The following is a 57,671-nucleotide window of genomic DNA, read 5'->3' as shown; positions in this document are numbered from 1 at the left end:
ATGTGGTGATGTTAGGAAACTTACATCCAATAGTACAAAGCAGTGTTTTAGATCAATTAGAAAGCAAACCAAAATTAGTAGTTTTAGATACTATGAATTTCTGGATGGATTGCGCATTACCTGAATTGTTAGACGTAATTAAACGTGTAGACGTAATTACAGTTAATGATGAAGAAGCAAGACAACTTTCGGGTGAATATTCTTTAGTAAAAGCAGCAGCAAAAATTCAGGCTATGGGTCCTGAATATGTTGTTATTAAAAAAGGAGAGCACGGTGCATTGTTATTTCATGGTAATAATGTGTTTTTTGCTCCGGCATTGCCTTTAGAAGAAGTATTTGACCCAACAGGAGCGGGAGATACCTTTGCAGGAGGATTTGCAGGGTTTATTACTCAAAGCGAGAATGTTTCTTTCGAAAATATGAAAAATGCGATTATTTACGGTTCTAATTTAGCTTCCTTTTGCGTAGAGAAATTTGGAACTGAACGAATGGTTGGTTTAGATAAAAAAGAGGTTGTGTCCCGACTAAAGCAATTTAAGTCATTGACACAATTTGATATAGAATTATAATGCCTTGAAGCCTCGGAAACGGGGCTTTTTTAATTAGTATTGTTCTTATTAGTATAAAACTCACACAACACAAATATTATTACAATGAGCGACGCTTTAAAACATGAATGTGGAATAGCTTTAGTTAGACTACTTAAACCGCTTGAATTTTACAAGGAAAAGTATGGTTCTGCTTTTTACGGGATACAAAAAATGTATCTAATGATGGAGAAACAGCATAATCGCGGACAAGATGGTGCCGGTTTTGCCAGTATAAAACTAGATGTTGAACCTGGGGAAAGATACATCAGCAGAGTGCGTTCTAATCAATCACAGCCTATTCAGGATGTATTTGCTCAAATTAACGAAAGAGTGAATGAAGAGTTGACAGCGCACCCGGAATATGCAGATGATGTAGCGGCACAAAAGGCTAATATTCCTTATATAGGAGAATTGTTTTTAGGTCACGTTCGTTATGGAACTTTTGGAAAAAATAGTATTGAAAGCGTACATCCTTTCTTGAGACAAAGTAACTGGATGCATCGTAACCTTATTTTGGCAGGAAACTTTAATATGACAAATGTTAAAGAGCTTTTTCAAAATTTGGTTGAATTAGGGCAGCATCCAAAAGAAATGGCGGATACAGTTACAGTAATGGAAAAAATAGGTCACTTTTTAGATAAAGAAGTGATGCAGTTGTATCAGGATTGTAAGGCTGAAGGTTATTCTAAACAAAGTGCTTCGCCTGTAATTGCTGAACGTTTAGATATTGCTAAAATACTGGCTCGTTCTGCTAAAAACTTAGATGGAGGTTATGCAATGGCTGGTTTATTAGGTCATGGAGATGCTTTTGTTTTTAGAGATCCGGCAGGAATTCGTCCGGCTTATTATTATCAGGATGATGAAGTAGTTGTTGTGGCTTCTGAAAGACCAGTTATTCAAACTGTGTTTAATGTTCCTTTTGAAAGTGTTCAGGAAATCGATCCGGGAAATGCTTTGATCATCAAGAAAAACGGAACAGTTTCTATGAAAGAAATTTTAACTCCTACGGTTAAAAAATCATGTTCATTTGAGCGTATTTATTTCTCAAGAGGTAGTGATGCCGAAATTTATCAGGAAAGAAAGAATTTAGGAAAATTGATTTTGCCTGCGGTTTTAAATTCAATCGACCAGGATACTGATAATACGGTGTTCTCATATATTCCTAATACAGCTGAAACTTCTTTCTACGGATTAGTTGAAGCAGCTCAGGATTTCTTAAATCAAAGAAAAAATAATTATATTCTAGCGAATAGAAATACATTAACTGCAGAAACCTTACAGGAATTATTAGCGGTAAAAATCAGAACTGAAAAAGTAGCTATTAAAGATGCTAAGCTTAGAACCTTTATTACTGCCGATGATAGCCGTGATGATTTAGTAGCTCACGTTTATGATGTGACTTATGGAGTTATCAAGCCAACGGATAATTTAGTTATTATTGATGATAGTATCGTGAGAGGAACAACGCTGAAAAAGAGTATCATCAAAATGATGGATCGTTTGAATCCAAAACGAATTGTTATTGTTTCTTCGGCACCACAAATTCGTTTCCCTGATTGTTACGGAATCGATATGGCAAAATTAGAAGGTCTGGTTGCTTTTAGAGCAGCATTAGCACTTTTGAAAGAAAGAAACTTGTATCATATTGTTGATGAAGTGTATGCTAAATGTAAAGCTCAGGAAAATTATAAGGATACTGATGTGGTGAATTATGTAAACGCTATTTATGAGCCATTCACTGATCAGGAGATTTCAGATAAAATTGCCGAAATGTTAAGTTCTCCTTCAATTAAGGCCGAAGTGAAAATCATTTTCCAAACGGTAGAAGATTTACATGTTGCTTGTCCTAAAAACTTAGGAGACTGGTATTTTACAGGAGATTATCCTACGCCAGGAGGTAACAGAGTGGTAAACCGTGCCTTCATGAATTTTTACGAAGGTAAGGATGCAAGAGCTTACTAATCGATAATTTGAGTTATTTATCGGTTTTTTAGGTTGTTTGTCTTGAATGTTTGTAGATAAGATATTACTAAGATATATTTGTTACACCATAATATTAGTAGGTTAAGTTTATGGTAGATTTGGGGCAAAAAAGGTGGAAGCAATTCCACCTTTTTTATTTTTCTTAAAGAAGAAAAGAATATAGAGAATAGAAAATAGATTTTAGATATAAAAAAAGACGGATAATCTTTGATCATCCGTCTTTTTTCTTTATTCTAATTTCTTTAGATTATTTCTCTGAAGCATATCTTCTAGCTACTTCAGTCCAGTTAATTACACTGAAAAAAGCTTCAATATAATCAGGTCTTCTGTTTTGGTAGTTTAAGTAGTAAGCGTGCTCCCAAACGTCCATTCCTAAGATTGGAGTTCCACCGCAACCAACACCTGGCATTAATGGATTGTCTTGATTTGGAGTTCCGCAAACATCCAATTTTCCACCTTCTTGGACACATAGCCAAGCCCATCCTGAACCAAATTGAGTTGCTCCGGCTTTAGCAAACTTAGCTTTGAATTCTTCGAATGATCCAAAAGCATTTTCGATAGCAGCTAATAAATCACCTGTTGGTAATCCGCCACCGTTTGGAGACATCACTGTCCAGAATAAATTGTGATTGTAAAAACCTCCACCATTGTTGCGAACAGCAGCGTTAGATTTATCTAAGTTGATTAAGATATTTTCAATTGTTTTTCCTTCTAAATCAGTACCTGCAATAGCAGCGTTTAGATTAGTAGTATACGCATTATGATGTTTTGTGTGGTGGATTTCCATTGTACGAGCATCAATATGTGGTTCTAATGCGTCATACGCATATGGTAATTGCGGTAATTCAAAAGCCATGATATTTTTTGTTTAAGATTTATAAATAATTTATTCCAAAATTAAACATTTCTATTTGTAATTGGAAACTATGCTTCATTAAATAAATTAAATAATGTATTTTTTTGTTATTTTATTGTGCAGGTTGTAGTTTTTCGTCTAGAGATTAGTGGTTTGTGTTCTTGTAATAATTTTGAAATTTTAACTTTCAAAAGTGTTAAGATTGTGCCATTGCCATACAAATAATACTGATTTTTGCTCCGGGAATTTTCAACAAAGCATGGCTGCAAGCTTCAAGAGTGGCGCCAGTTGTGATGACATCATCAATAAGGATAAAATGTTTATTGTGGTCTTTTTCGGTATAGTGAACATCAAATATATTATCGATTGCTTCGGTTCGTCCTAAAAGATTTTTCTTTGATTGGGTTTTCGAATAGACTTTTCGAAACAGAATCGTTTCGTTATAGTTAAGATGTAGATTTTTTGAAAATGATTGTCCAAAAGTCCTTACCTGATTATAACCTCTTTCTTTAAATTTTTTAGGATGCAACGGAACTGGAATTATTTCATCTGCTTTTAAAATTGATAGAATTTCTCTTAAATCTTCGGCATACCAGTCGCCAAGAATGGTTCCAATTTCTTCATGTCCTTTGTACTTTAAATTATGAATGAGTTTTTGAACGATTCCCTTTTTATGAAAATATAAAAATGCTGAGGCATATTCGACAGGAATTCGGCCATAAAATTTTTTGTAAGCTTCATTTTCTTCCAATAAATGATGGTTGGTCAACGGAATATTATGTCGGCAAATGGTACAAATTACCTTTTCATTTGCTACTAAAATAGTATCGCAACCAGAGCAGCTTTTAGGAAAGAATAGGTTTATGATGCTTTTAAACATATCAGGAGCTTTATTATTTCTAAAATTATAAAAATCAATGCTTCAAACTTTAATTATTTTCTTTTTTTTAAATTCACTTTTCCTATTTTTGCACCACTATGGCAAAACAAGAAGATATATTTAAGAATGTGGTTTCGCACGCAAAAGAGTACGGATTTATTTTTCCGTCAAGCGAAGTTTACGATGGTTTAAGTGCAGTATATGATTACGCACAAAACGGTGTCGAATTAAAAAAGAATATCCGTGAATATTGGTGGAAATCAATGGTTCAGATGAATGAAAATATCGTCGGCCTTGATGCTGCAATATTGATGCATCCAACTACCTGGAAAGCTTCGGGTCACGTTGATGCATTCAATGATCCATTAATTGATAATAAAGATTCTAAAAAAAGATATAGAGCTGACGTTTTGGTTGAAGATTTTGCTGAAAAAATTCATCAAAAAGCACAAAAAGAAATTGACAAAGCTAAAGCTCGTTTTGGGGATGCATTCAACGAACAGGAATTTATTACTACAAATGCAAGAGTAGTTGAATATTTAGCACGCGAAAAAGAAATCAGAGAGCGTTTAGGACGTTCTTTAGGAAACGGAGATTTAGAAGATGTAAAAGCTTTGATCGAAGAGCTTGAAATAGCTGATCCTGAAACGGGTTCTAAAAACTGGACAGATGTTAAGCAGTTCAACTTGATGTTCGGAACTAAACTAGGAGCTTCTGCTGAAAATGCAATGGATCTTTATTTACGGCCGGAAACAGCACAAGGGATTTTTGTGAATTTTTTAAATGTTCAGAAATCAGGACGTATGAAAGTTCCTTTCGGAATTGCTCAAACAGGTAAAGCGTTCAGAAATGAGATTGTTGCAAGACAATTTATTTTCCGTATGCGTGAATTTGAACAAATGGAAATGCAGTTTTTTGTACGTCCAGGCGAAGAAATGAAATGGTACGAGCACTGGAAAGAAACGCGTTTAAAATGGCATTTATCATTAGGGTTAGGAAAAGAAAATTATCGTTTTCATGATCACGAAAAATTAGCTCATTACGCTAATGCTGCTGCTGATATCGAATTTAATTTTCCTTTTGGATTCAAAGAATTAGAAGGAATTCACTCTCGTACAGATTTCGACTTAAAAGCACATGAACAATATTCAGGTAGAAAATTACAGTATTTTGATCCTGAATTAAACGAAAACTACGTTCCTTATGTAGTAGAAACTTCGGTAGGTTTAGATAGAATGTTCTTAGCAGTTTTTGCAACATCTTTACAGGAAGAAACTTTGGAAGATGGTTCAACAAGAACAGTTTTAAAACTACCAGCAGTTTTAGCGCCAACAAAAGCAGCGGTTTTACCATTAGTTAAAAAAGATGGATTACCTGAAATTTCTAAGAAAATAATCGAAGATTTGAAATGGGATTTCAGTGTGACTTATGATGAAAAAGATGCTGTAGGACGTCGTTACAGAAGACAGGATGCATTAGGAACTCCGTTTTGTATCACTGTAGATCATCAAACAATCGAAGATCAAACTGTAACAATTCGTCACAGAGACACTATGAAACAAGATCGCGTAAAAATTTCTGAGTTAAGAAATATTATCGAAAATGAAGTTTCAACGAAAAACTGGTTAATGAAAATGTAATTTTTTTTCATACTATAGTAAGAAGCTCTCCAAAACGGAGAGCTTTTTTTTGTTTTAGATAGTCTTGTGTAAGAAATGATTGTAAAATTTTAAGCAATGAAAAAAGGCGATTTTACTCTTGGTCGGTTTTTTTTACCCTTTATCAATCACTATTCGCATTTAATCGATTTCTAACGACAATTAATCGGTTAAAAAGGTTTAATGTTTATTTTTAACTTCTAGAATGTTAGTTTTTTTAACTAAATATTCAGTATAGTTTTCCCAAAACTACCACATTGATTTTCTAATAGATGGTTGAAGCATTTATGTTTCAATTGTTATAATTATTTATGCCTAATCGTAGGGAATTGCCATCTATGAATTACTCATACATCATAATTGATGATAATAAAGAAAGTGCTGAAAAGACGAAAACGATCACCGATGGTTTTTCAGAACTTATATTTTTGGGTATTGCCAGTAATTATAATGAAGGGCTCAATTTAATTCTCGAACACAAACCCAAATTAATTTTTCTTGAAATTGAACCTGCTGACAAAAAAAGCAATTTGTCATTAGCACTTATTAGTGAATTGTATAGGTATTTAAATGTTGTTCCTAAGATTATTGTAACAACCTCTAAAAAAGAATTAGCATTTGAAGCGATACAATATGAGGTATCAGATTATTTTATCAAACCGGTAACCCGATTTGATATGGTGAAGTCATTGTTGAAAATTAGTAAATCTAATAAAGTGGATCAATCAGAACCAGTAACGGTTAATCCTAAAGAAACTGATTTTGAACCTGAAGAAATTATTGTTACAGGAGTTGTTAAGTCTGAAACACTCGGAATTCAACGAGATCCTCTTATATTATGTGTTAAGTCATATGGTGATTACAGGTATATAGATACTAGAGATATTGCCTATTTTCAAGCAGATAATAATTCTACAGATATTCATTTAATCAATGGTGAAATGGTTACTGCTTTTAAAACACTTAAGCTTTTTGAAGGAGTTTTGCCTTACCCTTTTGTTCGTATTCATAACAGTTATATTGTTAATAGTAATTGTATTTCCAGAATACATACAGGAAATGCATTGTGTTACATTAAAAATACATCTATAAAATTACCTTTCTCTAAATCATATAAGTCTAATATAGATTTAATAATTTCTGAAATTTCTAATGGGAATTATCTTGAAATTTAAAAAATAACCATCTACCATGATTTGATATTCATTCACTCATAATTGGGTACATTCTACCATAAACACCTGAAAACACCTATATAACAAGGGTTAGCTATGTAATTTTACTTCAAGAAAAAGCAAAGGCAATTTCTTTTAAACAAGTAAAAAAGTATTAAAACATAAAAAACCCAAATTATGAAAAAATCTATTGTAACAATCGGACTATTTTCTTTAGTAATGATTTTAACATCATTCACAACTTCTGCTAATGATGGAGGTACTAGAACAATTAAAACTGATTATACTTCAAACGACGGAGGTACCAGAACAATCAAAACTGATTACACTTCAAATGATGGAGGAACTAGAACAATCAAAACTGATTATACTTCTAACGACGGAGGAACCAGAACGATTAAAACCGATTTTACTTCAAATGATGGAGGAACTAGAACAATCAAAACAGATTAATTAGAAAATAACTAAATATATTAAGGCTATCAATTTTGATAGCCTTTTTTTATGGAACTAATTTTAAATTAGTATTTTTGAAAAAACAGGAAAATTACATTTGAAAACAAATAGTTTAAAGTTAATATTGGTAATGGTATTATTTATTTTTTTTGGGTGTAACCAAAGAAAATCAAATGGTAAATATTTCAATGTTGTAAATGATAGTTTGTCTATTTATTTTGATTCAGCCAATGACTTTAATCTCTCAAAACAAAAAAGATTAGAATATATTCTTAAAGCAAATGAGGTCGTTATAAATCAGGATAATGATTCATTAAACAGAGTTAATTTATTTAAAGTAGCTAATAGATATTATAATCTTAACTATTGGAAAGAATACAATCAAACAGTAAATTTAGTTTTAAATAATTCTGAAAGAGCGGCCGATACTGTTAGTATGGCAAAAGCGTTTAGTTATTTAGGTGATTATTATCTTCAAAAATCAGTTTCAGATTCTGCTTTTTTATATTATTATAAAGCTGAAAAAGTATATGCAAAGCTTAATGATAAAATTCAATTAGCCAAAGCACTTATTAATAAGGCTGAATTATTATATAGAGTGGGTGATCTTATAAACAGTGAAAAAGAAATCTTTAATGTACTTCGCATTATAAAAAATGAAAAAAGTGAGGTTGAGATTTTTTATGACGCTTATAACTTATTAGGCTTAGTATATAATGGAATGGATGAATATGAAAATGCTATTTTATATCATAAAAAAGCCTTGAAAAGTTTAGATGAAATGCAAATAATAGGGAAAAGTCAAACAATGGCGATTTCTTATTTAAATCTAGGCTTGGTTTATATGAAGTTAAAAAAATACAAACTAGCAAAAGATTATTTCTTAAAGGGTATCGAACAACAAAAAATAGATAATCAGGATTTAAGAATTTATGCTTTACTATTAGACAATTTAGGATATTCAAAATATAATTTGAATGAAGATGATGAGTTACCTGAATTGTTCTATAAGTCATTAAAGATAAGAGATAGTTTGAATTTTCGTTCTGAAATTCCTTCAAGTAAGATTCATCTTTCGGAGTACTATAGTTCTAAAGATGATACAGAGAAATCATTACAGTTTGCCAAAGAAGCGCTTTTCTTGGCAAAAAAAATCAACAGACCGAGGGAGATTTTACTTGCTTTAAAACAAATTAGTATTGTTGATCCTCAAAATGCATCCAATTATACTAAAGAGTATATTCGTATTAATGAAGAGTTACAGAAAGATGAACGAAAAATTGGGGAAAAATTTACACGTATTCAATATGATACTGATCAAATAAAAGGGGAGAATACTGATCTTGCAACCAAAAATCGAAATCTGGTTTACTTTTTTAGTTGCCTAACTATTTTAGGACTTTTTATTTATATCATTAAATCGCAAAAAGCTAAAAACAGAGAGCTTTTATACAAACAGCAACAGCAAAAAGCCAATGAGGATATTTATAATTTGATGATATCTCAACAAAATACTATTGAAGCTAATAGAGTTCAGGAAAAAAAACGTGTGGCGCAGGAATTGCATGATGGTGTTTTGGGTAGGATGTTTGGTGTACGGATGAATTTAGAAGGCTTGAATCAATTTAATGATGATTTAGCTGTTAGTCAGCGAAATGATTATTTATCCGAATTAAAAAATATTGAACAGGATATTCGTGAAATTTCACATGATTTAAATAGAGAAAAATCAGAATTAATTAATAACTTCGTTGCAATTGTCGACAATTTATTTGAGGAACAAAGAAAAACATTTCCATCTAAATTGATTTCTAATATTGATTCGTCTATAAAATGGGATTTAGCTGTCAATTCAGTGAAGATTAATTTATACAGAATTATTCAGGAGTCTTTGCAAAATATTAATAAATATGCTAATGCAACGACAATTAAAGTAGATCTTAAAAAACAAGAAGATAGCATTGTTCTGGTAATTGCTGATGATGGTGTTGGTTTCAATGTTAATCTTAAGAAAAAAGGAATTGGTTTGCAAAATATGATTTCACGTGCGAAAGAATGTAATGGAGAATTTGCTATAAAATCTAAAAAAGGTGAAGGAACAACAACTACGGTAACCATTCCGTTAGAATAATCGATAATAATCTAAGTGAATGACAACTGAAAGCCTCCAAGTCAAACTTAAAAAAAACATCTTAATTGTTGACGATCATCCTTTTATTATTCAGGGATATAAAAATGCTATAACAAGGTACAATCCGGTTGAATATGATTTTTCGATTTCAGAAGCCAAAGATTGTGAATCGGCATATGAATTAATTACGAATACCGATGATTTAGTTTTTGATGTCGCATTTCTGGATATTAGTATGCCTCCTTATGAAGAAAAAGGGCTTCACTCAGGAGAAGATTTAGCAAAATTGATTTTGCAATATATGCCAAATTGCAAAATTATCATGTTGACGATGTTTACGGAGTTTTTAAAATTAAAAACCTTGATTAACAAGGTAAATCCAAGAGGATTAGTTATTAAAAATGATTTAACTTTTGATGAATTACTAAACACCTTTGATAAAGTAATTAACGATGAGATCTACTATAGTAAATCAATTTTAGAAATGCTTGGTTCGCATGATAATTCGATCGAAATTGATTTGTTCGATAAACAAATATTATTTCATTTGTCAAAAGGAACGAAAATTCAGGACATACCTCAATTTGTACCTATATCTTTAAATGCAATAGAATCCAGGAAGACAAATCTTAAGGAATTGCTCGAAGTTATTGAAGGTGATGATACTGATCTTGTTAAAGCAGCTAAAAATAAAGGATTGATTTTTTAATCAAAAAAATAAAAACCGCAAACTCCATGAAAATAATCTTGAGTTTGCGGTTTTTTATTAATTCTTGAAATTTATTCGCTCAAAGCATTCCATCCTCTGGCTTTTAAAGGAATTTTAGTATTAGCACGAGTAACTAAATGAATTCCTTCGCTTTCTTCAGTCATGTGTCCAATGATAGAAAAATTAGGATTTCCTTTAATCTTATCGAAATCATCAATCGGGATAGTAAAAAGCAATTCGTAATCTTCACCGCCATTAATCGCTACAGTAGTACTATCGATATCAAATTCTTCACATACATTGATAAATTGCGGATCAAGTGGTAATTTATCTTCATATAAATTACAACCCACTTTAGATTGCTTGCAGATATGAATAATTTCAGAGGATAAGCCATCCGAAATATCGATCATTGCTGTTGGTTTTATTTCTAAAGCGTGTAATAAAGTGCGAACATCTGCTCTGGCTTCGGGTTTTAATTGGCGTTCAATTAAATAAGTATATAATTCTAAATCAGGTTGCGAATTTGGGTTTACCTGAAATACTTGCTTTTCTCTTTCTAAAACCTGCAATCCCATGTAAGCTGCGCCAATATCGCCGGTTACTACTAATAAATCAGTTGATTTTGCACCATTTCTATAAACAATTTCTTCTTCATCAGCTTCGCCTAAAACAGTAATACTTATGATTAATCCTTTTTGCGATGAAGTCGTATCGCCACCAATAACATCTATTTTGTATTCATTGGCAGCCAATGTAATTCCGTGGAATAATTCTTCCAGAGCTTCCAGCGGAAAACGATTAGAAACAGCAATCGAAACTGTAATTTGAGTAGCCTTGGCATTCATCGCACAAATGTCGGAGACATTAGAAACAACTGCTTTGTAACCCAAATGTTTTAATGGCATGTAAGCCAAATCAAAATGAACGCCTTCAACCATAATATCGGTCGAAACTACTACTTTTTTGTCTTTGAAATCTAAAACGGCAGCATCATCGCCAATTCCTTTAAGTGTTGAACTTTGGTTAATTTCGAAATTTTTAGTCAAATGTTCAATTAAGCCAAATTCGCCTAATTGAGATATACTGGTGCGTTGCGGATTTTTATCTTCGATCATCTTTATTCAAATGTTTTGCTGGCAAAGATACGAAGCTTTTATCTAGCTGAAAAGAAATCTATTTGCAAGTGATTTTAGTTTTGAAAATAATTTTAAGAAATTGAAAAGCTACTGACAAACTGTTGTCACCAGCCGTATTTACTTTTGAAAAAGTAAAAATATAAAACTTTAAAATTATGAAAACGTTAGCAGCACAAGTGATTACTCCGGAAGATTTATTGAAACATTGGCAAGGACATCGCGCCTTAACACGTAGAGTGATCGAATTATTTCCAGAAAAAGATTTCTTTGAATTTTCGATAGGAGGAATGCGAACTTTTGCAAAATTAATCGAGGAGCTTTTGGCTATTGCATCGCCGGCCTTAAAAGGAATTGTAAACAGAGAAGTTAAGCCTTTTGCAGAGGGTGAAGAAAAATTAATTTTCAAAGCGCAATATCTTGAAAAATGGGATGAAGCCACTGAAGAAATCAATCAGAATTGGGAAAAATTAACCATAGAAGATTTTAACGAGACTTTTAATTTATTTGGTCAATATGAATTTCCGATTATCCAGAATATTTTATATTTTATTGATAACGAAGTGCATCATCGTGGTCAGGGATATGTGTATTTACGTGCTTTAGGTATCGAACCACCTTTTTTCTGGGAGAGATAAATTTAATTTACCATTAAGATATTAAGTTTCATTAAGGCTAAAAACTTAATTTTCTTAATGTCTTAATGGTTTATAAATACAAACAGTGTTTTTTATAAAAGACGCTGTTTGTTTATTTCTAATAATTCCAGAATTCGGATTTTCAAATTTTCGGGTTCCAATATTGTTGCATAATCTCCAAACATTAAAAACCAACGTGAAAATCCTTCCAATGTGCTACACATAAATGTCATTTCTGTTTTATCTCCAATTGTTTTTTCCGAAACAAAACCATAATATTTTCGGTCGTTTTTCAAATATTTTCCAATTTTTCGATCAATCAAAATCCTGATTTTGGTAGTGGAAACATTTTTATCTTTATCCAAATAGGTTTCTAAAGCATCGTGTTCTATCGAGAAAGGAATTTCGGTTTTCTTGATTTCATGAACCCGATCAGTCCGAAACTGACGATAATCTTTCCGTAAATGACAATAGCCTAACATATACCAATTGTTATTGTCGTGGAAAACTCCAACAGGCTCAATATTTCGCATTGTAATTCCTTCCGATTGAATAGCTTCATACGACAGAATTACCTGTGTTTTTTCGGCAATACTTTCAAAAATAGTAGCTAAAGTATTAGGCGATTTATCATTAAAAAGCTGTTCTGAAGACTGCATTAAAATATTCGATTCAATGCTGGAAACCCAATCCTTATCATCACTTCGAAGTACGGCTTTTAACTTGTACATTGCCGAAGCGTAATGATTGCCAAGAGTAACATCGGTAAATTTTTGCATTAATTTTTCGGCGGCAATAAAGCTACTGGCTTCTTCACGCGTAAACATAACCGGAGGCAACCGATAACCTTCCATCAAAGCATAACCCACGCCTGCCTCACTATAAATAGGAACGCCCGAAGCTTCCAGCGTACGAATGTCACGATAAATAGTGCGTAAACTACAATCAAACCGATTAGCCAATTCCTGTGCTTTTACAATCTTTTTGGACTGTAATTGAATCAAAATAGCAACAATACGGTCAAATCGTTTTGGGGTTTCGTCCATTTTTTAGAAGGTTCTGAGTTACTAAGCTTTTGAGAAGCTAAGATACATTTCAAAAATGTAAAACAGAAGTACTTCTACTTATTGTTTCTTTTCCAAATTTCTGGATTTCTGGAAGTGTGAAAAATTGCGAATACTGTGACTGTTTTAGTTTCTTCATTAATTTCATAATGAATAAGAAAAGGAAATTTTTCAATTTTTCGACAGCGAATACTATTGTATTTTATTGAAAACAGATAAGGATCTTTTTTTAAATCATTAATTTGCTTCTTGGTTTGTGTTTTGTAGCGTAAACCTAATCCTTTTAATTGTAATTCATACCATTCAAAAGTATCTTGAATATCTTTGAATGCATCTTCATCTATTTTTAAATGATAACTCAATTAGTTATAGATTTTTAGAAACTTCATCCCAGTCCAAAAGTCTTTTAGGATTTGCTTTGGATTTCGCCATTCTATCTAAAACTATTTTTTGATGTTCAACAGGGATTTCTATATTATCATTCCAAATAACATCATTAATTTTTAATCTGTCTTTAGGTGACAGTTGTTTAATAGCTTCAATCAATTGATTGAGGCTCAAATCGATATTTAGTTTTATAGTTTCCATAATAACAAAGTTAGTGAAAAAAATATTCAAAATAATCTAAACAAAAAAACCTGACAATTTTCATCATCAGGTTTTCTCTTTATTCTATATTCTTTTCTCTGCTTTCTAGAAAAAAAATTAATCATTTAATTTAAGTACAGCCATAAATGCTTCTTGAGGAATCTCTACGTTTCCTACCTGACGCATACGTTTTTTACCTTTTTTCTGTTTTTCTAAAAGTTTACGTTTACGCGAAATATCCCCACCGTAACATTTTGCAGTAACGTCTTTACGAAGTGCTTTGATGGTTTCACGAGCAATAATTTTAGCTCCAATCGAAGCCTGAATCGGGATTTCAAATTGCTGACGCGGAATTAATTCACGCAATTTTTCACACATCTTTTTACCAATAGTATAGGCGTTATCAGCGTGAATTAATGCTGAAAGCGCATCCAGTTGATTCGCATTTAGCAAAATATCCATTTTAACTAATTTTGATTCTCTCATTCCTATTGGAGAATAATCAAATGAAGCATATCCTTTAGAAACCGTTTTTAATCTATCGTAAAAATCGAATACAATTTCAGCCAATGGCATATCGAAATTTAATTCAACACGTTCGGTTGTCAAATAGGTTTGGTTTGTAATTTGTCCACGTTTTTCAATACACAAACTCATTACGTTACCCACAAAATCAGCTTTGGTAATAATTGTTGCTTTGATATAAGGCTCTTCTACGCGGTCTAACTTTGTAGCATCAGGTAAATCACTAGGGTTGTTTACTATGATGGCTGTATCTGGCTCTTTTTTAGTGTAAGCCAAATAAGAAACGTTAGGAACTGTGGTAATTACAGTCATGTTAAATTCACGCTCTAAACGTTCCTGAATAATTTCCATGTGCAACATTCCTAAGAATCCACAACGGAAACCAAAACCTAAAGCTGCAGAACTTTCGGCACTAAATACTAATGAAGCATCATTTAACTGCAATTTTTCCATCGAAGCTCTAAGGTCTTCGTAATCTTCGGTGTCAACCGGATAAATTCCGGCAAATACCATTGGTTTTACATCCTCAAAACCAGTAATCATATTAGTGGTAGGAGTTTTAGCATCGGTGATGGTATCTCCTACTTTTACTTCTTTGGCTTCTTTGATTCCTGAGATTAAATAACCAACATCTCCTGTTGAAATCACATTTTTAGGAACTTGGTTTAATTTCAGTGTTCCTACTTCATCAGCAAAATATTCATTGCCTGTAGCCATGAATTTAATTTTTTGACCTTTTTTGATTTCTCCGTTCATTACACGGAAAATTACCTCAATTCCACGAAACGGATTGTAGTGAGAATCGAAAATCAAAGCTTGTAAAGGTTCTTCTTTTTCTCCTTTTGGAGCAGGAATTTTTTCGATAATGGCAGCTAAAATGTTTTCAACACCAAAACCGGTTTTTCCCGAAGCATGAATAATATCTTCAAGTTTACAGCCCAATAAATCGATAATATCATCGCTTACCTCTTCAGGATTAGCTGATGGTAAATCTACTTTATTCAAAACCGGAATAATTTCCAGATCATTTTCTAAAGCCAGATATAAATTCGAAATAGTTTGCGCCTGAATACTTTGTGCAGCATCTACAATTAAAAGTGCACCTTCACAAGCAGCAATAGATCGGGAAACCTCATAAGAGAAATCTACGTGACCCGGAGTATCAATTAGGTTTAGAATATATTCTTCGCCTTTGTATTTATATTCCATTTGGATTGCGTGACTTTTAATCGTGATTCCACGCTCACGTTCCAGGTCCATATTGTCTAGTAGTTGAGCCTTTTCTTCACGAGCCGTAACGGTTTGAGTTGCCCCAAGTAAACGGTCAGCCAGGGTGCTTTTTCCGTGGTCAATATGCGCAATAATGCAAAAATTTCTAATATGCTTCATCTTCTGTATCTGTCAATTTTAAAACCAAATGCCATAGCATTTAAGCTGCAAAGATAAGCTAAAGTTTTTAACAATTTGCGAATTTGAAATTCATTAAATTTTGGAAATTATTTAACCAAAATTAGAAATTTAAGCACTGAATTTTAGCTAACTTTGTTAACCCAAAATTCTAAAATCTTTCCTTTGAATTACGATAAATTAAAAGCAAAACTGGAAATTTTAGCCGATGCAGCCAAGTATGATGTGTCCTGCTCTTCCAGTGGTGGAAATCGTAAAAATACTAACAAAGGTCTTGGAGATTCGTCAGCGTCTGGAATTTGTCATACCTATACTGAAGATGGACGATGTGTTTCATTGCTAAAAATTTTGCTGACTAATTTTTGTATATACGATTGTGCTTATTGTGTTACCAGAAAAAGTAACGACATTGAGCGCGCTGCTTTTACTGTCGAAGAAGTGGTCGATTTAACCATCAATTTTTATCGAAGGAACTACATTGAAGGTTTGTTTTTAAGTTCCGGAATTTTCAAAAATGCCGATTATACGATGGAACGTTTGGTTCGTGTTGCTAAAAAATTACGTTTGGAACATAAATTTAACGGATACATTCATCTAAAAAGTATTCCTGGAGCGTCCGATGATTTAATGCGTGAAGCGGGTTTATATGCCGATAGATTGAGTATGAATTTAGAAATTCCTACCGAATCGGGGTTGAAATTATTGGCGCCTGACAAAAATCATCAGGATATGATTAAGCCAATGGGATTTGTGAAAAATGAGCTCATTCAATACAAAGAAGAAAAGAAAAAATTTAAGAGCACGCCAAAATTTGCTCCGGCAGGACAAAGTACGCAGGTGATTGTAGGCGCAACACAGGAAAATGATTTTCAAATCATTCACGTTGCCGATCATTTTTATAATAATTTCAACATGAAGCGAGTGTATTATTCGGGTTATGTGCCTATTTCTAATGATACACGATTGCCTGCTATTGGGACACAAGTTCCGTTAATTCGTGAAAACAGATTGTATCAGGCCGACTGGCTGATGCGTTTTTATGGTTTTAAAGCCAATGAAATTTTGGAAAAATCAAATCCGTTTCTGGATTTAGAAGTCGATCCAAAAATGGGTTGGGCTTTACGAAATATTACTCAATTTCCAGTAATTATTCAGCATGCACCTTTAGAAATGATTTTGCGTGTTCCGGGAATTGGAGTAAAATCGGCACACAAGATTGTTCATGCCAGAAGATTTCAAAATTTAACGATGGAACATCTTAAGAAAATAGGAGTTTCGGTAAATCGGGCCAAATATTTTATTTCGGTTAGTAATGAAAATACGCATTTAAAATTCCTGGAAGCCTTGAATCTAAAAGAAATTATTCTGACAGACATGAAGTCCAAATTCGAAAAACCGTTTGATAACCAATTATCGCTACTCAATGACGCTGCTTTCTTACGATAGTACTTTTGAAGGTTTTTTGACCGCCATTTTTGAGATTTACGAGTTCAAATATTCGAGTCCAAAAATTATTAAGGCAGAGAATAATCAGCAATATTTATTTGCAAGCTCAATCGAAATTATAACCGATAATGTAAAATCAGATCGGGTAATTAAAAAATTAAATTCACAATTAGGAGCTGAAGGTGTTCGAAATTTGATTTATACTTTTCTTTCTGAAAAGGAAAATGTAGAAGATTTATTGTTTGATGTAATTAATTATTCGGTAGAAAATCCTGGAGTTAATGTGCTGAAAAATTATTCCAGAGATTCGGTTTTGCAAATTGCACAAATAACAAAAAGTGTTGGGCGAGAAAAACACCGAATGGAAGCTTTTATTCGATTTGAACAATTGAAAGACGGAATTTATTTTGCTAAAATTGATCCCGATTTTGATGTTCTGACTTTAATAATCCGGCATTTTAAAAACCGTTATCAGGATCAAAAGTGGCTCATTTATGATTTACGAAGAAAATATGGAGTGTATTATGATTTAAATGATGTTGAAATTGTTTCGATGGATTTGGACATAAAATCTTTAAATGATAAAAACAATCAGGTGTTTTCAGAAACTGAACTTAATTACCAGAAACTTTGGTGGGAATATTTTGATCACACGAATATTAAGGAGCGAAAAAACAGCAAACTTCACTTACAACATGTGCCAAAACGCTATTGGAAATACCTTACTGAGAAGAAAATTTTTTAGAATTGTATGAAAGCCGTATTTTTGCAGCAAATTTCAGAAGATGATTAAGATAGGCAACATAGAATTACCGGATTTCCCACTGTTACTTGCACCAATGGAAGATGTGAGCGATCCGCCATTTCGTCGTTTGTGTAAAATGCACGGAGCTGATATGATGTATTCTGAATTTATTTCTTCTGAAGGTTTGATTCGTGATGCGATTAAAAGCCGAATGAAACTGGATATTTTTGATTACGAACGTCCTGTTGGAATTCAGATTTTTGGTGGTGATGAAGAAGCAATGGCACTTTCGTCAAAAATTGTTTCTACTGTAAATCCGGATTTGATTGATATTAACTTTGGTTGTCCGGTAAAAAAAGTAGTTTGTAAAGGTGCCGGTGCCGGAGTTTTGAAAGATGTCGATTTGATGATTCGTTTAACGAAAGCTGTTATCGACAGTACTCATTTGCCTGTTACGGTAAAAACCCGTTTGGGTTGGGATGATAGTTCGATTAACATCGATGAGGTGGCTGAGCGTTTACAGGATATTGGTGTTGCCGCTTTGAGTATTCATGCTCGTACCCGTGCCCAAATGTACAAAGGTCATTCAGACTGGTCGCATATTGCAAGAGTGAAAAACAACCCAAGAATTACGATGCCAATTTTCGGAAATGGAGATATTGATTCGCCTGAAAAAGCATTACAGTATAAAAACGAATACGGTATCGACGGAATCATGATAGGTCGTGCTGCTATTGGTTATCCATGGATTTTTAACGAAATCAAGCATTATTTTAAAACTGGTGAACATTTAGCAAAACCTACAGTTGCCGACAGAGTAGAAGCTGTTCGCAATCACTTAACCTGGGCAATGGACTGGAAAGGTGAGCGATTAGGAATTGTTGAAACCAGACCGCATTATACGAATTATTTTAAAGGAATCCATTCGTTTAAAACCTACAAACAAAAATTAGTTACGCTGGATCATCCTGAAGAGTTATTTGCTGTTTTAGATGAGATTACTCAGGCTTATGCAGGTTACGAAGTGGTGTAAAGAATGAAAATTATAATTTCTAATCCAACAACTTTTTACTCACACGACTACTGGCTATTAATGAAGCGATAAAGCCTAGAGAAACAATTGTAAGCATAACAATTAGTACATTTTCTATCGAAAAAACTACTGGGTAAGCTAGTGTTGGAGTTATCATGACCCATTCAAAATGTTGTTGTAAAAGTACAATTACGATTCCAAGGGTCAATCCGATAAGGCCGCCAAAAAGACTTAGTAAAGTGCCTTGTAGCAGGAATATTTTGCGTAAGTTTTTAATTTCAACTCCCAGATTAAAAAGTGTTTTTAGATTTCCTTTTTTGTCAAGAATCATCATAATCAAAGCTCCAATCAGGTTAAAAAGCGCCACAATTATTACAAGAGTAAAAATTAAATACACAGCAATATTTTCGGTATTCAGCATTTTATAAAGCGATTCATTGAGTTGTGCTCTGTTTTTTACCGTTACTTTTCCTTTAAAAATAGTATTTAACTGATTGATAATTGCAATTTCATCGGCATTAGGTTTTTCTTTAAGTTCAATTCCCGAAATTTGATTGCTTTTGTATTCTAATAATTCCTGAGCTAAGCCTAAGTCAGCAAAGACGTATTTAGAATCCAAATCTTCGTTAATCGCATAAATTCCTACCGGGAAAATCTCCGATTTATTAAAAGCATCTTCGGCACTTTCAATAGTCCCTTTACCTGCTTTTGGAACTAAAACTTCCAGATGTTTGTTGAAATCCAATAATCCTAAGGAAAGTTTTTGAACAAAACCAAAACCTACAACCACCTGAAGCGTGTTTTTTTCAAGCCATTGTCCGTTATAGATAATTTTATTGACATCGTTAACTTTATTGTAGTTGGTGTCAACACCTTTAAGATAAGTTACTTCTTGTTTATTATCAAAAGTAAATAAAACACGTTCTTCAATAATTTTAGAATAAGAAACAACGCCATTTATTTTCCTTATTTCAGCTTCTTGTTCAGGTGTAATAAAAAAAGATTTACCTAAAGTGCTCGAAATTTTTAAATCAGGATCAATGTCATTACTAAACGAAAGACTAAAAACTTTCAATCCGCTAAAAACCGATAAAACCACGAATAAAGCCATAGCGCCAACAATAATTCCCATACTTGCGATACGGTTAATAATGTTAATAGCGTTGTTTTTGCTATTGCTACGAATGTAGCGTTTGGCTATGTAAAGTGGAAAATTCAATTGCTAAAACTGTCTTCTTTTTTCTAATAAATCCCTGTTTTCAATTGGATTTTCCTGGTTTTTCAAAGCGTTGTCAATTTTTTCGATATAATCTAAAGAGTCGTCAATAAAGAAAACCAGATTAGGAACCCGGCGTAATTGTTTACGAACGCGTTGTGCTAAATCGTGTTTAATCAATGTAGTATTCGATTTAATTCCGTTTAAAGTTTCTTGCGCTTTTTCCTGAGGAAAAATGCTTAAATATACGGTAGCCACAGATAAATCAGTAGTCACCGATACCTTAGATACCGAAATAACTAAGTTACTAACACCATTTTTTCTCACTTCACCCTGAAGAATATCCACCAAATCTTTTTGGATAACTCCGCCTATTTTTTTTTGTCTGTTTGTTTCCATACTGCAAAAATACTACTTTTAAGCATTAAAAATGCAATTTTATAGTTTCTGATTTTTTAGGAGCTATTTCCCGTTATCCGCTCTATCTCTTGTATTTGCTAACGCAATACAAGAGGATGCCGCTTCTACCGGGGCTAGGGTTTTGGGTAATCAACAACAAAAACTTATGCAAAGACACTCTTTTTCAATATACGACGCTTCGGCAGGTTCCGGAAAAACCTATACTTTAGTCAAAGAATACCTGAAAATCATTCTGACTTCCCCAAAGAATGATGCTTATCGTAATATTCTGGCCATTACTTTTACCAATAAGGCGGTACACGAAATGAAAAGCCGTATTGTGGGCAGTTTGTCTGAATTTGCTAAGGATGAACCTTCTGTAAAAGCTCAGGATTTAATGCGGGATTTGGCTATAGCTACCCAACTTTCGCTGATTCAGATTAAAACTAAATCACAGCAAATTATCAAGCATATTATTCATAATTATGCAGCTTTTGATATTTCGACTATTGATAAATTCACACATAAAGTCATTCGTGCTTTTGCACACGATTTGAATTTACCGATGACTTTTGAAGTGACTTTGGACACCGAAAATTTATTGACTGAAGCCATAGATGCCATTATTGCTCAGGCGGGTGAAGACGAAACTCTAACGAAGTTGCTCATCGATTTTACGATGGAAAAAACCGATGATGATAAATCCTGGGATATTTCGAGAGAAATAATGGAAACAGGAAAATTGGTTTTGAATGAAAATAATCGAAATGAGATTCTGCAATTTCAGGATAAAACTATAACTGAATTTGTTGAAATTAAAAAGAAATTAATCGCCGTTTGTAAGGATTTAGAAAAAGAAAACGTAGTTTTTGCCGAAAACGCATTGCTTTTAATTGATAATAACGGAATTGATGTAAAATCATTTTCAGGAGCTTATTTTCCTAAACATATTCAAAGTATTGTAGATGGAAAATTTAATCCAAAAAATAAAACCTACCACGAATTTGAGGATATAAAAATTAATAAAACGGCTAAGGATCGGGCTATAATCGAAAATCTAATTCCGGAACTTTTGCAAATTATGGAAACGATTTATGAAAATTTCGAAAAAAGAGATTTTTATAAAGCTTTCCTTAAAAATATAACCCCACTTTCATTGTTGAACACGGTAAGTAATGAATTGGCTAAAATTCAGGAAGAGCAAAATGTACTTTCAATATCTGAATTTAATGCTATCATTCATCGCGAAATTCAAAACCAGCCAGCTCCTTTTATATACGAACGACTGGGCGAGCGTTACCGTCATTTTTTTATTGATGAGTTTCAGGATACGTCGGAGATGCAATGGCAAAATCTGATTCCGTTGATTGATAATGCACTTTCAGGTCAGGACGATTATGGAAATAAAGGAACTTTAATGATTGTTGGTGATCCAAAACAATCGATTTACCGTTGGCGTGGCGGAAAAGCTGAACAGTTTATAGAATTAAGTAAGGAGGTAAATCCGTTTAACAATCCAGATAAAAAGTTAGAGCATTTAGATAAAAATTATCGTTCCTATTCGCAAATAATAGAATTCAATAATGATTTCTTTAGATTAATTTCTTCTGAATTTGAGCATTTAGATTATAAAAATTTATATGAAAACCACAGTTATCAGCATACAAATGATAAGACAGGAGGTTATATCAATATTTCTTTTATCCCAAAAACTGAGGTAGCTGAAGACAATGAAGAAGAAGTTTTGGATAAGACAGAATTGTATGTTTTGGCTACTTTAAATACTATTCATAAAGTTTTACAAGAAGGTTTTCAATATAAGGATATTGTGATCCTGACCCGTAAAAGAAGTGAAGGAATTGCAATTGCAAATTATTTGACGGAGCAAAATATTCCTTTGTTGTCTTCAGAAACTTTAATGATTCAAAATGCAACTGAGGTACGTTTTATCATTCATCTTTTAAAATATCTTAAAAATAATGCCGATTTAGAGTCGAAAGCCTTTTTCTTGTATTATGTTGCCGAAAATATTCAGGATCAATTAGCTGTTCATGATTTTATTGCAAAAGGAATGGAACAGAGACAAGAAGCCGATTTTGAAAAATGGCTTATGCAATTTGATATTTCGCTTTCATTTCAAAACATTCGAAAAAAGTCGCTTTATGAAGCGGTTGAGATAATTGTTTCAAAGTTTCTTTCTAATACTAATCAAAAAGGGAATGCTTATATTCAATATTTCTTAGATATTGTTTTAGAGCGTGATGTACGAAATCAGGCCGGAATAGCTGATTTTTTGGTTTTTTGGGACAAAAATGGAGAGAAATTCAGTATTCCTTCGCCGGAAGGAAATAATGCGGTTCGAATTATGACCATTCATAAATCGAAAGGATTAGAGTTTCCGGTGGTAATCATGCCTTTTGCTGAGGAAGATTATAATAGAAAACCAAAAGATAAATTGTGGCTCGATGCAGAAGAAATGGACTTAGGTTTGCCAAAGGTATTGATTGATAATAGTAGTGCTGTAGAAGGATTTGGTGAAGGAGCTAAATCAATTTATGACCAAAAAAAGCAAGAGGAATTATTAGATAATGTTAATGTGTTGTATGTTGCTCTAACTCGTGCAGAAGAACAATTATATGTTATTTCGAATATGAATTTGTCTAAAAAAGGTGAAATTCCTAAAAATAACATGTGTACTTTTTTTATTAATTATTTGATGAATAAAGGAGTTTTTGAGGAGGAGTTGTTTGAGTATGAATTTGGAAATAAAACTAAAATTTCATCAGCAAGTAAATACCTTGATACATCTAAAAATATTGGAATTGTTGAGCAAACATTAGACCCTAAGAATATTAAAATTGCGCAAAAAGAAGCTTTAATGTGGGGAACACATCAACAGGAATCTATTGAGTATGGAAATGTAATTCATGAAATCTTATCTTTTGTAAAAACAAAAAATGATGTTGGTTTAGCTATAAGTAGAGCTATTGAAAATGGTTTGATAAATTCAACTCAAAAAGATTTGGTTTTTAATACGATTCAGGAAATCGTAAATCATAACGAATTAAAAGTCTTTTTTACAGAAGAAAATGAAGTTTTAAATGAACAAACCATTATTCAAAAAGCAGGAAGAATTATAAAACCGGATAGAATGGTGATTACAAAAGACAAAAAAGTTCTTTTATTAGATTACAAAACTGGAGTTCATAATTCAAAATATCAGAAACAGTTACAAGACTATCAGGATGCGATTGAGTTAATGGGATTTTATGTTGAGAAAAAAATATTAGTATACATTAGCGAGAAAATAGAAGTTAAACACTTTTAAATAAATTACGAAAGAAAAAACCTTAAAATTTTATTTTTAACAGAAAAAAACTTGTTATTTTTTTAAATTTTTTCAAGTTAATTTATATAATATGATACGACCAAATTTCCTTTGATTGTATTGAGTTTTCTTACTATTTTTTATAATTTTTTTACTGCATTTGATAAGTATCAATATGGGAATTATATAAGGTTTTTTTAACATTCTGTTTTGTAATTCAATAATTAGGAGTTACTTTTGTTAATAATTAACTAAATTGTAATTAAAAAAAATAAGTATGAAACATCTAAACAAACTATTTGTTGCTGTAATGATGGTGATGGGGATAAGTTCTCAGGCACAAGACAGTAACAATCCGTGGGCAATTGAATTTGGAGTAAATGCGGTTGATACAAAAACAAGCGCAGGTGGTGGTAACAACTGGTTGGATCGTCATTTTTCACAACCATTTGATGTAAAAAATAACTGGAATATTCTTCCTTCTGTATCTTACTTAAGTGTATCTCGTTACATTGGTAGTGGTTTCTCTTTTGGACTTCAGGGTTCGGTTAATAAAATTGATAAATTAGTTACTTTCAATCCTACTGCTCCAGGACATGATTCTCGTGGTTATGTTGTAACTAATCCAGGAGACTTAATGTATTATGGAATTGATGGTAAAGTGAGATATAGTTTCATGGAGCTAATTAATTCTAAAGTTGTTGATCCAAGTTTACACTTAGGTGGAGGATATACTTTCTTAGGGGATAGTAGCTTTGGAACTGTAAATGCTGGTGCAGGATTAACTTTTTGGTTTACTGAAAATGTTGGTTTAGCACTTGGAACTTCTTACAAGAAAGCATTTGATAATGATAATCCTTTAGTACGTTCTCACTTTCAACACACAGCAGGTATTGTTTTCAAATTTGGAGGAAAAGATACTGATGGTGATGGAATATATGATAAAGATGATGCTTGTCCGGAAGTTGCTGGTTTAAAACAATTCAACGGATGTCCAGACACTGACGGAGATGGAATTGTTGATTCTGAAGACGCTTGTCCAGAAGTTGCTGGTTTAGCAGCATTTAATGGTTGTCCTGATACTGACGGTGATGGAGTAGCTGATAAAGATGATGCTTGTCCGGATGTTGCTGGTTTACCTTCTTTAAAAGGTTGTCCTGATGCTGATAACGACGGAGTGGCTGATAAAAATGATAAATGCCCTAATGTTGCTGGTCCTAAAGAAAATGCAGGTTGTCCTTGGCCAGATACTGATGGAGACGGAGTAGCTGATAAAGATGATGCTTGTCCTAATGTTGCTGGTCCGGCTAGTAATAAAGGTTGTCCAGAAGTAACTCCAGAAGTTATGGATCAATTAAAATCTCAAGCTAGATTTATTTACTTTAATTCTGGTAAATCTACATTCAAAGATGCTGATGTTCCTAAGAGATTAGATGCAATGGCTGGTGTTCTTAAAAACTATGCAAATTCTGAGTTCTTAATTGAAGGACATACTGATAGCGATGGTTCTAATGCATTTAACCAAAAACTTTCTGAGGCTAGAGCTGCTGCAGTTTCAAATGCATTGATTGAAAGAGGTGTTTCTGCAAGCAAAATTAAATCAGTTGGATACGGTGAAACTATGCCGGTTGCAACTAACAAAACTGCTGCTGGTAAAGCATTAAACAGAAGAACTGAAGTGAAATTAATCAAATAATTTCTTCTAAATAATTATAGGAAACGCCCCGATTTATCGGGGCGTTTTTTTTATTTTTATAAAATGATAAATACTACTTTTTTAGATAAAATCGCTCAGGTTTTAATCGAAAAATATTCAGAGAAATTAGCAAACACAATTGTGGTTTTGCCTAATAAACGTGCTAAGATTTTTTTGATTGAAGCGCTTAAGAAGCAAGTTGATAAAAATATTTTTGCGCCAAAAATTATTAGTATCGAAGATTTTATTCAGGATATTGCAAAGATTCGGGCTATCGATCCTATAGAATTACTGTTTGAATTTTATGAAGTGTATTTGTCTGTAACGGATAAATCAAACCAGCAATCGTTTGAGTTGTTTGCAAATTGGGCTAAAACATTATTGCAGGATTTTAATGAAATTGATCGCTATTTACTGGATTCAACTCATGTTTTATCTTATTTGAAAGATATTGAAGATATTAAAAAATGGGGGATTGAAGTAGAAAATAAAACTACATTACTTGAAAAATATATTGATTTTTGGAAATTATTACCGCTTTATTACCAGACATTATACAGTCATTTGCTAAATAAAGGAGTAGGTTATCAAGGATTAATTTACCGTGAAGCAGTTCGGAATTTGAATCATTTTTCAAATACTATTAATGAAGAACAGTTTGTTTTTGCCGGTTTTAATGCTTTAAATGCATCTGAAGAAAAAATTATCCAACATCTTATTGCTGATAATAAGGCTCAGATATTTTGGGATGCCGATCAGGTTTTTTTAAATGATCCTTATCATGATGCTGCTTTGTTTTTACGAAGATTTAAGGAAAATTGGAAACATTATAAGTCAAATCCTTTCGAATGGATTGTAGATGATTTTTCGCAATCAAAAAATATCCAGATTATTGGAACACCAAAAAGCATTGGTCAGGCCAAAATTACAGGAAGTATTATTGAAAATATTATTAATGAAAATCCAACGACTTCATTAGACAAAGTGGCAATTGTTCTAGGAGAAGAAAATCTTTTAGTTCCGCTTTTATACTCTCTGCCATCAACAGTTGGAGCATTAAATATTACTATGGGGTATTCGGGTAAAAATAATCCAGCTCAGATATTGATTGCTAAATTATTTAAAATGCATACAAATGCTTTGTCCAGAAATGCAAAAAGTTATGTGTTTTATTATAAAGATGTTTTAGATGTTTTGACACATCCTTTGGTGGAACCTTATGCTCAAACTACTGCATTGGTAAACCGAATCAATAGTAATAATTATACTTTTATCAGTTATCAAAAGCTGATAGAATTAAATGAAAAACCAACGGACTTATTTTTGTTGTTATTTCAAAAATGGGAAAATGGTTCAATTGCTGTTTTAGAAACAGTGTCAAAATTATTATTGACAATAAAAAATAATTTGAGTAATGATAATGAAGAGGAAAAAATAGCCAAGACCTTTGTTTTTGCCATTTTTAAAGTAATTAATAAGCTGATTAATTATTATTCGAAACATCAGCATATTGATAAAATAGAAACTCTTCATGCTATTTATAAGCAAGTAATTGATTTGGTCGAGGTTTCTTTTGAAGGAGAACCATTAAGTGGTTTGCAAATTATGGGAGTTCTGGAAAGCCGTGTTCTTGATTTTGATACCGTCATTGTGACTTCAATGAATGAAGGTAAATTTCCGGCAGGGAAATCGCAAAACTCTTTCATTCCGTATGATGTGAAACGAGAATTAGGATTACCTACTTTTAAAGAAAAAGACGCTATTTATACCTATCATTTTTATCATTTATTACAAAGAGCAAAGAATATTTATTTGCTATACAATACCGAAAGTGAAGGACTCGATGCCGGAGAAAAAAGCCGATTTATTACCCAGTTAGAAGTCGAAAAACAGGCAAATCATAATGTGTCACATGAAATTTATAATGCTGTTTTACCTGAAACTGCTTATAAGCCATTAGTAATTGAAAAATCATCATCGGTAATGGAACGGTTGAGAATAATTGCTAATGAAGGTTTTTCGCCATCGGCATTGACGAGTTATATACGAAATCCAATTCAGTTTTATTTTCAGAAAATTTTGCGAATTAGAGAAGTAGAAGAAGTAGAAGAGAATATAGCTTTGAATACTTTAGGAACGATTATTCACGAAACTTTGTTGGCTTTATATACGCCTTTTATTGGGGAATTCATTTCTGAAAAAGATATTGAAAACTGTTTTAGTCTTATTGATGCTGAGGTTTTAAAACAATTTAAGCTTGTTTATAAAGAAGGAGAAATTAAAAAAGGACGTAATTTGCTTGCGTTTGAAGTAGCTAAACGTAATGTTTCAAATTTCCTGAGAGTAGAATTAGTAAGTATAAAAGACGGTGATGCCATTAAGATTATTGCTTTAGAAAAAACATTCGAACGTACTTTGAATCATCCCGGTTTACCATTTCCTGTTTTGATAAAAGGAAATGTAGATCGAATTGAAGAGCGTAACGGAAATATTCGAATTATTGATTATAAAACAGGAAAAGTCGATAAAACAAATGTGATTTTAAAATCCTGGAACGGATTAACGCAGGAAATTAAAAGCGATAAAATTATTCAGGTTTTAGCTTACGCTTTTATGTATGAACAAGAGGCTAACGGGAAGCCTATTGAAGCAGGAATTATATCTTTTAAAAATTTAAAATCGGGTTTTTTACCTTTTGTTTTCAAAGAAGATAAAGAGATTCAGCAGATTATAAATAATGAAATAATGACTAATTATCTCGAACAAATTGTATTATTACTAAAAGAAATTTTAGATGAAACGATTCCGTTTGAGGAAAAAGTCTAGAGTTTTTTGAAGAAATCTAATAGTACCTGAGTCAATTCTGGTTCGTTTTCAATATGGCTCATGTGTCCGTCAGGGAAAGTGATTAATTGAACTTCGGTGTCTTCAATTTGTTCTATGGTTTCTTCATAATTTAACACAGGATCTTTTTTGCCAAGAATCAGCATTTTTGGGTAAGGTGTTAAATGCAGCAAAACTTCGCGATCCATACGGATTTTCATTCCTTCTAGTGAAGCAACAATTCCTTGTAAGGGTGTTTTTAAAGCTTCAGTTTTTACTAATTCAATATTTCTTTTAAATCTTTCTCGGTTTTCTTCGCTAAATAAATTCGCAATTGACAAAGAAATAAAGTTAGAAAAAGATTGTTTTACAGCTTTAATCGCCCGATCCCGGTTTGCTTTTCTTTCGTCGCTGTCGGCTCTGGAAGTAGAATTTAATAAAACCAGTCCTTTTACGTAATCCGGAAATAATTCGGCGAAAGCCAAAGCAACATAACCGCCCATGGAGTGCCCTACAAATATGGCTTTACGAAGATGTAGTTTGTTTAAAACAGCATGAACTACATCGGCATTGTCTTCCATAGAATGAATATATCCCATACATTCTGTTGCGCCATGACCTAATAAATCAATAGTAATCACCCGATTTTTTTTAGCAAAAGTTTCAATGTAGGTATTCCACATTGTTTGGTTTTCCAGAAAACCATGAAGTAAAACTACAGCGGTTCCTTTTCCAATATCTGTGTATGAAATTGTGGTGTTTTTATATTTTATCTGGCTCAATTGACTATTTGTTTATGCAAAAATAAGATTTTATAAAGGATTTCAAATAAGATATAAGTTGTATTAGAAATTCATTTTTTGATATTTTTAACGCTAAAAGCAATAAATGTTATTTTAAATGAGTCTTAATTATTGGTGTAATTCATTTAATTTATATAAATTTGCACCATTATTATTGATAACAATGAAGCAAATTAGTGATTTAACAAGTAACGTTTTATTTGAAACTGAAAAAGGTTATACTTACCAATGTGATACAACTGATAGTATCGTTGTAAACTTTGTTGACACTGTTTCCAGCTATAAAGTTCAGGATTTCTTGATTTTTCAAAGAAAAGTGAACAGCGTTGATATTATGAATATGCTTTATGATTTATCAGATCAGTCAGATGCACAATTGATCGAAACTACAAAGAAAAATTTCTCACGTAATCTTACCATTTGCGAAATAGTTCAGCTTAGAGAATTATTAAATGGAACTAAATTTACCCTGAGTTTGAATTCAATGCTTTGCGATGTATTAATCGCAAACTTAGCTTGATTTTACTTAGAATAAATTCAAATTTCTCATAGGTTTGCTCATATCGTTTAAGTTTTTGTAATTTTGAATTATAAAATCTAAACGTCATGAAAGATCTACTAAGAAATACTACTTCCCTGTCAGAAGGAATCGAACAAATATTAAACTTACAAGCTAAAATTGAAAGCGATGCTTCTAATAAGTATTTAGCTATGGCAGCTTGGTTAGACAGAAACGGATACGCTAATACAGCTGAATATTTATACAAACAAGCTGAAGAAGAGCGTGAGCACTTTTTAAAAGTTTTTAAATATATTACAGATATGGGTGGAATTGCAATTACACCTGCTGTTGCCGAAGTGCAACAGGAATTTGCTTCTTTTAGAGAAGTATTTGAAATTGCTTTGCAAAATGAAATCGCTGTAACTAAAGCAGTTAATAAAGTAATTGCAAAATGTAGAGCAGAAAATGATTATGCTACAGAAGATTTCATGATGTGGTATGTTGCTGAACAAAGAGAAGAGGAGAAAAACGCACGTAGAGCTTTAGAGTTTTTCGAATTAATCAATGAAAATGAAGCAGCAGGAAAATTTGCATTAGATGTGCAAATTGCTAAAATTGGAGAATAAACCAAGTAATAAAGTTGAAAAGATCCCTTAATGATGAAAATTGTTAAGGGATTTTTTATTGGTTAATCTTCTGTGAATCATATAATTAATTTAGGTAATTGTGTAATGTTTTAAAAATATATGATAGTAAATTTGATTAGAAATATTAAAACTAAATATCATGAATCTTAAAAGATTTTTCGGAGGATTACTTACAATTTTAGGTATTGTAGGTTTAATTTATACAGCTGTATTGTTTACCGGGACGTCTGGAGAAACTAGAGATGTAAAAGCATTAATTGTTTATGGAATACTTGGAATTGTATTTTTCATGTCTGGTATAAGTCTAGTTCGTAGTACTAAAGATGAGTCATAAATTTCTTTTTTAGATGTAGAAAATAAAAGACGGTTTATAATTTATTGTGAGCCGTTTTTGTTTTATTTATATGAACTGAGTACTTAGTACTGAGTACTGAGAACTAAAAACGGAACACTAACTGTTCATCAAACTCTCAATTTCTTCCACTTCAATCGGGATATTTTTCATCAAATTAAATGCTTCACCTTTTTCCTGAATAACAACATTATCCTCAATACGAATTCCGAAACCTTCCTCTGGGATGTAAATTCCTGGCTCAACGGTAAAAACCATATTAGCCTGCATAGGTTCGTGTAATAATCCGTAATCATGGGTGTCTAATCCCATGTGATGTGAAGTCCCGTGCATGAAATATTTTTTATAAGCTGGCCAATCGGGATTTTCGTTCTGAACATCGGCTTTGTCTAAAAGTCCTAAACCTAATAATTCTGACGACATGATTTTACCAACTTCTGTCTGGTACTGTTTCCAGAGTGTTCCCGGAGTCAGCATTTTTGTAGCTTCATTTTTTACTCTTAAAACAGCGTTGTAAACTGCTTTTTGTCTTTCGGTAAAACGTCCGGAAACAGGAATGGTTCGGGTTAAATCACTGGAATAATTAGCATATTCAGCAGCAACATCGAGTAATATTAAATCACCTTCTTTACATTGTTTATTGTTTTCGATATAATGTAAAACATTAGCATTATTTCCTGAAGCAATAATTGGCGTGTAAGCAAAACCTTTGGAACGATTGCGAATGAACTCGTGAATGAATTCGGCTTCGATTTCATATTCCATCACATTAGGTTTTACAAATGAAAGAATTCTTCTAAAACCTTTTTCGGTAATATTACAGGCATGCTGAATTAAATCTAATTCTTCGCTTTCTTTTACTGAACGAAGTCTTTGTAAAATAGGATTACTTTTGGCAACAGCGTGAGCTGGGTATTTTTCTTTCCACCATTTTACAAAACGTGCTTCGCGGGTTTCGGTTTCAATTGCAGCACGATAATGTTCGTTAGTATTAATGTAAATCGTTTCGGAATACGACATTAATTCTGCCAATACCTTTTCGAAATCTTGCAACCAGTGAACCGTTTTAATTCCTGAAACAGCAAAGGCTTCTTCTTTAGTTAATTTAGCTCCTTCCCAAATGGCAATTAATTCGCTGGTTTCTTTTAAAAATAAAATCTCTTTTTGGTGCTCGTAAGGAGCATCCGGGAAAAGCAATAAGATACTTTCTTCCTGATCGATTCCGCTTAGATAAAAAATATCACGATGTTGTGCAAATGGCAAAGTACTGTCGGCACTAACGGGATAAATATCATTAGAGTTAAAAATCGCAACACTTTTAGGCTTCATTTGAGCTGTAAATTTGCTGCGGTTTTTTATAAATAAGTTACGATCAATTTGATGGTATTTCATTTTGCGGAATTTTAATAGTTAAAGCTGCTTGCTTTTGTAATTTTAGTCACAGATTAGCACAGACTAAAATAGATTGAATCAGTTTCTTTATAAATTAATTAACCGCAAATTCGCAAATTAAAAATAATAATTTGTGAATTTGCGGTTAATTTTTTTTGACAAAGATATTTTGTCTAAGTCTTAAAATATAGCTTTTACGAATTTAATCAATCCATTTGTAATAGCGGGCCCCCAGTAAATTTGGGATTTCGCTTTCTATCCGGTCTAAAACCCATTCGTTTTTTGGAGTTTGAATAGATTGTTTTTGCTCTTTTTTGTGTAGTTTCTCGTAAGTTTCAAAATCAATTTCGAAACTTTTTTCTAAGGTTTCAAAAAGATTGATATTTGAAATTACTGCTTTCCATTCGGGCTGAATCGTTCCTTCAAATACTTTCGATTTAGATCCGCTTCCATAAGCAAGGAATCCAAAAGTATTTCCTGAAATTTCTTTTTTCGAATCATAAAAATGTGCCAGAGTCGAAAGAAATCCCATAAAAATTGAACCTGTATATAAATTTCCAATTAATGAAGAAGCTAATTCGGCTGGCATTAATTTTTCTTCGACAAAAGTTTTATATTCTGCAGATTTGCTGGTTTCTTTTAATTTAGTTTGGTATTCAGCTGGAGTTTCGTTACCAGTAATTACTGAATTTTGTGCATCCAAAGTATAAATCTCAGATAGCATTCTGCGTCCTTGAAATGAATAAGGCAGGTGCATGATGATACTGCTCCATGAATTGTATAAAGTAGCAGAAGTTTCTTTTAGTTTCTTAAATGAAAAATAAGCATTTCTTGTTCGATCCATATAACATTGGTTCGAATATTGTCCGTCAAAAACAGGTTGGTCTTTGTGGATTTCGATTTTGCTTTCCAGATTGTCAAACCAAACATCATTATTTGCATTTCCTGTAATGGCTTCTTTAGAAACTGTTCTAAAAGGTTTGAAAAAATCAAAAACACCTTTAGTATTTGTTGCCCAATTGTTTTCGAAAGCAATAATTCTTGGATTGACTGTGATTAACATTGCTGTTGCTCCAGCGCCCTGAGTGTATTCGCCAGTCGAATTCAAATCGTATTTTGCAAAATCAGTAGTGACTACAATTGCTTTTTTATTTGGATTTAATTTGATGAAGTCAAGACAGTTTTGCATAGCATCGACACCGCCAATACAGGCAAAAGTAAAGTCAACCACATCACATTCGGATAAAGTATTTTCTCCAAATTTTTGTTCCATCAGGTCAACAAGAAAAGAACCAACAGGTTTAGCACTGTCAATAGCGCTTTCGGTTCCAACATATATTCTTGCAATCTCGTTTAGGCCTATTTTGTTGTCCTGAATAAGTTTTGTCAACGCATTTGCAGCAAAAACAACCGTATCCTGATGTGTATCCGGCAATGTCATTTTAAGTAATCCGAGTCCTTTTTCTAGTTTTTCGGGTTCTATATTTCTGGCTTCTGCCAATGTTTTTATGGGTAAATGTAGTTTAGCAACGTCAAATGAGATTGCGTCAATTCCTGTTTTCATTTTCATTTTTTTAAGACCGTAAAGATAAAATGACGCTTTGAAAAAGCTGTTTTTTTTAGTACACAAAATAGCGTGATTTTGTGTTTTTTGTTGATTTTAAAGAATTTGAAGTTTAAAATTATTAAATGTGTAATTTTTATGCTTTTGATTGGTAATAATTTATTGGTTTTTGTGAGTTTTTTTCTTCTATTGATCAAAATAAAATTATTTATAATATTGTATATCAGTAATTTAACTTTATTTTTAGGCTTAAAAACTGCTGTTTTTTAACAAAAACTTTATAACGTTTCTAAATAAGAGCGAAAAGGTTGTAGTTACCTACTAATTGAATTATTTTTGTGTACTTTTTAAATTATATTCTAAAATATTATGGCAAAATCTGGATTATTGAAATCGTCAATAGCAAAAAAAGTAGCTATGGCACTTTCAGGACTTTTTTTGATGTTGTTCCTAGCGCAGCATTTTTTAATCAATTTGACTTCGGTAATTAGTGCCGACATTTTTAATGCGATGTCTCATTTTATGGGAACGAATCCTTTGATTCAATTTGTTATTCAGCCAATTCTTATTGTAGGTGTTATTTTTCACTTTATCATGGGATTTGTTTTGGATATTCAAAACAAAAAAGCAAGACCAATAGGATATGCAAGTTATAATGGAGCTGCTAATGCAAGTTGGGCTTCTCGTAACATGATTATTTCAGGTTCAGTAATTTTGGCATTTTTAGCATTGCATTTTTATGATTTCTGGGTTCCGGAGATTGTATATAAATATGTAGAATTCAATCCAGCTGATGAAACGAGATATGCTCATGAATTAGCTGAGAAATTTGTAAGTCCGGTTCGTACTGGTTTATACAGTTTGTCATTTGTATTGTTATCATTACACTTACGTCACGGATTTAGTTCTTCTTTTCAATCAGTAGGAGCAAATAATAAATATACTAAAGGAATGAAAAATTTCGGGTTATGGTTTTCTGTAATCGTTCCTTTAGGATTCGTATTTATAGCATTATTTCATCATTTCAATCATTAATATTCAATTATAATGGCATTAGATTCAAAAATTCCAAATGGTCCAATTGCGGACAAATGGACAAATTATAAAGATCATATTAATTTAGTAAACCCTGCTAACAAGCGTAATTTAGATATTATTGTTGTTGGAACAGGTTTAGCTGGGGGTTCTGCAGCTGCTACTTTAGCAGAATTAGGATATAACGTAAAAGCATTTTGTTTTCAGGATTCACCACGTCGTGCGCACTCTATTGCAGCACAAGGGGGAATCAATGCAGCAAAAAATTATAAAGGAGACGGTGACTCTGTTTACAGATTGTTCTACGATACTGTAAAAGGAGGAGATTACCGTGCTCGTGAGGCAAACGTACACCGTTTAGCTGAAGTTTCTGCTAATATTATTGACCAATGTGTGGCTCAAGGGGTGCCATTGGCTCGTGAATATGGCGGATTATTGGACAACCGTTCTTTTGGAGGAACTTTGGTTTCCCGTACATTTTATGCACAAGGTCAAACAGGACAACAATTATTGTTAGGAGCTTATTCTGCAATGAACCGTCAAATTGGTCGTGGAAAAATTAAAATGTACAACCGTCACGAAATGCTTGAATTAGTAGTTATTGACGGAAAAGCAAGAGGTATTATCGCTCGTAACTTAATTACAGGTGAAATTGAAAGACATTCAGCTCACGCAGTTGTTATTGGTTCTGGAGGATACGGAAACGTTTTCTTCTTGTCAACTAATGCAATGGGATCGAATGCTACTGCAGCTTGGAAAATCCACAAAAAAGGAGCTTTCTTCGCCAACCCTTGTTATACTCAAATTCACCCAACATGTATTCCGGTTTCAGGAGATCACCAGTCAAAATTAACTTTGATGTCAGAGTCTCTACGTAATGATGGACGTATCTGGGTTCCTGCTAAATTAGAAGATGCTCAGGCTATTCGTGAAGGAAAGAAAAAAGCAACTGATTTAGCTGAGGCTGACAGAGATTATTTCTTAGAAAGAAGATATCCTGCTTTTGGTAACTTAGTACCTCGTGACGTTGCGTCTCGTGCTGCTAAGGAAAGATGTGATGCCGGTTTTGGTGTTAACAAAACAGGTGAGGCAGTTTACTTAGATTTTGCTGCGGCTATTCAACGTTACGGTTCTGAAGCAGTTTATGTAAAAGGTTTAGATGTTAATGATAAAGCTTTAGTAACTAAATTAGGAACTGAAATCGTAAAAAGTAAGTACGGTAACTTGTTCCAAATGTATTATAAAATTGTAGACGAGGATCCATATACAACCCCAATGATGATTTATCCTGCGGTTCACTATACAATGGGTGGAACATGGGTTGATTATAACTTAATGACTACTATTCCTGGATGTTTCTCAATTGGAGAGTCTAACTTCTCAGATCACGGTGCAAACAGATTGGGAGCTTCTGCTTTGATGCAAGGTTTAGCTGACGGATACTTTGTATTGCCTTACACAATTGGTGATTACTTAGCTCCGGACATCAAAATGGGACCTATCTCTACTGACAGACCTGAATTTGAAGAAGCTGAGAAAAGCGTAAAAGAATTGATTGCTAACTTTATCAATAATAAAGGAACGCATTCAGTTGATTATTTCCACAAAAAATTAGGTAAAATTATGTGGGATAAAGTAGGTATGGCTCGTAACGAAAAAGGATTGAACGAAGCTATTGTTGAAATTGCTGCTTTACGTGAAGAGTTTTATAAAGATGTAAGAGTACCTGGAACTGATAAAGAATTCAACCAAGAATTAGAAAAAGCAATTCGTGTTGCCGATTTCTTAGAATTAGGAGAATTGTTTGCTAAAGATGCTTTACACCGTAATGAATCTTGTGGTGGTCACTTCCGTGAGGAGTATCAAACAGAAGAAGGAGAAGCACTTCGTGATGATGATAACTTTGCTTATGTTGCAGCTTGGGAATACAAAGGAAAACCAAGTGATGCAGTATTACACAAAGAACCATTGAATTACGAAAACATTAAATTAGTTCAACGTAGTTATAAATAAAAGTATAAGAGTTAAGGGTTATGAGTTTAAAGTCATTCGAAGATTTAGAATGCTGGAAAGCAGCACGAGAATTAAGAATCTTTGTTTCTCAAAATATTCTTCCGAAATTTCCAATTGACGAAAAATATGCCTTAACAAGTCAGCTTAAACGATCTTCTAGATCTGTTAGTGATAATATTGCCGAAGGTTTTGGAAGATATCATTATCAAGAAAACATTCAATTTTGCAGAATTGCCAGAGGTTCGTTGACCGAAGCTTTAAATCAGATGATTACTGCTTTAGATGAAAGTTATATTGAAGAAGATTTGTTGCAAGAATTTAGAGAACGGTTTGAAAGAACCAAAGCAATATTAAATGGATATATAAATTATTTAGCTAAGACAAAAATGGAATAGTAACCCTATAACGTTTAACTCTTAACTTATAACCCATAACAAATTATGAAACTTACATTAAAAATATGGCGTCAAAAAAACGCCCAGGATAAAGGGAAAATGGTCGATTATAAAATCGACGGAATCGAACCTGATATGTCATTCCTTGAAATGCTTGACGTATTTAACGAACAGCAAATTAACAATGGTGAAGAACCAGTAGCTTTTGACCACGATTGTCGTGAGGGAATTTGCGGAATGTGTTCTTTATTCATTAATGGAGAAGCTCACGGACCAGACAGAGGAGTAACTACTTGTCAGTTACACATGCGTATGTTTAAAGATGGTGATACAATCACAATCGAGCCATTCCGTGCAGCTGCTTTCCCGGTTGTAAAAGACTTAGTGGTTGACAGAAGTTCTTTTGACAGAATTCAACACGCAGGAGGATTTATCTCAGTAAATACTTCAGGAAATACTATCGATGCTAATACCATTCCGGTAAACAAAAATGATGCTGATAAGGCTTTTGATGCGGCTACTTGTATTGGATGTGGAGCTTGTGTAGCTACTTGTAAAAACTCTTCAGCAATGTTATTCGTTGCTGCCAAAGTTTCTCAGTTTGCATTATTACCACAAGGTCAGGTTGAAGCGGTGGATCGTGTATTGAACATGGTAAGCCAAATGGATGATGAAGGATTTGGTAACTGTACTAACACTGGAGCTTGTGAAGTAGAATGTCCAAAAGGAATTTCTCTTGAAAACATTGCTCGTATGAACAGAGAGTACATGTCAGCAAGTATCAAAGGATAATAATTTCTCAATTATATTACAAAAGCGCATTCATTGATTTGAATGCGCTTTTTTTGTTGGAACAAACTTTCCGTATCTTTGTGAAACAACTTTTTTGTTATGAAAATAGCCTTAATCCAATCTGATTTAATTTGGGAAAACCCAAAAGCCAATAGAATTTTTTTCGAAGAAAAAATCAATGGAATTGATAACTCTGTTGATTTAATTGTACTTCCTGAAATGTTTTCTACAGGCTTTACCATGAATCCTGCTGCTGTGGCTGAAACCATGCAAGGTGAAATGGTGTTGTGGATGCAATCTTTGGCGAAAGCCAAAAATACAGCGATTACTGGGAGTTTGGTTATAAAAGAATTAGGGAATTTTTATAATCGAATGCTGTTTGTTTTTCCTTCGGGCGAAATTCAGTTTTATGATAAAAAACATCTGTTTACATTGGCAGGAGAAGATAAAGTCTATACGGCAGGCAATCAAAAATTAATTGTGGATTATCTGGGTTGGAAAATTTGCCCGATGGTTTGTTATGATTTGCGTTTTCCGGTGTTTTCCCGAAATGTAGAAAACTACGATTTGTTGTTGTATGTGGCGAGCTGGCCTGAAAAAAGAGTTGCCGCCTGGGATGCATTATTAAAAGCGCGTGCTATTGAAAATATGAGTTATGTTGCAGCTGTAAACCGGGTAGGAATTGATTGGAATGAACACCAGTATTCCGGACATTCTCAATTGTTGGACAGCCTTGGTAATTATATAATAAAGCCACAAGAAACAGAGGCTGTTTTTGTGGCTGTTTTAGATAAAGATCAATTAATTGAAACGCGAAAAAGATTTGGTTTCTTAAACGATAAAGATTCTTTTCAATTAACCTAATTTGATTTTTTCTTCTTTTTAGGGTCTGTTTTCGGAGGAGGTGTATAAGGAATACTCAAGTCAAAAACCTGTTCCACATCCCAGTTTGCCCTGACATCTATTTCTCCCGAAAAATAAATTACTTCTTCGGCATATTTTTGCTCCATGAAGTTTCCGGGATCATATTGTTTGTTTTTATTATCATCATAAATAGCCCGTAAGGTGAATTGTGCCGGATCAAGAAGTGTGAAATCTATTGTAGCATCTTTTTCGATGTATTGGCTGGCAACAACTTCACCGCTTGATTTTAGCAACTCCACAATAACGGGAAACGATTTTATTTTTTCCAGTTTTAATTTCAAATTTCCGTATTGTTCGAGTTCTTTAGTACTCATCTGGAAATTAAGCGTGTCATTAGTCTGCTCAAATAAATCAGTTAAAGCGCCAGGAAGCAGGTCTAAAATGTATTTTTTAGCAGGCTCTTTTTTGAAATCAAAAAATAGCTTCTGATTGAATTCATCGTAAATCGTGGTGAATTTTACTGCTGTCGAATCTCCATCGATTAATTTCATTTTCGACTCGTCGAATTTTACTAATGGTGTCGAAGATTCAATTCCTAAAAGATCCTGAAAACTTACTGCAGCAACAGAATTAATAGTTAAAGTATCTTTTTTATTGCTTCTTGTTTTTAATGAGAATGCTTTGTTGTATTCGTTTAGCGAAACTTCTACTTTTAAAGAATCGGTTTTAATGGGTTTGTACCAAATTTGGAGCGAATCTTTTTTAGGCATCTTTGTAATGATACTCGTTAGAATTTCATTATTGTGTTTTAAAGTGATTTTAGGTTTCGAATTAGCTTCTGGTTTTTTTCCTTCGTAGCCCATCAATAATCTATTTCCTGTTTCCTGAGTAGGTTTAAATGCTTTAAAAGGAGTGATTTCCTGAAACAATTCTAATTCGTACAAAGTGTCATTTGGAATCGTAATAAACTCCTTGATAAAACCTATTTTTTCGGTTTTTGGATCAAATTTATTATTGTTGTTTAAATCCTTCAAAGCGATCAGGCGGTATTTGCCTGCTTTTAAATTTTCTAAACTAAAAGTTTTTAAACTATCTAATGTATTAGTAATATATGTTGGTCCTGGAATTTTTTTGTCAGGATCTTTTTGGGAATAAACTACAGAGTCATTGTAAGCATCGTTAACTTCATAAAGCATAACCGAAATAAATGATTCCGGTTCTTTTTCGTAAGCATATTTTACTTTTCCGCCTATCGCTAATGAATCGATATAAGTACCCGTTGAAAACACATATTTAAACTGATTTAGCGGATTTCCTTCGTTATTATCAGTTATACTTTGCCCAAAATTAAAACTGTAGGTGGTATTGGGCTGCAGCGTATCTTTTATTTTTATAGTAATCGTTTTGCTGGCAGTTGTAGGGATAATTAGTGGTTCGTTTTTCATAGGTGGCGAAATCACTAATTGTTTTCGAATGTTTTTTAGAATCACTATTTCATCAAATTCTAATTTGATTTGTTTTTCTTTAAAATTGGTACTAAAATTTTCAGGAAAACTCGTTCTTAAACTTGGAGCAATGGTGTCTTTTAGTCCGCCGGTAATACTACCTCTTTTGGCACAACTAATAAGTAAAATCACGAATAAAAATAAAATGTATTTTGAAGTGTTTTTCAACATCATTATCATAGAAATTTAATTCCACAAAATAACGATTATATTTTCGCTAAGCGAAATTTTTTAGCGAATTATTAGGACACTTTAAATCGTGTACGAGAGGAGTTTTACTTACATTTGTTAGGCTTATTTTAATTAATCATTTTTGAAAAAAGATTTCTTTTACCTGATATTATTTTTGTTTTTGGTTTCCTGTAGTCAAAAAGAAAAGCCTGCTGTTTCTTTTTATTACTGGAAAACTAATTTTTCTTTGTCAACATCAGAAAAAGAAACTATTAAAAACAATGCAGTTCAAAAAATCTATATTCGGTATTTTGATATCGATTTACATCCAAAAACTGAAGAAGCTATTCCGTTAAGTCCTATTCATTTTCCTGAAAAACCAAACGTAAACGAAATTGTTCCTGTAGTTTTTATTAAAAATAAAGTATTGCTTAAAGAGAATTTGGATGTAGAAAAATTGGCAAAACAAACCTTTGATTTTGTAAATTTAATCAATACTAAAAACGGACTTTCCTGCAAAGAAATTCAAATTGATTGCGACTGGACGCTGAGTAGTAAGGCAAATTATTTGCGGTTTATGGAATCTTTTAAGCGAATGTCAACTAAGAAATTATCGGCAACTATTCGTTTGCATCAAATTAAATATTTCGAAAAAACAGCTATTCCTAATGTCGATTCGGGAGTTTTGATGTATTACAATATGGGGACTATTGGTGTCAATACTTCAAATTCAATATACGATCGCGAAATTGCGCAGCGTTATATTAAAAGTTTAAAAAAATATCCGTTAACTTTAAATTTTGCTTTGCCTATTTATTCCTGGGGAATTCACATTCGGGATAATAAAGTAATAGGATTGCGAAGTAAAATGAGTGTTTTAGACTTGAAAAAGGACAAGAAATTTGCTTTAGATGGCGATGCTAATTTTGTTGTTACAACTTCTAATTATCGAAATGGAACTTTTTATAAAAAAGGAGATCAGCTAAAAATTGAGGCTATTTCGAAAAATGATTTAAAAGAAATGGCAGCCGATTTAAGCGAAAATGCAGCAACACAACCTAAAGAAATTATCTTTTACGACTTAGACGAATTCAATATAAAAAATTATGAAAAAACTATTTTTGAGCAAGTTGTTTCTTGTTTTTAGTTCGGTTTTATTACTGGCTTACAGTGTAATTTATGCTTGTGGTGGTGGCGACTGGTTTGAAGACTGGTACTATAATTCTAATTTTACTCCTGAAATTTTCGTTGATAAATCCTATTCGCCTTTGTTTTTATCGGGCGAGGTTTTTTACAAAATAGGTTTTGATACCGAACATAATTCCCGTTTTAATGATGAAATTACCGCCGATTGGGAAAAATACCTGAGTGGTAGTATGAATGCTGAAACTGTAAAGTTTTTTTTGGTAGATCAAAGTGTTAAAGATATAGAAGAATTAAATGCATTTTATGTTTCTAAAAAAGAAAATGAAAGTTCGAAAAAATGGACTAAAATTTTTAATCTAAAAGATAAAAGAAACAAAGCTTTTTTGAATTTTCTATTTTTGGCTAAACAAGTCGAAAAAGCATCTGTAGGAGAAGAATATTGGGGTTATGATCCTGTACAGGTTAAAGTTTTTTCAGATTCGAAAACGCTAACTGCATTAGAAAAAGAATATAAAACAACTTCTGATAGTTTCCTGAAAAACCGTTATTGGTTTCAAACTTTAAAAGCTTATTTCTATAATGCTAATAAAGAAAAAACAATTGATTTTTTTACAAAAACAGAAGCTTCTGTTCCTAAAAATACTTTGTATTATCGTGCATTGAGTTATGTTGCCGGATTGTATCACAAAGAAAAAGAATATGCAAAATCTAATTATTTGTACAGTCAGGTTTTTGATCATTGTCCGGCAATGCGGGTTGTGGCGGCTTACAGTTTTCATCCGCAAGACGAATCCGACTGGAATCAATCTTTAGCTTTGGCAAAAACGAATAAGGAAAAAGCGGCACTCTGGGCTATTCATGGTTATTATAAAGATGAAGAAACGGCAATTGCTAAAATTTTCGAATTAGATCCTTCAAGTGAACATCTTAATTATTTATTGACCAGATTGATTAATAATCAGGAAAATAAGACGGAGCTGAATTACAAAGACAAATCGGTTGCTGAAAATAAGAAATTACAAAAAGCCAAATTAGATCAGTCGACTTTTAATTTGGTGACAAAAATTGCAGCTTCAAATGCTACCAATGAGCCGTATTTATGGAATATTGCTTTGGGATATTTGCAAACATTAAACGGAAATTATGCTAAAGCAGATGAAATTTATGATGTTGTTGAAGCTAAATTGCCAAAAACTGAATTGGCTTCAAATCAATTACGATTGCTGCGTTTTGTAAATAATTTGAATAAAATAACATTAATCAATCCGGCTTCCGAAAAAACAATTTTGAAAGATTTGAATTGGCTGTATAATGAATTACCAAAGAAAAATCTGGAAGATTTTCGTTATTATAATGCTTCAAACTGGAGTAAAACCTATTTGTCATCTTTGTATAAAGCGCAAAAAAAGGTGGTTATGACCGAGTTGTTTTCACATACAAATTATGATTATACAGGAAAAGAAAATTCTTTTTACGATAATTCACAAAATTTGCAGGCTATGAAAGATTTTCTTTTGAAATCGGATAAAACCGAGATGGAAAAAATAGCACAAAGTGTCTATGGTTTAAAATTAAGAGATATTAGTGTTTTTCAGGCGGTAAAAGCAACATTTGCCAATAAAATTCCTGAAGCAATTGTTTTCATGAAAGAAACAGATAGTTTACAAAATCAAGTTTTGTTAGGGAATCCGTTTAATGGAAATATAAAAGATTGTCATGATTGTGAACATGCGGCTTATCAAAAAAGAAAGTTTACGCAACTGCAATTTTTGACTTTAATTCAGGAAATGCAGGATAAAGTGACTAAAAATGAAGATCTTTATAATAATAATTTGTTGTTAGGAAATGCATTTTATAATATCTCTCATTTTGGAAATGCGCGAACATTTTATGAAGTTAATATTCTTGGTTACGGTTCGAGTCCAACATATTTTAGAGAATCGATTAAAAGAATGATTGTGGATTGTTCTGTGTCAAAAATGTATTATCAAAAAGCGTTAGCAGCTGCAGTTACAAAAGAACAAAAAGCAAAATGTATCTATTTGTTAGCAAAATGCGAACGCAATGATTTTTATAATGAACGCTATTATTTTAAAAATAAAGATTATTGGGAATTTTATGGTGATAAACTGAATTTCCTGGCTTGGAACGGATTCCAGCTTTTGAAAAATGAATATTCAGATACTAAATATTATCAGGACGTAATCAGAGAATGCGGTTATTTTAACAGCTATATCAATCAATAGAAAAATCGAATAAAATGAAAAAAATCGATCATATAGGTATTGCGGTAAAAGATATAAAAGTTTCGAATGCTTTGTTCGAAAAGCTATTAGGGATTCAGCCTTACAAACAAGAAGAAGTAGGAAGTGAAGATGTCTTGACGTCATTTTTTAAAACTGATACTACAAAAATTGAGCTTTTGGCAGCAACAAATGAAAATAGTGTAATAGCAAAATTTTTAGAAAAAAAAGGAGAGGGAATTCATCATATCGCTTTTGAAGTAGATAATATTGAAGAAGAAATTAAGCGCTTGCAAAATAATGGTTTTGAGGTTTTAAATGAAATTCCTAAAAAGGGTGCTGATAATAAATTAGTTGTTTTTCTGCATCCAAAAAGTACTAACGGTGTTTTGATTGAATTGTGCCAAAGTATAAAATGATTTGATAGTGTTCTAATTATCAGTTTGTTCTTAGTTTGGGTTGTTTTTAATCTTAAAAACTAAGTCAAAAATATTTGGAGCAAACAAAAATTAGTAGTAATATTGCAAACTCTTAACCGGTCCTATAGCTCAGCTGGTTAGAGCACCTGACTCATAATCAGGTGGTCCCTGGTTCGAGCCCAGGTGGGACCACAACTATAAAACCTCTTTAAAATTAACGTTTTAAAGAGGTTTTTTCTTTTGGGTGTATTTGTTAAATGGTATATCTTTGTTTTAATTAAGAGATTTTTTTAAATTCATGAGGAAGATATTGCTTAAATATAGTTTTTTTATTATGTGTTTATTTATAAGCGTAGCGGTATTTTCACAAGTTACTGTTCCTCCCCCAGGTTATCCAGGAGGTGTTCCTCCTCCAGATGGGCAAGATTGTTGTAGGGATTTTGAGGGTGACGATCCGGATAATCCTCCTCAAGCATGGAAAGATTGTATGCTTGATCCTGTAGCTTATTGTACAATACCTATTAATAATTCCAGGTATATTTATATTTCAATGGTAGTTGGTGTTGCGATTGCTTCTTTTGTAATAGTTAAGGCTGTAGAGCGTAAAAATAAAAAAACTCCAATGTAGATTGGAGTTTTTTGTTTCTGTTATCTTAATTCATTGAGTCGGGAAACATATTTTCCTATTACGTCAAATTCCAGATTAATTTTAGACCCAACTTCAAAATCTTTAAAATTAGTGTGTTCGTGCGTGTAAGGGATAATTGCTACGCTGAATTGATTTTTCTTCGAATTTACAACTGTTAAACTTACTCCGTTTACGGTGATAGAGCCTTTTTCTATTGTTATGTTATTTAATTTGTCATCATATTCAAAGGTGTAGAGCCAGCTTCCGTTAGTTTCCTGAATTGAAATACAGGTTCCTGTTTGATCCACATGACCCTGAACAATATGGCCGTCAAGGCGATCGCCGAGTTTCATGGCTCTTTCCAGATTGACTAAATTTCCTTCTTTCCATTCGCCTAAATTGGTCTTTTTTATGGTCTCGTCAATGGCGGTTACTGTGTAGGTGTTGTCTTTTATGGCTACTACTGTTAAGCAAATTCCATTGTGAGCTACACTTTGATCTATTTTTAGTTCAGGTGTAATTAAGGAATTTATTGTTACGTTGATATTGTCTTTTTCTTTTTTTATTTCCTGTATGGTGCCAAGGGTTTCTATTATTCCTGTAAACATTCTTGTTTTATTTTACTAAATTTGCAGTTCAAAATTAGCAATAAAAATTTGGGGATATGATTAAAAAAGCAGAAAATATTATCGTAGGAATTTCAATTGGAGATTTAAATGGTATTGGAAGCGAGGTTATTCTAAAAACATTTGAAGATATTCGGATGTTGGAACTATGTACGCCGGTTATTTTTGCTAATGTAAAGATTTTGTCTTTTATAAAGAGAAATCTTGATTCTTCGGTAGCACTTCATGGAATAGATAAATTGGACCAGGTTGTTGTTGGGAAAATTAATGTTCTCAATGTTTGGAAAGAAGGTGTCGATTTGAATTTGGGAACTAATGATGAAAAAGTAGGTGAGTATGCTATTAAATCTTTTGTTGCTGCTACTAAGGCATTAAAAGAAGGTTTGGTAGATGTTTTGGTTACAGCGCCTATTAATAAATACAATATTCAATCGGAAGAGTTTAAGTTTCCTGGGCATACTGATTATTTAGAGCAGGAGTTAGACGGAGATGCTTTGATGTTTATGGTTCAGGATAATTTGAGAGTAGGTTTATTGACGGATCATGTGCCTATTAATGAAGTGGCTTCTCGATTGACAGAGGATTTGATTGTAAAGAAAATAAATACTGTAAAGCATTCTTTAATTCGTGATTTTAGTATCAATAATCCTAAAATTGCTGTTTTAGGTTTGAATCCACATTGTGGTGATGGAGGTGTTATTGGTAAAGAAGATGAAGAGTTGATTAAGCCGGTTTTGAAAAAAATGTTTGATAAAGGAACAATGGTTTTTGGTCCTTTTGCGGCAGATGGTTTTTTTGGAAGCGGGCATTATGAGAAATTTGATGCAATAATAGCGACTTATCATGATCAGGGATTAGTTCCGTTTAAGACTCTGTCCTTTGGAAAAGGAGTTAATTTTACTGCTGGATTGGATAGAATCAGGACTTCGCCGGATCATGGGACGGCTTATGATATTGCTGGGAAAGGAATTGCCGATTTTAATTCGTTTAAAGAAGCGGTGTATTTGGCTTTAGATGTCTATCGTTCAAGGATTCAGTATGAAGAAATGACCGAAAAGCCGCTAAAAGTTAAGGAAAAATAAATGTAAATAAAAAAAGATTAATAAGTTATTGGTTTTATAATAATTTTATATCTTTGCACTCCCGAAGTTAGGGGCAAAATTTTGTTGAAATGAATAGGACAAAAGAATTTTTAATTCCTTTCGTAGGCTTAAAGCTAGGGAAACATCATTTTGAGTATCAAATAAATAATGCGTTCTTTGAGCACTTTGAGTATAATGAATTTCAAAATTCAGATATCAAAGTAGCAGTAGTTTTAGATAAAAAGAGCAATATACTTGAGTTAGAGTTTAAGCACAAAGGAACGGTTAATGTTCCTTGCGACTTAACGGGTGAAGATTTTGATTTGCCAATTAAAGGTAAGATGAAATTAATAGTTCGTTTTGGTGAAGTGTTTAATAATGATAATGAAGAGCTGTTAATTTTGCCTTTTGGCGAATTTGAAATAGATATAGTACAATATATTTATGAGATGATTGTGCTTTCGGTGCCTTTAAAACGAGTTCATCCAGGAGTGAAAGACGGAAGTTTGAAAACAGAAGCTTTGGATAAATTAAAAGAATTGCAGGTTAAGGAAGAGGTTAAAAAAGAAGATAAAGAAGAAAATATTGACCCGCGTTGGGACAAATTAAAGCAACTATTAACGGATAAATAATATAGTAAAATGGCACATCCTAAAAGAAAAACTTCGAAAACAAGAAGAGACAAGAGAAGAACACATTACAAAGCTACAGTAGCACAAATCGCTACTTGTCCTATTACAGGAGAAGCGCATTTATACCATAGAGCTTACTGGCACGAAGGGAAAATGTATTACAGAGGACAAGTGGTTATTGACAAGTCAGAAGCTACTTTTGCTTAATACGTTTTTATAAAAAAATACGAGAACTCTCACATTGTGGGAGTTTTTTGTTATTTATGATTTTCGTTAAATAAGAAGTTTTTAAAGAGAAAGGGTTTAATTTTTTTTGTAATTTTAACCCCTTTTAAACGTTTCCTTCTGTGTGAGACAAAAGGGAAAATATCCGAATAAAATGAATAAAATTACGGCCGCAATTACTGCTGTTGGAGCTTATGTTCCAGATTTTGTGCTTTCGAACCAAGTTCTTGAAACCATGGTTGATACAAACGACGAATGGATTACTTCACGTACAGGAATTAAAGAAAGAAGAATCTTGAAAGATGCTGATAAAGGAACTTCTTACCTAGCCATAAAAGCAGCGGAAGATTTAATTGCTAAAGCCAATGTAGATCCCTCAGAAATTGATTTGGTTTTAATGGCAACAGCCACTCCGGATATGCAGGTTTCGGCAACTGGAGCTTATGTTGCAACTCAAATAGGTGCTGTAAATGCCTTTGCTTATGATTTACAGGCAGCTTGTTCCAGCTTTTTATACGGAATGTCTACAGCTGCAGCCTACATACAATCAGGAAGATATAAAAAAGTATTGCTAATAGGTGCTGATAAAATGTCTTCTATTGTTGATTATACTGACAGAACAACCTGTATCATTTTTGGAGATGGAGCAGGAGCAGTATTATTCGAACCAAATACTGAAGGTTTAGGATTACAGGATGAATATTTAAGAAGTGATGGTGTAGGTCGTGATTTCTTGAAAATTGACGCAGGAGGATCACTTCATCCAACAACGATTCAAACAATAGAAGAGAAAAGACACAGTATTAGACAAGATGGTAAAACAGTATTCAAATATGCAGTGACCAATATGGCTGATGCTAGTGAACAAATCCTGAAAAGAAACAATCTTACTAATGAGGATGTTGACTTTTTGGTGCCACATCAGGCTAATAAACGCATTATTGATGCTACTGCAAGCCGAATGAATCTAGAGGAATCTAAGGTGTTAATGAATATCGAAAGATATGGGAATACAACATCAGCAACTTTACCTTTGGTTTTAAATGATTTCGAGCATTTGTTTAAAAAAGGCGATACTATTATTTTTGCTGCATTTGGAGGAGGATTCACTTGGGGATCTATTTATCTGAAATGGGCATACGACAAAAAATAAATTTAAACTAAAATCACAAATATTATGGATTTAAAAGAAATTCAGAACCTAATCAAATTTGTATCTAATTCTGGTGTTGCCGAGGTAAAATTAGAAATGGATGATGTTAAAATTACCATTAGAACAACATTAGAAAGTAGTGCTCCGGAGCCAACTTATGTACAACAAATACCAGCTCAGGCGCCAGTACAACAAATTGTTGCAACTCCTGCTGCACCAGCCGCTGCCGCACCGGTTGCCGCTGCACCAGCTGCTGAAGATTCTAAATATATCACTATCAAATCGCCAATGATTGGTACTTTCTATAGAAAACCATCTCCAGACAAACCAATGTTTGTTGAAGTAGGAAGTTCTATTGCTAAAGGTGATGTACTTTGTGTGGTTGAAGCAATGAAATTATTTAACGAAATCGAATCTGAAATTTCAGGAAAAATCGTTAAGATTTTAGTTGACGATATGTCTCCGGTAGAATTTGATCAACCGTTATTTTTAGTAGACCCGTCTTAATTATAAATTATGAATTATAAATTATGGAATGATTTAAGTCAATCCTAATTTTAAAAACTCATAACTCATAACTCATAACTCAGAATAGATGTTCAAAAAAATATTAATTGCAAATAGAGGAGAAATTGCACTTCGTGTAATTAGAACGTGCAAGGAAATGGGAATTAAAACAGTTGCCGTTTATTCTACTGCTGATGCAGAAAGTTTGCATGTAAAGTTTGCTGACGAAGCGGTTTGTATAGGACCAGCGCCAAGTAACTTATCCTATTTGAAAATGTCAAATATTATTGCTGCAGCCGAAATTACTAACGCTGATGCAATTCACCCGGGATATGGTTTCCTTTCTGAAAATTCTAAATTTTCAAAAATTTGTCAGGAACATGGTATCAAGTTCATTGGAGCTGCACCTGAAATGATTGACAGAATGGGAGATAAAGCTTCGGCTAAATCAACTATGATTGAGGCTGGTGTTCCTTGTGTTCCTGGTTCAGAAGGGATTTTAGAATCTTTCGAGCAAGCTCAAAAAGTAGCTAAAGAAATAGGATATCCTGTTATGATGAAAGCTACTGCTGGTGGTGGTGGAAAAGGAATGCGTGCTATCTGGAAAGAAGAAGAATTACATAAAGCTTGGGAAAGTGCACGTCAGGAAGCAGCTGCTGCTTTTGGAAATGATGGAATGTACATGGAAAAACTGATTGAAGAGCCACGTCATATCGAAATTCAGGTTGTAGGAGATTCTTATGGAAAAGCATGTCACCTTTCTGAAAGAGACTGTTCTGTTCAAAGGCGTCACCAAAAATTAACTGAAGAAACACCTTCTCCATTTATGACTGACGAATTGCGTCAGAGAATGGGTGAAGCAGCAGTTAAAGCAGCTGAATATATTAAATATGAAGGTGCCGGAACGGTTGAATTCTTAGTAGATAAACACCGTAATTTCTATTTCATGGAAATGAATACACGTATTCAGGTGGAACACCCTATTACTGAGCAGGTAATTGATTACGATTTAATTCGTGAGCAAATTATGGTAGCAGCCGGAATTCCAATTTCAGGAAAAAACTACTTACCAGAATTACACGCTATCGAGGTTCGTATTAATGCCGAAGATCCATATAATGATTTTAGACCTTCACCAGGAAAAATTACTACATTACACATGCCAGGCGGTCATGGAGTGCGTTTAGATACTCACGTATATTCTGGTTATACAATTCCACCAAATTACGATTCGATGATTGCTAAATTAATTACTACTGCTCAATCCCGTGAGGAGGCAATTAGTAAAATGAGAAGAGCATTAGACGAATTTGTTATTGAAGGAATTAAAACAACAATTCCTTTCCACAGACAATTAATGGATGATCCTCGTTATATTGCAGGAGATTATACAACAGCTTTTATGGATACTTTCAAAATGAACGATCCAGAATAGGTTTTTATAATATATTAGGAAAGCCGTCTCGTTTTTTTTAACGAGACGGCTTTTTTTTATGCTCTAAAATGTGTAAAAAGGTAACACTTTGAGATTGTTTTATACACTTTATACGATATGTGTAATTGAGTTTTATTTTTTAATTATCTGTAAATTAGTTGTTTATGTGTTTTTGGTTTTTTAAAAAAATACTGGTACAATAATTTCATTGTCACAAGTGTAAATCAATAATAACATTTTAAAATAAACACATTATGAAAAAATTAATCTTATCAACAGCAATAGTTTTAGGGAGTTTCACAGCAATGAATGCTCAAACTCAGGCTCCGGAAGAAAAAGCAGTAACAACTGAACAAGCAGCTCCGGCAGAGCAAGCCGCACCTGCAGAACAGGCACCAGCTGCTGCAGATACTTATACTGAAATTAAAAATGAAGAAGTTCCGGCAGCAGTTACTGAAGCTTTAAAGAAAGCTTTTCCAGATGCAATATTAAATAGAGCATCTGTAAACGGAAAAAAAGAATATCAGTTAGAAGTTAAAGTTGGTGACAAAGAAGGTGCTTTATACGCTGACGAAAATGGAAAATGGATTCAAAAATAATTAGAATTAATTGTCGCATGACTAAAACAATAATAACAATTTAAATAAAAATATCATGAAAAAGTTAATCTTAACAGCCGCAATAGTATTAGGAAGTTTCACAGCAATGAATGCTCAAACTCAAGATGAAAACACTGCACCAGCAGGACAAGAACCAGCAACAGAGCAAGCAGCTCCAGCTCAAGAGGCCGCTCCGGCTCAGGAATCTGGACAGGCAGTTGTAGCTCAGGAAGTAGGTGCTTATACCGAAATTAAAAACGAAGAAGTTCCAGCAGCAGTTACTGATGCTTTAAAGAAAGCATTTCCAGATGCAGTATTGAATAAAGCTTCTGTAAATGACAAAAAAGAGTATCAGTTAGAAGTTAAAGTTGGTGATAAAGAAGGTGCTTTGTATGCTGACGAAAACGGAAAATGGATTGAAAAATAATTAAAATTCATTGTTTCCCAAATCTATAAATAATAACATTTTAAATAGAAATATTATGAAAAAGTTAATCTTATCAGCCGCAATTGTATTAGGAAGTTTGACAGCAATCAATGCTCAGACTCAAACAGAAACTACAGCAACTACGACAGAGCAAACAACTCAGGAACAGTATACAGAAATTAAATCTGAAGATGTGCCAACAGCTGTAACGGAAGCTTTAAAGAAAGACTATCCAGATGCGCTAGTGTCTAAGGCTTATGTCAATGACAAAAAAGAATATAAATTAGAAATCACAGTTAAAGACCAATCGGCTACTGTTTTTGCAGATGTTGATGGGAACTGGTTGAAAAAATAAGCACGCGAATTAAGCTTATTGTTTTGTAAAGAAGACTGCTCGGGGGAGCAGTCTTCTTTTTTTGCATAATTTTATGAAAAGACAATAATATTAGTCTTAATTTAGCATAAAAAGTGCCTGTCTAATGTCGAAGATTTTAATTATTGAAGATGATATTTCGTTTTGCAAATTATTAGAAAAGTTTCTAACTAAAAATAATTATGCAGTCAGTATTGCTTTTTCAGCAGCAGAAGCTAGATTAGCGATTCAAAACGAAGTATTCGATTTGATTTTGACTGATTTACGACTTCCTGATGCTGACGGCATTGAATTGCTGGCAGAATTTAAAACGAATTATCCGCAAATTCCAGTCGTTTTAATGACTGGTTATTCTGAAGTGAGTACAGCCGTTAAAGCCATAAAAAATGGTGCTGCTGATTATATTTCGAAACCTTTTAATCCTGATGAAGTTTTGGTCGTTATTGCTAATGCTTTGACAACGGAAACAACTGCTGTTTCTACTCCAAAAACTACTGTAAAAGAGATTAAAGAAAGTACTACGCTGGAATATGTACAAGGAATTTCTACTGCTTCTAAGAAATTGACAGAGCATATTAAACTGGTAAGTCCAACAGATATTTCAGTTCTGATTATTGGCGAAAGCGGAACGGGGAAAGAAATAATTGCCCAGAGTATTCATCAGCAAAGCCGTCGAAAAGAGAATAATTTTATTGCCGTAGATTGTGGTGCAATTCCTAAAGAATTGGCAGCCAGTGAGTTTTTCGGACATTTGAAAGGTTCTTTTACGGGTGCGATTTCTGATAAAATGGGTTATTTTGAAGCGGCCAATGGTGGAACACTTTTTCTGGATGAAATAGGAAACTTGTCTTATGAAAACCAGATTCAGCTATTACGTGCTTTGCAGGAACGCAAAATCAAACCTGTAGGAAGCAATAAAGAAATTGAAGTCGATATTAGAATTATTACGGCAACAAACGAAGATTTGCGTGAAGCAGTAAAAAACGGTGATTTTAGAGAAGATTTATACCATCGAATTAATGAATTTTCGATTCATTCACCTTCGCTTGTTGAAAGAGAAGAAGATTTAATTCTCTTTGCTGAATTCTTTTTAGAAAAAGCAAATGCACAGTTGCATAAAGATGTAATAGGTTTTTCCAAAGAAGTAGTTACTATTTTTCAAAATTATGACTGGCCAGGAAATTTAAGAGAATTGCAAAATTGTGTCAAACGTGCTGCCTTGCTTACCCAGGGTGATTTTATAGAAAGTGCCGTTTTGCCAGTCGAATTTTTTAATCAAAACGAAAGTAAAAATGATTCTTTTTCTTTATTTGAAAATGAAAAAGAAGCTATCGAAAATGCTTTGGTCAAAACCAAAAACAATAAAACAGAAGCAGCCAAGTTGTTAAAAATCACCCGAAAAACGTTGTACAACAAGCTTAAATTGTACGATATTCAATAATTTTCTTTTTCAAGAGCTGTAAATAAGACTGCAATTTGAGATTTTAAATTTGATAAGTGAATTGCTAATTCATTTTCATTAAATTCTTCTAATTCCAGTTTGTTTAAAATAGTGGCAATTTCAGTAGCTTCAATTTGTTTAAACATGGGAGCCATTTTATGAGCTGTTTGTTTTATTTTTTCATGATCTAATGTTTCGATGCTGTTCTCCAGAATAATAAGATTCGAATTAGTCGATGTCATAAAAGATTGTAATACCGTTTTTATAGCTTCCTCGTCATTTTTCAAAAATAATTTTAATGAATCTAAAGCGAATAGTTCTTCTGGTTTTTTAGATTTTTGAACTTCATTATCCTGAATAGGAAGTATGGTTTTGTTTAAAACGGCATCAATAGTTTGTAACAGAATATTAGGTGTAAATGGTTTTTTGAGTACGGTTGTAAATCCCGCATTAGTATAAGTTTCATCGTTTAGATCAGCTCTTCCGGTTACTGCAATTACGGGTTGATTGTTATAATTGTTTTCGTTTTTTAGTAATTCTTCGATAAATTCAAAACCATCTTTTACCGGCATTTGAATATCTGTTATTATAATGTCAAAATGTTGTGAGTTTATGTTTTCCAATGCTTTAGTCGCATCATGAAATGCAATTACTTTATAATATTGTTTTAAAACTTCGGTTGTTAATTGCAATAAATCAGGATCATCATCAACGACAATGATGGTTTTATTTTGCAAACTTGGAATATAAATATTAGCAACTGCTTGTTCAATTTCTGTGTTTTCGTCAAAAGTCGTAGTTAAGATTATTTCGAAACAACTTCCGTTTTTAGAACTGTTTTTTAGATACAATTCGCCACCTAAAAGAGTAATGATTTTTTTCGAAATAGCCAATCCTAATCCTGTTCCGCCGTAATTTTTTTCGATGTTTTCATTCGCTTGTGCAAACTCTTCGAAAACCAAATCCTGACTTTCTTCTTCGATTCCAATTCCCGAATCTTCGATCGTGATATAGGCTTTGTTTTCGTGAGAATTAGCAGTTGCAGTTATTTTTATGTAACCTTCTGCAGTAAACTTGTAAGCGTTTCCGATGATGTTAATTAAGACTTGCTTTAATCGAAAAGCATCACCAATAATGGGCTGATGCAGTTTTTTATCGATGGCAATTTGTAAATCAATATCTTTTTGCGGATAAACAGATTGTATGTTTCTGGCGACTTCTTTTATGGTTTCGGCTAAAGAAAAAGGATTTTTCTCCAGATTAATTTTTCCGGCTTCAATTTGCGAAAAGTCCAATAAATCCTGAACTAATCTTGAGATATATTCGGATGAGTTTTTAATGTTATTGGTAAAATAGAATTGCTTGCTCGTTAATGTCGAATTACCTAATAATTCGGTGTAGCCCACAATGGTACTCAAAGGTGTTTTTAAATCATGACTTACCGTAGAAATGAGTTGTTCCCGGCTTTTAAGCAAATTTTGAGTTTTAAAATTCGCAATTTCGAGCTGTTTTTTATAAGATTGTGTTTTAGAAAAATCGCTGGCAATTAATATTGAAAAAACAATAGTTAGAAGTAAGCCAAGAATGGCAGCATAAGTAACAATCTGGTTGATTTTTTTTAATGATTTTTCCTTTTCGTTATTGTTTTTTATTGAAGAAGTCAGGATTTCCTGTTCAATCACACGGAGTACTTTTCGTAATTGATCTGAAATTAAGAGTTCATTAGTAAGCAATTTACTTTCCTGAATACTTAAGGATTCTTTTTTCTTTTCGGTTTCGAGTTTTACTTTGCTCAACAACCTTTTTGAAGCTGATAAAATAGAATCTGTTTCTTTTTTGGTCAATGTATTGCTGTTGTCATCAGGAATGTTTTGATTGAGATAATCAATATAGTTTTGCAAAACATTTCGTTGGTAACTGCTTAGGTTTTCTGGGTTTTTAGTAAAATCCTGTAGTTTTAATTTACTTAACGAAAACTCCAGTTCAGTTAACTCCTGAATTGCTTCATTTACCGAAGCTTCGTCAGAAGTTTTGTTCTTTATAGCTCTGAGTTGTTTAATGTTTTGCGTTTTTTCTGTCAGCAAAATCATTACGCTGTCTAATAATTTTTTTTGATATTCGCTAGAAAGTGTTTTCTTTAAAGAACCAATTCTCATTTGCAGCGAATCTGTTTCCAGAATGTAATTTTTGTATTCTTTTTCAGAATTAGATTGAATGGTTTTTCGGGCTAAATTCTCTGTTTTATACACATTCGAAAAAAGTTGACTTACTTTAAGAACTTTGTTTTTTTCGAAAGCTATTTTGTTTTCAATTTTCGAATAATCCACATTTTCAGTATATAAAATCCAGCCTACACTTGCTACAAGTGAGACTAAAATCATATAACTGATAAAAACTTTGACAGGAATATTACTGTTTTTGTTTCCCATTTTTTCTAATTCTGTAATTGTTTATAAGGTTTCTTTCAACCATTTAAAAAATTCTCTTTGCCAAACTTGTGCGTTTTGAGCCTGTAAAACCCAGTGATTTTCTTCAGGAAAATAAAGCAATCGACTTTTAATTCCGAGCAATTGTGCTGCCTGAAAAGCTTCTTGTGCCTGACCAATAGGAACCCGAAAATCTTTTCCACCCTGAATAATTAATATCGGCGTATTCCAGTTGGATACAAAATTTATTGGGTTGAATTCCTTATAAGCTTTTTGGGCAATTGCATTGTCTTTTTCCCAATAAGCACCACCAAAATCCCAATTGCTAAAAAATACTTCTTCGGTGGTTCCATACATACTTATGGTATTAAAAACACCATCATGTGCGATAAAAGTTTTGAAACGATTCTTGTGAATTCCGGCTAAATAAAAAACTGAATATCCGCCATAACTCGCTCCAATACATCCCAAACGATTTTTATCTACATAGTTTTCCTGAGAAATGGCGTCAATTGCAGAAAAATAATCATCCATCACTTGTCCACCCCAATCTTTACTAATTTGCTCGTTCCATTCCACTCCGTGTCCGGGCATTCCGCGGCGGTTAGGCGCTACAATAATATAATCGTTGGCAGCCATTAATTGAAAATTCCATCGGTAAGAATAAAATTGACTCAATGCACTTTGTGGTCCGCCCTGACAATACAGTAAGGTAGCGTATTTTTTAGAAGCATCAAAATTTGGCGGGAAAATCACCCAAACCAGCATTTTTTTACCATCGGTAGTGGTTACATATCTTTTTTCGGTTTTGCTTAAGGCTAAATCTTTATAGATTTCGGAATTGATACTTGTTAATTGTAGCCAATTTTTTTGTTCTAAATCGAAAGAGAAAATTTCTGAAGCATGATTAGTATCTTCTCTGGCAACGATGATTTTATTGTTGTTAAAACCAATGAGTTTTGTGATGTCAAAATAGCCATCCGTGATTTGATTTATCGAATGAGATGCATTAGTAATCTCAGAAAGATTAATTTCGAATAATTGTTTTGTGCCATCAATTGGAGCAATAAAATAAATTTTTTGACTGTTTTCGCTCCAAAGAAAGCTATCAACAGTTCCGTCCCAATTTTGGGTTAGATTTGTTTTTATTCCGTCGAAATTAACAATAATATCATTTTTATCAGCTTCATAACCATCACGTTTCATTTGCAACCAGGCTAAAATCCCCGAAGATGAAAATTGCGGTGCTATATCATAACCTTTATTTTCTTCGGTAAGATTGGTAGTTTTAGCTGTTGTTAATTCGTATTGATAAATGTTGCTATTGGTCGAAATGGCATATTCAGTCCCAGTTTTTTTCTTAGAAACATAGAGAATGCTTTTGCTGTCTGGAGACCAAATATAATCTTCGTCATCGCCAAACGGTTTTTGCGGACAATCAAAAAGTTCGTTTTCCATGATATCCGTTTTTGGAGCATCCGTTTTATTTTCGCTATAAAAAACATGATTGAATTTGCCTTCGTTCCAGCTATCCCAGTGGCGGTAGTTTAACGAATCATAAATTTGAACTTCGGCTTTTTCCAGTTCAGGATAAAAATCTTTGGCTAAAACATTTTGCAGTTTTACTTCCTGATGAGAAAGCAGGTATTTGCCGTCTGGTGATATATTTTTATTAAATAAAATGCTGTCAGTGTTCTCAATTTCGGTTGGATTTCCTCCGTCTATTGGAATAAAATAAAACTTAGTGTCTTGTTTGTTTTCTTCAACCGAAGGTGTGCTTACTTTGTAAACA

52 protein-coding genes and 1 tRNA gene (2 of these 53 cut by a window edge) are annotated in these 57,671 nt (G+C 32.9%); 37 read left to right on the top strand and 16 right to left on the bottom strand.

Going from position 1 to position 57,671, the window contains the following annotated elements; all coding sequences use genetic code 11:
* Together FEM21_RS08735 and FEM21_RS08730 are read left to right on the top strand one after the other, a co-directional pair.
* On the top strand, window positions 1-569 hold the 3' portion of the coding sequence (locus FEM21_RS08735) for a PfkB family carbohydrate kinase (RefSeq protein WP_035659593.1). The gene continues 355 nt to the left of window position 1, outside the view; only the last 569 of its 924 coding nucleotides appear in the window; its start codon lies beyond the left edge, outside the window; its stop codon occupies window positions 567-569.
* 84 nt (window positions 570-653) lie between these two features.
* Window positions 654-2,552, top strand: a complete 1,899-nt coding sequence (locus FEM21_RS08730) for an amidophosphoribosyltransferase (RefSeq protein WP_035659592.1) — start codon at window positions 654-656, stop codon at window positions 2,550-2,552.
* A 268-nt stretch (window positions 2,553-2,820) separates the two neighbouring features.
* Here the strand turns inward: FEM21_RS08730 and FEM21_RS08725 are convergent, their stop codons facing one another.
* Both FEM21_RS08725 and FEM21_RS08720 read right to left on the bottom strand, forming a co-directional pair.
* Window positions 2,821-3,429: a superoxide dismutase gene (locus FEM21_RS08725; RefSeq protein ID WP_035659590.1), complete on the bottom strand. Its 609-nt coding sequence runs from the start codon at window positions 3,427-3,429 to the stop codon at window positions 2,821-2,823.
* A gap of 196 nt (window positions 3,430-3,625) precedes the next feature.
* Window positions 3,626-4,309 (bottom strand): ComF family protein, encoded by a 684-nt coding sequence (locus FEM21_RS08720; protein WP_035659589.1) that lies wholly within the window; start codon window positions 4,307-4,309, stop codon window positions 3,626-3,628.
* 98 nt (window positions 4,310-4,407) lie between these two features.
* Between FEM21_RS08720 and FEM21_RS08715 the strand changes: the two genes are divergently transcribed.
* The 5 genes from FEM21_RS08715 to FEM21_RS08695 all read left to right on the top strand — a co-directional run bounded on the left by FEM21_RS08715 (window position 4,408) and on the right by FEM21_RS08695 (window position 10,438).
* Complete coding sequence (locus tag FEM21_RS08715) at window positions 4,408-5,949, top strand: glycine--tRNA ligase (protein ID WP_035659587.1); 1,542 nt, start codon at window positions 4,408-4,410, stop codon at window positions 5,947-5,949.
* A gap of 329 nt (window positions 5,950-6,278) precedes the next feature.
* Entirely contained in the window at window positions 6,279-7,142 is an 864-nt protein-coding gene (locus FEM21_RS08710) for a LytR/AlgR family response regulator transcription factor (RefSeq protein ID WP_236353587.1), read from the top strand.
* A gap of 177 nt (window positions 7,143-7,319) precedes the next feature.
* Window positions 7,320-7,595 carry a hypothetical protein gene (locus FEM21_RS08705; RefSeq protein WP_035659584.1) on the top strand — a complete coding sequence of 92 codons (276 nt, stop codon included), beginning with the start codon at window positions 7,320-7,322 and terminating at the stop codon, window positions 7,593-7,595.
* A 133-nt stretch (window positions 7,596-7,728) separates the two neighbouring features.
* Window positions 7,729-9,729 (top strand): tetratricopeptide repeat-containing sensor histidine kinase, encoded by a 2,001-nt coding sequence (locus tag FEM21_RS08700; protein ID WP_035659582.1) that lies wholly within the window; start codon window positions 7,729-7,731, stop codon window positions 9,727-9,729.
* Between the two features lie 19 nt (window positions 9,730-9,748).
* Complete coding sequence (locus FEM21_RS08695) at window positions 9,749-10,438, top strand: response regulator transcription factor (RefSeq protein ID WP_035659581.1); 690 nt, start codon at window positions 9,749-9,751, stop codon at window positions 10,436-10,438.
* A gap of 71 nt (window positions 10,439-10,509) precedes the next feature.
* Here the strand turns inward: FEM21_RS08695 and thiL are convergent, their stop codons facing one another.
* Window positions 10,510-11,556 carry a thiamine-phosphate kinase gene (gene thiL, locus FEM21_RS08690; RefSeq protein ID WP_035659580.1) on the bottom strand — a complete coding sequence of 349 codons (1,047 nt, stop codon included), beginning with the start codon at window positions 11,554-11,556 and terminating at the stop codon, window positions 10,510-10,512.
* A 176-nt stretch (window positions 11,557-11,732) separates the two neighbouring features.
* Here thiL and FEM21_RS08685 point away from each other — a divergent pair, with 176 nt between their 5' ends.
* A complete protein-coding gene (locus tag FEM21_RS08685) occupies window positions 11,733-12,212 on the top strand; it encodes a DinB family protein (RefSeq protein ID WP_035659578.1) in 480 nt (159 codons plus the stop codon).
* Between the two features lie 92 nt (window positions 12,213-12,304).
* Here the strand turns inward: FEM21_RS08685 and FEM21_RS08680 are convergent, their stop codons facing one another.
* The 4 genes from FEM21_RS08680 to lepA all read right to left on the bottom strand — a co-directional run bounded on the left by FEM21_RS08680 (window position 12,305) and on the right by lepA (window position 15,778).
* Window positions 12,305-13,258, bottom strand: coding sequence for a helix-turn-helix transcriptional regulator (locus tag FEM21_RS08680; protein WP_035659577.1), 954 nt, complete (start codon window positions 13,256-13,258; stop codon window positions 12,305-12,307).
* 74 nt (window positions 13,259-13,332) lie between these two features.
* The gene (locus FEM21_RS08675; protein WP_035659575.1) at window positions 13,333-13,638 is read right to left on the bottom strand and encodes a type II toxin-antitoxin system RelE/ParE family toxin; all 306 of its coding nucleotides are present in this window, start codon (window positions 13,636-13,638) and stop codon (window positions 13,333-13,335) included.
* 4 nt (window positions 13,639-13,642) lie between these two features.
* Window positions 13,643-13,864, bottom strand: coding sequence for an addiction module protein (locus FEM21_RS08670; protein WP_035659572.1), 222 nt, complete (start codon window positions 13,862-13,864; stop codon window positions 13,643-13,645).
* 117 nt (window positions 13,865-13,981) lie between these two features.
* Window positions 13,982-15,778 (bottom strand): translation elongation factor 4, encoded by a 1,797-nt coding sequence (gene lepA, locus FEM21_RS08665; protein WP_035659570.1) that lies wholly within the window; start codon window positions 15,776-15,778, stop codon window positions 13,982-13,984.
* A 183-nt stretch (window positions 15,779-15,961) separates the two neighbouring features.
* Between lepA and FEM21_RS08660 the strand changes: the two genes are divergently transcribed.
* The 3 genes from FEM21_RS08660 to dusB are packed head-to-tail and all read left to right on the top strand — an operon-like array spanning window position 15,962 to window position 19,020.
* Window positions 15,962-17,242, top strand: a complete 1,281-nt coding sequence (locus FEM21_RS08660; RefSeq protein ID WP_035659755.1) for a putative DNA modification/repair radical SAM protein — start codon at window positions 15,962-15,964, stop codon at window positions 17,240-17,242.
* Complete coding sequence (locus FEM21_RS08655) at window positions 17,196-17,987, top strand: TIGR03915 family putative DNA repair protein (protein WP_236353584.1); 792 nt, start codon at window positions 17,196-17,198, stop codon at window positions 17,985-17,987. The genes FEM21_RS08660 and FEM21_RS08655 overlap by 47 nt, the downstream gene beginning before the upstream one ends.
* A gap of 40 nt (window positions 17,988-18,027) precedes the next feature.
* Window positions 18,028-19,020 (top strand): tRNA dihydrouridine synthase DusB, encoded by a 993-nt coding sequence (gene dusB, locus FEM21_RS08650; protein WP_035659566.1) that lies wholly within the window; start codon window positions 18,028-18,030, stop codon window positions 19,018-19,020.
* A 19-nt stretch (window positions 19,021-19,039) separates the two neighbouring features.
* Here the strand turns inward: dusB and FEM21_RS08645 are convergent, their stop codons facing one another.
* Both FEM21_RS08645 and rbfA read right to left on the bottom strand, forming a co-directional pair.
* Window positions 19,040-20,239 carry an ABC transporter permease gene (locus tag FEM21_RS08645; RefSeq protein ID WP_035659565.1) on the bottom strand — a complete coding sequence of 400 codons (1,200 nt, stop codon included), beginning with the start codon at window positions 20,237-20,239 and terminating at the stop codon, window positions 19,040-19,042.
* A 3-nt stretch (window positions 20,240-20,242) separates the two neighbouring features.
* Window positions 20,243-20,635, bottom strand: coding sequence for a 30S ribosome-binding factor RbfA (rbfA, locus tag FEM21_RS08640; RefSeq protein ID WP_035659564.1), 393 nt, complete (start codon window positions 20,633-20,635; stop codon window positions 20,243-20,245).
* Between the two features lie 166 nt (window positions 20,636-20,801).
* Here rbfA and FEM21_RS08635 point away from each other — a divergent pair, with 166 nt between their 5' ends.
* The 3 genes from FEM21_RS08635 to FEM21_RS08625 all read left to right on the top strand — a co-directional run bounded on the left by FEM21_RS08635 (window position 20,802) and on the right by FEM21_RS08625 (window position 28,485).
* Window positions 20,802-23,963, top strand: a complete 3,162-nt coding sequence (locus tag FEM21_RS08635; RefSeq protein ID WP_035659563.1) for a UvrD-helicase domain-containing protein — start codon at window positions 20,802-20,804, stop codon at window positions 23,961-23,963.
* 277 nt (window positions 23,964-24,240) lie between these two features.
* Entirely contained in the window at window positions 24,241-25,659 is a 1,419-nt protein-coding gene (locus FEM21_RS08630; RefSeq protein WP_035659561.1) for an OmpA family protein, read from the top strand.
* Window positions 25,660-25,722: 63 nt separating this feature from the next.
* Window positions 25,723-28,485, top strand: a complete 2,763-nt coding sequence (locus FEM21_RS08625; protein ID WP_035659559.1) for a PD-(D/E)XK nuclease family protein — start codon at window positions 25,723-25,725, stop codon at window positions 28,483-28,485.
* Here the strand turns inward: FEM21_RS08625 and FEM21_RS08620 are convergent.
* A complete protein-coding gene (locus tag FEM21_RS08620) occupies window positions 28,482-29,264 on the bottom strand; it encodes an alpha/beta fold hydrolase (protein WP_035659558.1) in 783 nt (260 codons plus the stop codon). The genes FEM21_RS08625 and FEM21_RS08620 overlap by 4 nt on opposite strands.
* A gap of 118 nt (window positions 29,265-29,382) precedes the next feature.
* Between FEM21_RS08620 and FEM21_RS08615 the strand changes: the two genes are divergently transcribed.
* From FEM21_RS08615 to FEM21_RS08605, 3 genes are all read left to right on the top strand, one after another.
* The gene (locus FEM21_RS08615; RefSeq protein ID WP_236353581.1) at window positions 29,383-29,805 is read left to right on the top strand and encodes a hypothetical protein; all 423 of its coding nucleotides are present in this window, start codon (window positions 29,383-29,385) and stop codon (window positions 29,803-29,805) included.
* A gap of 86 nt (window positions 29,806-29,891) precedes the next feature.
* A complete protein-coding gene (locus FEM21_RS08610) occupies window positions 29,892-30,413 on the top strand; it encodes a ferritin (protein ID WP_035659554.1) in 522 nt (173 codons plus the stop codon).
* A 160-nt stretch (window positions 30,414-30,573) separates the two neighbouring features.
* Window positions 30,574-30,768 (top strand): hypothetical protein, encoded by a 195-nt coding sequence (locus tag FEM21_RS08605; RefSeq protein WP_035659552.1) that lies wholly within the window; start codon window positions 30,574-30,576, stop codon window positions 30,766-30,768.
* Between the two features lie 117 nt (window positions 30,769-30,885).
* Here the strand turns inward: FEM21_RS08605 and FEM21_RS08600 are convergent, their stop codons facing one another.
* Window positions 30,886-32,178: an aminopeptidase P family protein gene (locus FEM21_RS08600; protein ID WP_035659550.1), complete on the bottom strand. Its 1,293-nt coding sequence runs from the start codon at window positions 32,176-32,178 to the stop codon at window positions 30,886-30,888.
* 202 nt (window positions 32,179-32,380) lie between these two features.
* Window positions 32,381-33,742: a hydroxymethylglutaryl-CoA synthase family protein gene (locus tag FEM21_RS08595; protein ID WP_035659754.1), complete on the bottom strand. Its 1,362-nt coding sequence runs from the start codon at window positions 33,740-33,742 to the stop codon at window positions 32,381-32,383.
* Window positions 33,743-34,111: 369 nt separating this feature from the next.
* Between FEM21_RS08595 and FEM21_RS08590 the strand changes: the two genes are divergently transcribed.
* From FEM21_RS08590 to FEM21_RS08570, 5 genes are all read left to right on the top strand, one after another.
* A complete protein-coding gene (locus tag FEM21_RS08590; RefSeq protein ID WP_035659548.1) occupies window positions 34,112-34,777 on the top strand; it encodes a succinate dehydrogenase cytochrome b subunit in 666 nt (221 codons plus the stop codon).
* Window positions 34,778-34,789: 12 nt separating this feature from the next.
* Entirely contained in the window at window positions 34,790-36,790 is a 2,001-nt protein-coding gene (locus tag FEM21_RS08585) for a fumarate reductase/succinate dehydrogenase flavoprotein subunit (protein ID WP_035659547.1), read from the top strand.
* A 20-nt stretch (window positions 36,791-36,810) separates the two neighbouring features.
* Entirely contained in the window at window positions 36,811-37,185 is a 375-nt protein-coding gene (locus FEM21_RS08580; protein ID WP_035659546.1) for a four helix bundle protein, read from the top strand.
* Between the two features lie 45 nt (window positions 37,186-37,230).
* Window positions 37,231-37,977: a succinate dehydrogenase/fumarate reductase iron-sulfur subunit gene (locus FEM21_RS08575; protein WP_035659545.1), complete on the top strand. Its 747-nt coding sequence runs from the start codon at window positions 37,231-37,233 to the stop codon at window positions 37,975-37,977.
* Between the two features lie 99 nt (window positions 37,978-38,076).
* On the top strand, window positions 38,077-38,841 hold the full coding sequence (locus tag FEM21_RS08570; protein WP_035659544.1) for an amidohydrolase: 765 nt from the start codon (window positions 38,077-38,079) through the stop codon (window positions 38,839-38,841).
* Here FEM21_RS08570 and FEM21_RS08565 read toward each other — a convergent pair.
* The gene (locus tag FEM21_RS08565; protein ID WP_316930341.1) at window positions 38,838-40,520 is read right to left on the bottom strand and encodes an Ig-like domain-containing protein; all 1,683 of its coding nucleotides are present in this window, start codon (window positions 40,518-40,520) and stop codon (window positions 38,838-38,840) included. The genes FEM21_RS08570 and FEM21_RS08565 overlap by 4 nt on opposite strands.
* A gap of 139 nt (window positions 40,521-40,659) precedes the next feature.
* Here FEM21_RS08565 and FEM21_RS08560 point away from each other — a divergent pair, with 139 nt between their 5' ends.
* The 5 genes from FEM21_RS08560 (at window position 40,660) to FEM21_RS08540 (ending at window position 44,953) form a co-directional block, all read left to right on the top strand.
* Window positions 40,660-41,664: a hypothetical protein gene (locus tag FEM21_RS08560; RefSeq protein ID WP_035659542.1), complete on the top strand. Its 1,005-nt coding sequence runs from the start codon at window positions 40,660-40,662 to the stop codon at window positions 41,662-41,664.
* Window positions 41,624-43,909, top strand: coding sequence for a hypothetical protein (locus FEM21_RS08555; protein WP_035659541.1), 2,286 nt, complete (start codon window positions 41,624-41,626; stop codon window positions 43,907-43,909). The genes FEM21_RS08560 and FEM21_RS08555 overlap by 41 nt, the downstream gene beginning before the upstream one ends.
* A gap of 14 nt (window positions 43,910-43,923) precedes the next feature.
* On the top strand, window positions 43,924-44,325 hold the full coding sequence (gene mce, locus FEM21_RS08550; protein WP_035659539.1) for a methylmalonyl-CoA epimerase: 402 nt from the start codon (window positions 43,924-43,926) through the stop codon (window positions 44,323-44,325).
* A 118-nt stretch (window positions 44,326-44,443) separates the two neighbouring features.
* Window positions 44,444-44,517, top strand: a tRNA-Ile gene (locus tag FEM21_RS08545).
* A 106-nt stretch (window positions 44,518-44,623) separates the two neighbouring features.
* Window positions 44,624-44,953: a hypothetical protein gene (locus FEM21_RS08540; RefSeq protein WP_035659537.1), complete on the top strand. Its 330-nt coding sequence runs from the start codon at window positions 44,624-44,626 to the stop codon at window positions 44,951-44,953.
* A gap of 20 nt (window positions 44,954-44,973) precedes the next feature.
* Here the strand turns inward: FEM21_RS08540 and FEM21_RS08535 are convergent, their stop codons facing one another.
* Entirely contained in the window at window positions 44,974-45,561 is a 588-nt protein-coding gene (locus FEM21_RS08535) for a riboflavin synthase (protein WP_035659535.1), read from the bottom strand.
* A gap of 56 nt (window positions 45,562-45,617) precedes the next feature.
* On the opposite strand from FEM21_RS08535, the gene pdxA reads away from it, so the two are divergent.
* The 10 genes from pdxA to FEM21_RS08485 all read left to right on the top strand — a co-directional run bounded on the left by pdxA (window position 45,618) and on the right by FEM21_RS08485 (window position 53,453).
* Entirely contained in the window at window positions 45,618-46,661 is a 1,044-nt protein-coding gene (gene pdxA / locus FEM21_RS08530; RefSeq protein ID WP_035659533.1) for a 4-hydroxythreonine-4-phosphate dehydrogenase PdxA, read from the top strand.
* 89 nt (window positions 46,662-46,750) lie between these two features.
* Entirely contained in the window at window positions 46,751-47,293 is a 543-nt protein-coding gene (locus FEM21_RS08525) for a YceD family protein (RefSeq protein ID WP_035659530.1), read from the top strand.
* 9 nt (window positions 47,294-47,302) lie between these two features.
* Window positions 47,303-47,500 carry a 50S ribosomal protein L32 gene (rpmF, locus tag FEM21_RS08520; RefSeq protein ID WP_035659528.1) on the top strand — a complete coding sequence of 66 codons (198 nt, stop codon included), beginning with the start codon at window positions 47,303-47,305 and terminating at the stop codon, window positions 47,498-47,500.
* 172 nt (window positions 47,501-47,672) lie between these two features.
* Entirely contained in the window at window positions 47,673-48,671 is a 999-nt protein-coding gene (locus tag FEM21_RS08515; protein ID WP_035659751.1) for a beta-ketoacyl-ACP synthase III, read from the top strand.
* Window positions 48,672-48,695: 24 nt separating this feature from the next.
* Window positions 48,696-49,178 carry an acetyl-CoA carboxylase biotin carboxyl carrier protein gene (gene accB / locus FEM21_RS08510; RefSeq protein ID WP_035659527.1) on the top strand — a complete coding sequence of 161 codons (483 nt, stop codon included), beginning with the start codon at window positions 48,696-48,698 and terminating at the stop codon, window positions 49,176-49,178.
* An 88-nt stretch (window positions 49,179-49,266) separates the two neighbouring features.
* A complete protein-coding gene (accC, locus tag FEM21_RS08505; protein WP_035659526.1) occupies window positions 49,267-50,613 on the top strand; it encodes an acetyl-CoA carboxylase biotin carboxylase subunit in 1,347 nt (448 codons plus the stop codon).
* 254 nt (window positions 50,614-50,867) lie between these two features.
* Window positions 50,868-51,212: a hypothetical protein gene (locus FEM21_RS08500; RefSeq protein ID WP_035659525.1), complete on the top strand. Its 345-nt coding sequence runs from the start codon at window positions 50,868-50,870 to the stop codon at window positions 51,210-51,212.
* 55 nt (window positions 51,213-51,267) lie between these two features.
* Window positions 51,268-51,639, top strand: a complete 372-nt coding sequence (locus FEM21_RS08495) for a hypothetical protein (protein WP_035659524.1) — start codon at window positions 51,268-51,270, stop codon at window positions 51,637-51,639.
* 55 nt (window positions 51,640-51,694) lie between these two features.
* Entirely contained in the window at window positions 51,695-51,994 is a 300-nt protein-coding gene (locus FEM21_RS08490) for a hypothetical protein (protein ID WP_035659523.1), read from the top strand.
* Between the two features lie 124 nt (window positions 51,995-52,118).
* Window positions 52,119-53,453 (top strand): sigma-54-dependent transcriptional regulator, encoded by a 1,335-nt coding sequence (locus FEM21_RS08485; protein WP_035659521.1) that lies wholly within the window; start codon window positions 52,119-52,121, stop codon window positions 53,451-53,453.
* Here FEM21_RS08485 and FEM21_RS08480 read toward each other — a convergent pair.
* On the bottom strand, window positions 53,447-55,882 hold the full coding sequence (locus FEM21_RS08480; protein ID WP_035659519.1) for a hybrid sensor histidine kinase/response regulator: 2,436 nt from the start codon (window positions 55,880-55,882) through the stop codon (window positions 53,447-53,449). The two genes, FEM21_RS08485 and FEM21_RS08480, sit on opposite strands and share 7 nt — an antisense overlap.
* 21 nt (window positions 55,883-55,903) lie before the next feature.
* Window positions 55,904-57,671, bottom strand: partial view of a S9 family peptidase gene (locus FEM21_RS08475; RefSeq protein WP_051627539.1) — the 3' portion only. Its footprint extends 86 nt past the window's final position; only the last 1,768 of its 1,854 coding nucleotides appear in the window; its start codon lies beyond the right edge, outside the window — the gene reads right to left on this strand; the stop codon is at window positions 55,904-55,906.

Origin of the sequence: Flavobacterium seoulense (assembly GCF_000695795.1) — a bacterium.
Lineage (GTDB): Bacteria > Bacteroidota > Bacteroidia > Flavobacteriales > Flavobacteriaceae > Flavobacterium > Flavobacterium seoulense.
The sequence above is the reverse complement of the archived record's forward strand: the minus strand, read 5'-3'. Positions and strand labels throughout refer to the sequence as shown.

Excerpts from the sequence above, each read along its gene's own strand:
- rpmF (WP_035659528.1), top strand. The coding sequence starts at position 47,303 with ATGGCACATCCTAAAAGAAAAACTTCGAAAACAAGAAGAGACAAGAGA.
- FEM21_RS08685 (WP_035659578.1), top strand. The coding sequence starts at position 11,733 with ATGAAAACGTTAGCAGCACAAGTGATTACTCCGGAAGATTTATTGAAA.
- FEM21_RS08635 (WP_035659563.1), top strand. The coding sequence starts at position 20,802 with ATGCAAAGACACTCTTTTTCAATATACGACGCTTCGGCAGGTTCCGGA.
- FEM21_RS08695 (WP_035659581.1), top strand. The coding sequence starts at position 9,749 with ATGACAACTGAAAGCCTCCAAGTCAAACTTAAAAAAAACATCTTAATT.
- FEM21_RS08525 (WP_035659530.1), top strand. The coding sequence starts at position 46,751 with ATGAATAGGACAAAAGAATTTTTAATTCCTTTCGTAGGCTTAAAGCTA.
- FEM21_RS08625 (WP_035659559.1), top strand. The coding sequence starts at position 25,723 with ATGATAAATACTACTTTTTTAGATAAAATCGCTCAGGTTTTAATCGAA.
- pdxA (WP_035659533.1), top strand. The coding sequence starts at position 45,618 with ATGATTAAAAAAGCAGAAAATATTATCGTAGGAATTTCAATTGGAGAT.
- FEM21_RS08610 (WP_035659554.1), top strand. The coding sequence starts at position 29,892 with ATGAAAGATCTACTAAGAAATACTACTTCCCTGTCAGAAGGAATCGAA.
- FEM21_RS08630 (WP_035659561.1), top strand. The coding sequence starts at position 24,241 with ATGAAACATCTAAACAAACTATTTGTTGCTGTAATGATGGTGATGGGG.
- accC (WP_035659526.1), top strand. The coding sequence starts at position 49,267 with ATGTTCAAAAAAATATTAATTGCAAATAGAGGAGAAATTGCACTTCGT.
- FEM21_RS08670 (WP_035659572.1), bottom strand. The coding sequence starts at position 13,864 with ATGGAAACTATAAAACTAAATATCGATTTGAGCCTCAATCAATTGATT.
- FEM21_RS08535 (WP_035659535.1), bottom strand. The coding sequence starts at position 45,561 with ATGTTTACAGGAATAATAGAAACCCTTGGCACCATACAGGAAATAAAA.
- FEM21_RS08595 (WP_035659754.1), bottom strand. The coding sequence starts at position 33,742 with ATGAAAACAGGAATTGACGCAATCTCATTTGACGTTGCTAAACTACAT.
- rbfA (WP_035659564.1), bottom strand. The coding sequence starts at position 20,635 with ATGGAAACAAACAGACAAAAAAAAATAGGCGGAGTTATCCAAAAAGAT.
- FEM21_RS08700 (WP_035659582.1), top strand. The coding sequence starts at position 7,729 with ATGGTATTATTTATTTTTTTTGGGTGTAACCAAAGAAAATCAAATGGT.
- FEM21_RS08710 (WP_236353587.1), top strand. The coding sequence starts at position 6,279 with ATGCCTAATCGTAGGGAATTGCCATCTATGAATTACTCATACATCATA.
- FEM21_RS08565 (WP_316930341.1), bottom strand. The coding sequence starts at position 40,520 with ATGATGTTGAAAAACACTTCAAAATACATTTTATTTTTATTCGTGATT.
- lepA (WP_035659570.1), bottom strand. The coding sequence starts at position 15,778 with ATGAAGCATATTAGAAATTTTTGCATTATTGCGCATATTGACCACGGA.
- FEM21_RS08725 (WP_035659590.1), bottom strand. The coding sequence starts at position 3,429 with ATGGCTTTTGAATTACCGCAATTACCATATGCGTATGACGCATTAGAA.
- FEM21_RS08720 (WP_035659589.1), bottom strand. The coding sequence starts at position 4,309 with ATGTTTAAAAGCATCATAAACCTATTCTTTCCTAAAAGCTGCTCTGGT.
- FEM21_RS08540 (WP_035659537.1), top strand. The coding sequence starts at position 44,624 with ATGAGGAAGATATTGCTTAAATATAGTTTTTTTATTATGTGTTTATTT.
- FEM21_RS08485 (WP_035659521.1), top strand. The coding sequence starts at position 52,119 with ATGTCGAAGATTTTAATTATTGAAGATGATATTTCGTTTTGCAAATTA.
- FEM21_RS08680 (WP_035659577.1), bottom strand. The coding sequence starts at position 13,258 with ATGGACGAAACCCCAAAACGATTTGACCGTATTGTTGCTATTTTGATT.
- FEM21_RS08705 (WP_035659584.1), top strand. The coding sequence starts at position 7,320 with ATGAAAAAATCTATTGTAACAATCGGACTATTTTCTTTAGTAATGATT.
- FEM21_RS08605 (WP_035659552.1), top strand. The coding sequence starts at position 30,574 with ATGAATCTTAAAAGATTTTTCGGAGGATTACTTACAATTTTAGGTATT.
- FEM21_RS08590 (WP_035659548.1), top strand. The coding sequence starts at position 34,112 with ATGGCAAAATCTGGATTATTGAAATCGTCAATAGCAAAAAAAGTAGCT.
- FEM21_RS08580 (WP_035659546.1), top strand. The coding sequence starts at position 36,811 with ATGAGTTTAAAGTCATTCGAAGATTTAGAATGCTGGAAAGCAGCACGA.
- FEM21_RS08585 (WP_035659547.1), top strand. The coding sequence starts at position 34,790 with ATGGCATTAGATTCAAAAATTCCAAATGGTCCAATTGCGGACAAATGG.
- FEM21_RS08490 (WP_035659523.1), top strand. The coding sequence starts at position 51,695 with ATGAAAAAGTTAATCTTATCAGCCGCAATTGTATTAGGAAGTTTGACA.
- dusB (WP_035659566.1), top strand. The coding sequence starts at position 18,028 with ATGATTAAGATAGGCAACATAGAATTACCGGATTTCCCACTGTTACTT.
- thiL (WP_035659580.1), bottom strand. The coding sequence starts at position 11,556 with ATGATCGAAGATAAAAATCCGCAACGCACCAGTATATCTCAATTAGGC.
- FEM21_RS08715 (WP_035659587.1), top strand. The coding sequence starts at position 4,408 with ATGGCAAAACAAGAAGATATATTTAAGAATGTGGTTTCGCACGCAAAA.
- FEM21_RS08575 (WP_035659545.1), top strand. The coding sequence starts at position 37,231 with ATGAAACTTACATTAAAAATATGGCGTCAAAAAAACGCCCAGGATAAA.
- FEM21_RS08555 (WP_035659541.1), top strand. The coding sequence starts at position 41,624 with ATGAAAAAACTATTTTTGAGCAAGTTGTTTCTTGTTTTTAGTTCGGTT.
- FEM21_RS08480 (WP_035659519.1), bottom strand. The coding sequence starts at position 55,882 with ATGGGAAACAAAAACAGTAATATTCCTGTCAAAGTTTTTATCAGTTAT.
- FEM21_RS08500 (WP_035659525.1), top strand. The coding sequence starts at position 50,868 with ATGAAAAAATTAATCTTATCAACAGCAATAGTTTTAGGGAGTTTCACA.
- FEM21_RS08600 (WP_035659550.1), bottom strand. The coding sequence starts at position 32,178 with ATGAAATACCATCAAATTGATCGTAACTTATTTATAAAAAACCGCAGC.
- FEM21_RS08615 (WP_236353581.1), top strand. The coding sequence starts at position 29,383 with ATGAGTCTTAATTATTGGTGTAATTCATTTAATTTATATAAATTTGCA.
- FEM21_RS08570 (WP_035659544.1), top strand. The coding sequence starts at position 38,077 with ATGAAAATAGCCTTAATCCAATCTGATTTAATTTGGGAAAACCCAAAA.
- FEM21_RS08730 (WP_035659592.1), top strand. The coding sequence starts at position 654 with ATGAGCGACGCTTTAAAACATGAATGTGGAATAGCTTTAGTTAGACTA.
- FEM21_RS08515 (WP_035659751.1), top strand. The coding sequence starts at position 47,673 with ATGAATAAAATTACGGCCGCAATTACTGCTGTTGGAGCTTATGTTCCA.
- FEM21_RS08495 (WP_035659524.1), top strand. The coding sequence starts at position 51,268 with ATGAAAAAGTTAATCTTAACAGCCGCAATAGTATTAGGAAGTTTCACA.
- mce (WP_035659539.1), top strand. The coding sequence starts at position 43,924 with ATGAAAAAAATCGATCATATAGGTATTGCGGTAAAAGATATAAAAGTT.
- accB (WP_035659527.1), top strand. The coding sequence starts at position 48,696 with ATGGATTTAAAAGAAATTCAGAACCTAATCAAATTTGTATCTAATTCT.